Below are 57,671 nucleotides of genomic sequence, written 5' to 3'. Positions count from 1 at the left end.
TCATCTACCACATTTTCTAATACATCTAAGGTGATCATGACATTGGTCACTTTTTTATTTAGCGTTCCAATCTGGAGCCCAATTTTATCACCTTCCACCGCATATGCCTTTGGTGAGAATTGCTCAAATAATTGGATGATTTCATGCCCGTTCACTGTTTTAGCCAACAGTCAAAACCTCCTTTAGCATTTTTATTTTCGCATTCAGCTCTTTCAGACGTTCTTTGTTCTCTTCCGTCGGCGCTGCTTTTTGAATCTGGCCTTCTATATGCTCCATGTGCTGAAGCTCATTCATCCATTTGCGCCGGAAGACATCATTTTGCTCTTTGGCAAGAAACGGACCAACGAGCATGCCTTTTTCAATCGACATGCCTTCATAGGCTTTATCTTTGTCGCCAGTTTCGGCAATGATGATTTCGTATATTTTGCCATCCTCTTCTAAAATCACTTCATCCATCAATTCATACCCCTCTTGATAGAGCCATAAACGAATATGGTGGGCATGAATATTAGGCTGAAGAATAAGCCTCTCCTGCCCTGTGAGCTTGTGTTTACCTTCATTTAGAATGCTTGCAATAAGTGCTCCGCCCATCCCTGCAATCGTGACAGCATTTACCTCGCCTTTTTCAATCACTTCAAGGCCATTTCCTTTTCTGACTGAAATCTGCTCATCTAATTCAAGCCTATGTACTTGCTGCTTCGCAGATTGAAGCGGTCCATCAGTAATTTCACCAGCAATGGCTTTCAATGCTTTATGATGTAATATCGCATAACATGGCAAATAGGCATGATCTGAGCCAATATCAGCAAAGACCGCCTCTTTTGGTAAAAAGTCTGCGACTCTTTTTAATCGTTTTGACAAATTCATTTCATTCATCCATATCACTACTTTTCTTTAATGTTCATACTTGTCTATCTTATATAAATTATGGACTTTTTAAAAGTCGTTTTCAAATGAAAAAAGCTCTTCTGATGAAAAAGAGCTTTTTGCGCTTTATTATTTAATTTTGGATACCCATTCTGACATTTCATCGAGCTTTTCATTCGGAATTAGCCCGCCCGGCATCCCATTTCCGCCTTCTTGAATTTTCTTCTTGATGTCTGCTACTTCAAGCTTGTCGCCAACACCTTTTAATGCAGGACCAGCGCCACCTTCGTAGTTTTCCCCATGACAGCTAATACAGTTCTGCTTATACAATTCTTCCGGCGTTGCATTTGCGGTCTCTTCTTGCTTTTGCTCTTTGCCCCCAGAGGCAATTTTGTCTTCATCTTTCAGCCCCTTCATTGATAAGAAAAAAGTGAGTCCAATACCTAAAATGGCAATCAATAAGAATGGTATAAGTGGATTCCGTTTCATTTCTTTCATCCTCCCCTTTGTGAAAAACCCCTTTGAGACTATGCAAACAATTCTAATTCTACTTTAATTTTACAAAAAGTAAACGAATTATGATACAAAACTTTGGTCAAGTTCACAGATTAGACAAAAATGATTCAAAATGAGAAAAGAAGCCTTCAGCACATTTAGATGTATTTTTTATACATCTTTTCTCTAAGAACGTTGCAAATTCATTTGTTATTCAGTAAAATATAATCAGATCAAAAAAGCGTTTTCATTTTGATGAAGAAAGAACGGATCTCTCTCAAGATCCGTCCGGTTTCTATTCTAAGAAGTCTTTTAATCGTTTACTTCTGCTTGGGTGTCTTAATTTACGAAGAGCTTTCGCTTCAATTTGGCGAATACGCTCTCTTGTTACGCCAAACACCTTTCCTACCTCTTCTAATGTGCGTGTTCTTCCGTCATCTAGTCCGAAACGCAGTCTCAGCACATTTTCTTCACGGTCCGTTAGCGTATCTAATACATCTTCAAGCTGCTCTTTTAAGAGCTCATAGGCAGCATGGTCTGATGGAGAAGTCGCCTCTTGGTCTTCGATAAAATCACCAAGATGCGAGTCATCTTCCTCACCAATAGGTGTTTCTAAAGATACTGGCTCTTGCGCAATTTTAAGAATTTCTCTTACTTTCTCTGGTGTTAAATCCATGTCTTCCGCAATTTCTTCTGGCGTTGGTTCTCTACCTAGATCTTGTAGAAGCTGTCTTTGAACACGGATTAATTTATTAATGGTTTCCACCATATGAACCGGGATCCGGATTGTTCTTGCCTGATCGGCAATCGCACGTGTGATCGCCTGTCTAATCCACCAAGTCGCATATGTTGAGAATTTGTATCCTTTGCGGTAATCAAACTTCTCAACCGCCTTCATGAGCCCCATGTTTCCTTCTTGAATCAAGTCAAGGAACAGCATACCACGACCAACATAACGTTTCGCAATGCTGACAACGAGACGAAGGTTCGCTTCCGCTAATCTTCTTTTTGATTCCTCATCGCCTTCTTCAATCTTTTGAGCATACGTAATCTCTTCTTTAGCAGATAGCAAATTGACGCGCCCGATCTCTTTTAAGTACATACGAACAGGATCATTAATTTTGACACCTGGTGGTACGCTTAAATCATTCAGGTCAAATTCCTCTTCTGCCTTAGCCAGCTGCTGAACATTTGGGTCTTCAGTCTCTTCATTTTCACTGATGAGTTCTACACCCTGTTCGCCTAAGTATTCATAGTATTCATCCATCTGGTCTGATTCAATTTCAAAGCTAGACATACGCTCTGCAATTTCTTCGTATGTTAAAACGCCCCGTTTTTTACCCGTTTCAGTGAGCTTATCTCTCACCTGTTCAAAGGTTAATTCAGTTTCAGTTTCGTGGGCTTGTTTATCAGCCATTATGGATCCCTCCTTCCAAAGCTTGCAACGAATTCTAAAGTAACTTGCGATTTGCTTCTGCTCTGCCTTTCTCTCTCTATCAAACAGAATGAGCAAATAGGAATAAAAATAAATAATGATGAAGGCAAGATGCTTGCGGTCTTATGCTCCTCCCATTAAAGGATTCATTGCCAGCCGTAAGTCTTGTCATAAATAGTAGACGTATTACTTCAGCGAACGGTTCAACTGAATAATTTCTTTTGCAAGTGTTGCCGCTTTGAAGAAATCTTTTTGCCTCTCCGCCTCTGCACGTTCTAGTTCTTTTTCCTTTATCATTGACAAATTCCGATGATTCAACACTTTTTTTACATAATCACTTAATTCAGCTTCACTTAGTTCGTCTCCAACTTGAATCATGAATATATCCGTCAGGAGCTGATTAATCACATCATCTTCTATACGGTTCATCAGATGCTGCGGGGTCGGCTCCTTGCCTTCTTCATACAATGCATAAATGTATGTTGCCAGCGCTCTGTGCGAATCTATATTAAATTCAAACCCTATCCTATCAAGCACTTTTCGGATCACGTCATCATTTTTCAACATATGTGCAAGGAGCATTCGCTCTGCGTTTTCATATGCCGGCCTTAGACGTTTTCGTCTTACCTGTGTTGACAGATGTGCACGCCGCTTTTCAAGTCCATTTTCTTCTTGCGAGCTCTTGGCCTCTTGTCGCTGCTGCTTTTCAAAAAGCTCCAATTGCTCCTTTAATGAGTCAAGTGAAATGGAGAACTCCCCAGCCAGCTGCTTCATGTAAATCTCTTGTTCCAAGGAACCGTTTAATCGGCTAATTTCTCGGAGAACCTGCTTCATGTAAGTCAGGCGGTCTCCTTCGTCAGACAAATTCTTTCCTCTTCGGAAAAAGTTCATCTTAAATGTCATTAATGTCACACTTGCATCTATGATGTCATTCCTAAATTTCTCGCCGCCATATTTACGAATGTAATCATCTGGATCAAGTCCATCTGGTATCATGGCAACGCGAACTTTACATCCTCTTTTTCCAAGCAAATCTGATGCTTTCATGGTCGCTTCATACCCGGCCGTGTCAGAGTCATAACATAAAATGATCTCTTCAACGTTCCGCCTAAGAAGCTTTACGTGCTCTTCTGTTAAAGACGTACCCATTGTTGCAACACTTTCGCCAACACCACTTGTGACAGCCGAGATGACGTCAGCAAATCCTTCGAAAAGGACTGCACGTTCGCGTTTTCTAATATGCATACGCGCGTCATGAAAGTGATAAAGCAGCTTACTTTTATGAAAAAGTGGCGTTTCAGGACTATTCATATACTTTGGCTGCTGATCACCAAGTGATCTTCCAGAAAAAGCGACGACCGTCCCGTGATGATCATGAATTGGAAACATGACACGATCTCTAAAGCGGTCAAAAAAACCTGTGCCGTTTTCTCGTTGAATCAAAAGACCAGCCTTCTCCATCATCGCAGGATCAAACCCTCGTTTTTCTAAAAACTTGGTCACGAAATCCCACGAGTCGAGAGCATACCCGATCTCAAACTTGGCAATTGTTTCATCCGTAAAGCCCCTGGACCTTAAATAATCGAGTGCGTTTTGACCTTCCTTTGTATTTACCAGCAAATGGTGGTAAAATTTCTTAAGAAGCTCATGCGCCTCAATCATTTTATGATCTGCTGTATCCTCTTGCTGTGAGGAACTGATCTGCGCATTCGCTACATGATCCGGCAAATCAATATGGTACTTATCAGCAACATGTGAAACGGCTTCAATAAATGAGTAGCCTTCCATTTGTCTGAGGAACGAAAATACATTGCCTCCTGCACCACAGCCAAAACAATGGAAGATTTGCTTATCTGCTGAAACAGAGAATGAAGGAGTATTTTCACCATGGAATGGACAAAGACCGAAGTAATTCCGACCTTGTTTTCTAAGCTGTACGTATTCTCCAATCACTTCGACAATGTCTGCGTTTTTTTGGATTTGCTCCAAAAGTTCATCTGGTATACGTTTGCTCATCCTAATAACACTCCGTCGTACATTATTCGCCTTTTAATTCAAAAATCCTTCATGATTCGACAGGATTTTTTGTAGTTGGGCAATAAATCGCTTTTTATCCTCTTCTAAAAGCTTTTTGGGACCTTTTCCGTATACACCTTTTCTTCGCTGTTTACTGGAAACATGCCTGCGTTCCAAATCAAAATCAATTGTTTCGTTTGTGTACATTCGTCCTCTTTCAGACAGAACAATGACTTGTCTTGGAAGCAGTAAGGAGGCCAGACCAATATCCTGGGTGACAACAATATCGTGCTTGACAGCTAAGTTCGCAATGACTAAATCTGCTGCTTCCTTATGTGTATCAACAAACCGCCAATCTTCAAGTGGTGATCGTTTGGTTTGAAAATGCTCATATGAAGCAATGAAAGTCACAGGTACTTGAAATTGAGATGCGACAGAAAGGATTTCGTCTTTTACAGGACAAGCATCTGCATCGACATAAATCGTCCTTTCTTTTTTACGTTCATTCAGGTGACTAATTCTCCATCCCTCCACCTTATTCCTGCTTTAGAGAAGCAAAAAGACCATACTTTTCCCCCATAAAGCAATCAACAGTAAAACTCATTTTGTCGAAAAGTTATGTTCAGAATCACTTGACTTCTGCCAATATTAGTTTATTCGTTCTTGACTTAACTTAAACCTAAAATCAATCATTTTATCACAATTTTTTATTATAATACAAATGCAGCAAATATGCTATTGTTTTTGTTTACCCGTTTCCCACCATAGGAAAAACCCAGGAGGAGCATCCTGAGTTTATTCGGAACCTCTTTTGGTCAGCATTTGATGAATGACATTTGCTGTCTCCTCAACTGCTTTATTCGATACATCAACAACTTGACAGTTAATGCGGTCAACCACTTTTTCAAAATATTCTAGTTCCTCTTTAATCCGTTCGATATTCGCATAAATGGCACGGTCATTTAAACCGAGTGATTTTAAACGTTCTTTACGGATATGATTTAGTTTGTCTGGACTAATTTTTAGGCCGATGCATTTTTTTGGATCAACTGAGAATAACTCCTCTGGCGGATCAACTTCAGGAACAATCGGAACGTTTGCTACCTTCAAGCGTTTATGTGCTAAGTATTGAGAAAGTGGTGTCTTAGACGTACGCGATACACCAATCAGCACAATATCAGCCTTTAGAATACCTCTTGGGTCCCGGCCATCATCATATTTCACAGCGAACTCAATGGCTTCTACCTTTTTAAAATAGTCCTCATCTAATTGACGTACACGACCTGGCTCATGTTTCGCTTCATTTCCATATGCCGTCTCCATTTTATCAATAAGTGGACCGATAATGTCATAGTACACGACGCCATTCGCTTCTGCTTCTTCAATTAAGAATTGGCGCATTTCTGGCACAACAAGAGTAAAGCAAACGATTCCATTATCTGCTTTCGCCAATGAAATCACTTCTTTAATCGTACCGACATCCTCTACATATGGGATTCTTCTAATATTTGAATGGTCGGATGAGCCGCCATCAAATTGGCTAAGTGCCGCTTTGACCACGAGCTCTGCCGTTTCTCCGACTGAATCTGATACAACAAAAATTACACGATTACTCATAACATCCCCTCGCAGTCTTCTGTAATTAGATAATTTCGTTCTCTGATAAGCTAACAAGTATTTTCGTCATGTTTGTTTTCGTAATTCTGCCGACCACTTCAAAGCCTTTATCCGTATCTTTTATAACAGGAAGTGCATCTATTTGTTTTTCAATCAAGTGCTTGGCCACATCCATAATAAAATCTTCTTTGCGGCAAACGGTAATGTTCGGCATTCTTGTCATAATAATATGGACAGGTATAGATGGAAGTTCTTGTTTCCCAATACTTGCTCGAAGGAGGTCTTTTCTTGATAACACGCCTGTTAAAATAGAGTGATCGTCCACAACGAATAATGTGCCCACATCCTCTAAAAACATCGTACAAATCGCATCATAAACCGAAACATTCTCGTGTATCACGACCGGAATGGACTGAAAATCTTTCACTTGAAGTTTTTTCAGCTTATCTGCCAGAAGCTGCGTGCCTGTTTTGCCTGTAAAAAAGTAGCCGACCCTTGGTCTTGCTTCTAAAAAGCCAGACATCGTTAAAATGGCTAAATCCGGTCTGAGGGTAGCCCTTGTTAAGTTCAGCCGATCGGCGATATGCTCTCCAGTGATCGGACCATTCTCTTTGACAATCTGTAAAATCTGCTCTTGCCGTTTATTTAACTCGATTGTACTCACCACCTTTAAATAGAGAGAGCGAATCCTTACTTTATGTATATCAATTTCATAACTCATCATATTATAGCGCATCTTCGTCCGAATGAAACAAAAATCCACTCAAAAACCGTGAATTAAATGAGTAAAAAACGATTGCCCTTCGAAAAAGGCAACCGTTCTTAGGTATTTATTTTACAATTAAATTGTTCATATTCGCAAATGATTGAATGACTTTTGCAAGTTTGACCATTTGTGCCAAACGATTTTGTTTCAGTTTTTCATCATCGGCATGAACCATGGTATGGTCGAAATAATGAACAATTGGTGCTTTTAATGTATCTAGCGCTTCAAGTGCTGATTGGTACTGACCTTTTGCCATATACTCGTTGACGGCTTTTTCCGCTTGCTGATACGCTTCAAATAGCTTTTGTTCGTGTTCATTTTCAAACAGTTCAGGCTGAATCTGTGCGTCTTCCCCTTTTTTACTGATTGAAATGACGCGGCCTAGTGCCTCAGCCGTTTCTTTGAAACTCTCCTGTTTCACGCTCTCTTCAAGAACAGCCGCTTTTTTCACAACCGCATATGGTTCAATATTTTCAACATCAAGGACTGCTTCCACCACGTCATGACGGATATGTTCTGCTTGGAGAACATATTTCAAACGGTGTGTTAAAAATTCAATGAGAGCCGCTTCATGTTTTGTCTCTACTTGAGCTAGTGCTAAAAGCTCTTTAAATGAAAGATTCCATTGGCGGTCTAGCAGGATTTGAACGATACCGCTCGCTTGTCTTCTTAATCCATAAGGATCTTGAGAGCCTGTTGGAATGACATCAATTGAGAAGAATGAACAAATAGAATCTAGCTTATCCGCCACTGCAACAATCGCCCCAATAAGTGTTGACGGCGCATCGTCACCGGCAAAGCGCGGCATGTAGTGCTCGTTGATACTCTTTGCCACTTCTTCATGCTCGCCAAGTGCTCTAGCATATTTTTCACCCATGATTCCTTGCAGTTCTGGGAATTCATAGACCATCTGAGTCACAAGGTCAAATTTAGAAATACTGGCTGCTCTTGCAGCGCGTTTAGACGTTTCTTCATCTGCACCCACATGACTAGCAAGGCGAACGGCAATGTCTGTTACTCTTTTCAGCTTGTCGCCAATCGTGCCAAGTTTCTCATGGAATACGACTTTATCAAGCTTTTGAATGTTGTCTTCAATGACGAGTTTTTCGTCTTCTTTATAGAAAAATGCCGCATCTGATAAACGTGCGCGAAGGACCTTTTCGTTCCCTCTTGCCACATTTTCAAGTGCCTCACTGTTTCCATTTCTGACCGTAATAAAGTGCGGCAGTAATTCCCCTTGTTCATTTTTCACAGGGAAATAACGCTGATGCTCTTTCATTGTCGTGACAAGCACTTCTTCTGGCAGCGCAAGAAATTCTTCTTCAAAAGAACCAAATAGAACGGTTGGATATTCAACAAGATCGTTCACTTCTTCTAGAAGCTCAGGATCAACTGGAATGACCCAGCCTTTTTCGGAAGAAAGGGCATGTAATTGCTCAGTAATTAATTGTTTTCTTTTATCTGAATCTACAATGACAAATTGATCTCTTAATGTTTGCTCATAAGAAGCTGGTGTGTCAATGCTGGCTGTCGTCCCTAGGAAACGATGTCCTCTAGTCTCCCGTCCGCTTTTCACTCCTGCAATTTCGACAGGAATGATCTCTTGACCAAATAAACAAACAATCCATTTAATTGGACGGATATAGCGTAAATCTTCGCTTCCCCATCTCATGTTCTTTGGAAAACTCAATGAAGCTGCAATGTCCCCCAATGCTGGAAGAAGGTCTTTGACTTGCTTACCTTCTTGAAACTTTTGGACATGGACATAATCCACACCTTTGATGTCTTTGAAATACAGATCATCAGTTGAAGCGCCTTGTCCGCGGGCAAAACCTTCGGCAGCTTTTGTCCAATTGCCTTCAGCATCTTGAGCAATCTTTTTAGCCGGTCCTTTTGCTTCTTCTTTGATGTCCTCTTGTTTTTCTGCAACACCTTTGACGAGTACAGCTAGACGTCTTGGTGAATTAAATAAAGCAACGTCTTCGAATGAAATATTTTGCGCTACGAACCAAGCTTTTACTTTGTCACCTAGCTGCTTTGTGCTTTCTGGCATGAAACGAGCCGGCATCTCTTCTAAGCCGATTTCAAGTAATACATCTTGTTTATTCATGAGAAGCCGCCTCCTCTTTTAGCATAGGGAATCCTAGTTTTTCTCGTTCTTCGTAATATGTTTTGGCTACTTTTCTCGCTAACTGACGTACTCTTCCGATATAACCTGTTCGCTCAGTCACAGAAATCGCGCCTTTGGCATCAAGCAGGTTAAAGGTGTGAGAACATTTGAGTACATAATCATATGCCGGGTGAACAAGTCCTTTGTCCATTTGGCTATGTGCTTCTTTTTCATATGTTGTAAATAAATCGAACAGCATATCCGTATTAGATGTTTCAAACGTATACACAGAATGCTCGTATTCCGCCATTAAGAATAAATCTCTTACAGTAAAGCCATCTGTCCATTCAAGGTCAAACACATTTTCTTTGTCCTGAATGTAAGAAGCAAGACGCTCAATTCCGTATGTGATTTCAACAGAAACTGGCTTACATTCTAAACCGCCGACTTGCTGGAAATACGTAAATTGCGTAATTTCCATTCCATCAAGCCAAACTTCCCAGCCAAGTCCTGCGCAGCCAAGAGATGGGTTTTCCCAGTTGTCTTCAACAAAACGAATATCATGTTTCAGCGGGTCAATGCCAAGCGCCTTCAATGATTCTAGATACAGTTCTTGAATATTGTCAGGTGATGGCTTAATGATCACTTGAAATTGATGATGTTGATACAATCTGTTTGGGTTTTCTCCATATCTGCCGTCAGCCGGGCGTCTTGACGGTTCTACATAGGCTACCTTCCATGGCTCTGGTCCAATGCTTCTGAGGAACGTGTATGGACTCATCGTTCCAGCACCTTTTTCTGTGTCATATGCCTGCATTAATACGCAGCCTTCATTTGACCAATGCTTTTGCAGTGTCAAAATCATGTCTTGAATATTCAATGATCGCACCTCCATCTTTTTTACACCATCCGCTATGTATGGCGGTGGGGCCTAGAACCTTTTTGCAAAACACAAAAACTCCCGTCTCTATGCTCACAAGGTTCCTTGCAAACATAGGGACGAGAGTTTTTCCCGCGGTTCCACCCTATTTGCTGGTGTCGTAGCACCCAGCCGCTTTGTTTTACGTTGCTCAAGAATGCCTTTCGTTACGTGTCCATCCTTAGCTCACACCGCCCTAAGGTCGCTTTTATGGCTGATACGTAAGTACTTCTTTCTGTCAATGCAACATATTTGATCTTAGATGATCTTACAAAAAGTCACGAGAGATGTCAACTTTTGTTTTCACCGTCCATTAGCTTTTTCATGGATTCCATTTGATTCATGAATTTTTTTGATTTTAAATAAAGACCTGAATACTCTTCATAATAATGATCGAGCACTTGACGAATTTCTTGTTTCGTCTGTGGTTTCACGTCAACCTGACCAAGCCTTGATAAATCAAAATAATGAAACAAACGGAGCAGTCTTGCTGCTGCTGGGGATAAGGGCAGTTTATATGGATCTTTAGAAAAGCATTGCCTACAGATGAATCCGTTATCTCTAATTGAGAAATGGAACTGCCCTTCTTTTTGACCGCAGTGTACACATTGGTCCAGTTCAGGCTTCAACCCCATCACTGACAGCATTTTAACCTCTACGATAAATAAAATAATATCAGCATCTGTGCCTTCATTGAGATGGCGTAAAGATTGAAGAAGAAGTTCAAACAAGTAAGGGTTTGGCTTCTTTTCTTCTGTTCCTTTATCAAGTAATTCTGTCATATATGCGGCATATGCGGTCAGAAATAAATCTTCCCGAATGGTCCGCATGCTTTCCATCATTTCACCTTGCTGGAGCGTTCCAAGTCCTGTTGATGATTGGATCAGGAAGGTTCCGTATAAAAACGGCTGGCTTATGGCTGACAGGCGGCTGTTCGATTTCTTAGCGCCTCTTGCCATCACACCAATTTTCCCATGTTCTCTAGTGAACAGCGTGACAATTTTGTTTGTTTCGCCATAATCTGTTGTTCTAAGGACGATTCCTTCACTTTTAATGAGCATTTGTCTACACTCCGAGCATTGGAGGGGGTCAAGAATTATAAGATTGGAAAATCAAGTCGTGCTATTTCTTCTTCAAGTACATCGGGTCTTTCCAGGTTCTCCTTTTCTAACTCTTTGAAAAGCAGATACGTGTCAACGCTTCCTGTTTGTGAAAATACGTTCCATGTAAAATTCAACATAAAAACCCCACCTTTCTTTATTAGAAGCAGCAACGCTACATCCAACATATTAATTTTATCTTGACCAGGCTACCTCCATTTCATGATAAACAATTTTTACTAATCGAACCGCACCATTGTCAGATCTACTAACAACTGTATAGGTTTTTAATATTCGTCTTCTCTAAATCCGAAATCACGAAGATGTGTGGATTTATTACGCCAGTCCTTCTGCACTTTTACCCAAAGCTCTAAATACACCTTTGAGCCTAAAAGTGCTTCAATGTCTCTGCGCGCTTTTTGTCCCACTTCTTTTAATAAGCTGCCGCGCTTACCAATCACAATCCCTTTTTGTGAATCACGTTCTACGACGATGGTCGCTGCAACATGAATCTTGCCGTTTTCATCTGGCTTGATCGATTCAATTGCAACCGCAATACTGTGAGGGATCTCTTCTCTCGTTAAATGCAGCACTTTTTCACGAATTAATTCAGAAATAATAAATCGCTCTGGGTGATCTGTTACTTGATCTGCCGGATAAAATTGAGGGCCTTCTGGAAGATAACCTTCAATTTGCTGAAGAAGCGTATCAATGTTGTTGCCTTCAAGTGCTGAAATTGGCACAATTTCCTTAAATGGGTAACGTGTGCGGTATTCATCAATTAAAAGGAACAGTTCATCCGGATGAATTTGGTCAATTTTATTGACGACAAGGAACACCGGTGTCGATGTTTGCTTTAGTCGTTCAATGATGAATTCATCACCTTTGCCATAGCCTTCCTGTGCGTTGATCATAAACAAGATCAGGTCGACTTCCTTGAGTGTATTTTGAGCCACCCTCATCATAAAATCGCCAAGTTTGTGCTTCGGTTTATGAATTCCTGGTGTATCGATAAAAATCGTTTGTGACGTGTTCGTTGTCAGAACACCTTGCACTTTGTTTCGAGTCGTTTGGGGCTTATCACTCATAATTGCAATCTTTTGTCCAATCACACGATTAAGAAAGGTCGATTTCCCTACATTTGGTCTTCCAATAATTGATACAAATCCTGATTTGAAGCTTTCGTTAGTCATTTAAATCCTCCGGTGAAAATGCGCCTGGCAATAGTTCGTTTACTGTCGTTTCGTATATATGTCCTTTTAAGTTCGTTAGAATCACTGGCATATCAGGTGCACATAGCTCTGAAATGACCTGTCTGCATGCGCCGCATGGTGAAACAGGCCGATCTGTATCAGCCACTACTGCAAGCATTTGAAAAGATGTGATGCCCTCTGAGTAAGCTTTAAAAAGTGCTGTTCTTTCCGCACAATTACACATACCATATGCTGCATTTTCAATATTGCAGCCGCCATACACTTTTCCGTCATGCGATAATAATGCTGCACCGACTTTGAATTTAGAATAGGGTACATATGCAAAATCTCTTGCTTTGACTGCTTCTGAAATCAACTCTTGTTTGTTCATTCTAGTTCCCACTTTCAGAAGAAATGGTACCACTGTCACATTTATATTTTACATAATTCACGTGACATTTTCACGCCCATTTCTAAAAATGTTAATAAATAGTAATATTGTTCTATTGCATGATCTTCGGTAAGAAGATGATCAACCCAATCATAACCGAAATGGCGGCGTAAACGCAAACAGCGCCTGCTGCGGCGTCCTTCGCTCTCTCAGCAAGAGGATGCTTCTCTTCTGTGAAAAGATCTACTGTATGTTCAATCGCTGTATTCACAAGTTCTAACGCAAACATCCCACCGCATAAAAGCAGAATGATCATCCATTCAACCGGATGAATGTGAAACCAAAAGCCGCAAATCACCACGATGATGGCTGCGACTGTGTGGAATCGAAAATTCCGTTCATTCAAGAAAGTTCGCCATATTCCTCTAAATGCATAATAAAAACTCCGAAAAAAACGGACAAGCGGCGTTCGCTTCTTACGATGATCTCGAAAGGCCATAATCATCCAAAATTTTTGTCTGTTTGGCGAACATTTCTTTTTCATCTTCTTCTGTCATATGATCATAACCAAGCAAATGAAGAAAACCATGAATCGTTAAAAATCCTAGCTCTCTCATAAAGGAATGTCCATATTCCTCTGCTTGCTCTTTCGTTCGATCAACACTAATGATAATGTCACCTAGTACCGGCGGAATGTCATCAGCACCAATGATTTCAATTTCCCCTTCGCCTTCTTCCTCAAGTGCAAATGAAATCACATCTGTTGGTGCATCTTTTCCTCGGTATTCTTTATTAATTTGATGAATTTCCTCATTCGAAACGATCGACACTGATACTTCCGCTTGATCTTTTACCTCAAGGGCATCCGCAGCAAATTGAAGAAGCTTTTCCACTTCTTCAAGCTGCTCTTTCGTTACTTGTCCTGTTTCATCTATTAAATCGATTAACAATGTCATTTACTTCACCTTCTGCTTCGGGGCATCTGGATATTCAATCCGAGAATGGAAAATCCCCTTTAATGTTGTACAAATTGTTTGGCTAATAATATTTAATTCTTTAAATGTCAGATCACATTCACTAAATTGTCCATCCTGCATCTTATCTGAAATAATGCCTTTCACAAGCTTTTCAATCCGCTCAGGGTTTGGATTATGCATCGAACGAACCGCCGCTTCCACGCTGTCAGCCACAGAAATAATGGCCGCTTCTTTCGATTGCGGTTTTGGACCAGGATAACGAAATTCTTCTTCTGTCACCTGATCATCCCGTTCTTTTGCCTTATAGTAAAAGAATTTCAGCAGGGACTTTCCGTGATGCTGTTCTGCAATGTCCACAAGTTCCTCTGGAAACTTCTTTTCTCTCAGCATTTCAGCACCATCTGTCGTATGGGCAATAATAATATTCTTGCTCAGCTGAGGAGAAAGCTTGTCGTGCGGATTATCAATGTTCATTTGGTTTTCAATAAAGTATTGTGGCCTTTTCGTTTTCCCAATGTCATGATAATAAGCTCCAACCCTTGCTAACAATCCATTTGCACCAACTGCTTCACATGCAGCATCCGCTAAATTCGCCACCATGACACTATGATGATATGTACCTGGTGTCTCTGTTAAGATCTTTTTCAGCAGCGGATGATTCGGGTTCGATAATTCAATAAGCTTCATGGTCGAAAGAATGCCAAACATGCTCTCAAAGACTGGCATTAACCCGATAACCAAAATAGCCGATGCAAACCCTGACACAATCGCCATGATGAGGTTTACACCTATTTCAAGCCCTGATGGAGAAGAATTTTGAATCAGCGTAATGGACAGCACAACAAGTACATTCACCAAAGCTACCCAAAGCCCCGCCTGCAAAATTTTCGATCTCGCATTATGTTTTCTCAAAAATAAAATCCCCGCCATCCCACTTATTAGATAATAAGCACAGATGACATAGTTAAAGACGCCTGTTACTCCTTGATTAAACATCATACTGCCGCAAAGGGCAAATACAAGGCCGGAGAAGATCGCCAGCCGCTCATTGATCAGCAGCTTAATCAGCATCGTACCAAGTGCAACAGGCACGACGTAGCCGATGGTTGTATATTTGGTTTCCTGGAAGAGACTGAATACTTCCATGATGATTAAAATAATGGTGAAAATAAGCGAGTACAGCAGTAACGATTTATTCTTATGGACGAGCGACTTTTTCCTCGATTCCAGTGAGTGGACAATCGCCGCTAAGAAAAGACCAATTAAGATGATAAGACCGCTTACAGGCTTAAACAAATTGGAGCTGTTTAAAAGGCCGGTCAGTTCTAATTTGCGATACACTTCGCGGTCAATGAGCTCTCCTTCTTCCACTAAAATTTGCCCTTGCTTAATTTGAACCGGCTGAATATTATCAGCTGCTTCTTGTCTTTTCTTCTCTGTTGCGACCGGGTCAAATACATAGTTTGGAATAATCGCAAATTCACCAATTTCTTTCGCTGCATTTAAATATTTTGACGGAATCGAATTGTTTTCAAGCTCTGCTTTCACTTGTTTTTTCTCATCTTGCAGCTTAGAAGCTGTGATTTCTTTACTCATGAGAGAATTGACCACTGTGATGATGGAGTCCTTTGTAAAAGAAAGGTTTTCGTCGCTTGCTTGGAGCAGTGCTTTAATCGATTGATCCGAAACAGCTTCTTGCATATCGGTTGTGAGTTTCTCTTTTACACGCTTCGCCATCTCTTGATCTGTTGGCGGGTTCTCTTTGTCATCAGCTGCTGCTTTCTTCTCTTCTTTAATGGCTTCAAAGAGGGATGAAATGAGGTCAACACGATTATCAGAATATGCTTTTTTGAGTGTATATTGGTCTTCCACTTGATCCGTTGCTTCTTGTTTCTTTTCTTCTGTTGCTTCTTGGTCATCAACGGTAGACGGAGAATAGATGGTCTGTTCGCTCACTGAAAACAAATCTAGGTCGAGCGATTCAGGTTTTACATGGAAGAAGAGCACCACAAACATGATGGCCGCTAAACCAGCGTATAGCAGTACGTTTAAATAGCGTGAGCGCTCCATTTTCTGAGGTTCTTTTTTAGACAGCAGCCTTTTGCGCTTACTGCCTTTCTGATTCTTTCTCAAGGAAAGTACCTCCTTTTTTACTTTAAACCACGATCGAAACAAAATGACCCGATTAAGGCGATCGGGTCACTCAGTTCATTTTTGCTTTTCGTATGCTCCAATGATCTTCGCCACAAGCGGGTGTCTGACCACATCTGTCTGATCTAATTCAATGAATGAGATACCCTTGATCTCAGCAAGCATGTCCTTTGCAGCTGCAAGGCCTGACTGCATACCTTTAGGCAAATCAATTTGTGTAATATCTCCTGTAATGACCATTTTAGAACCAAAGCCTAGTCTCGTCAAAAACATTTTCATTTGAGCTGGCGTTGTATTCTGCGCTTCATCTAAAATCACAAATGCATCATCAAGCGTCCGCCCTCTCATATAGGCAAGAGGGGCAATTTCAATCACTCCGCGCTCAATTAAACGTTCCGTATGATCACTACCAAGCACATCGTGCAAAGCATCATATAGCGGTCTTAAATAAGGATCGACTTTTTCTTTTAAATCTCCTGGCAAAAAGCCAAGACTTTCTCCTGCTTCAACAGCTGGCCTTGTCAGGATAATCCGTTTGACATGTCCATTTTTCAGGGCATGTACGGCGTTGACCACTGCCAAATACGTTTTACCTGTACCAGCAGGTCCAATCCCAAAGACCAGATCATCTTTTTTCATTGCCGCAGCATATTCACGCTGGCCGATCGTTTTGACTCTGATCGACTTTCCTTTGGCATTTTTCGTAATTTCATCTTCATACATATTTTCAAAATAATTGAGCTTGTCTTTTTGCGCCATTTTAATGGCATAGACGACATCCCGTTCAGAAATCTCAATTCCTTTACGAATGAGATGTAAGAGAGATGTAATCAAACGGCTCACAGTATCTCTTGATGCTTCCTGACCAGAAACATACACTTTCTCTCCACGTGTGATAATGGAGACATTCAGCTCGTTTTCCATCAGTTTCAGATAAGCATCTTGATTGCCAAATAAAGCAATGGCTTCGTTTGGGCTATCCAATTTTTGTTGAATCTCAAGTAAATGTTCTGTCATTCTCTAGTCTCCCTGAACAATAGGTGTTGGTTGAACAATATCTTCTATTACTTGGTAAAGGATGATTAACTTAACTTTACCATTCCCTGTTGTCTCGTGCAAAACTTTTTCACTTTTCACCTCACCTGTTTGACCTAGCTTTTCTTCTAATTCTTTTTTACCCATTTTAATCCCTGCTTGAACCGCTTCTTTATTTGTGTATTCTCGATTTATTTTTTCACTTTCTCGTGTGATTTCCTTTTCATAGGAGAACGGCAATTGCATATTCAAAAAATGAAGCGGGTGAACTTCTGTTTCTGTTTTCGGCTGCTGAAAATCATCTTTTTTAAAGGAAAATCCCCAAAATGGGATGGAGCCTCCAAACAAGGAGAGCTTGTGCTTTGTCTTCATTTTACCCGTAAAGACATCAAAAGATGTTCGGAGAGGGACAGAAACTTCAGATCGGTACCATGTTTCACCATAGATTTTCGCTTTAGCTCCGACCGTTTTTTTCTGATCTTCACTCCCAATTAAACCTGAGACGAGCATCTGCCCTTTTTTCACATGCTCATCGACCTGGGCAAGCGGTTCCCCCTTTTCTACATACATTCTCGTGATGACCGCCTTTTTCTTGGCAACGATGTGCTGAGGACTTGTATATTTCTCCTTTTCAGGTTCATTTTTTTCGACCACTTTCATTTGAAACGTCGTTCCGTTCAGTTCAACTCCGACCCATGTAATGCTCTGAATATTGGTCGTCAATGACTTTTGTATTTTTTCAGGTGTCCCCATGAGAAACTGAAACCGCCCTTTTTGTACCCCTATTTCGTCCAGATGCTTTCTCATTTGGTGTTCTGTTTCTGGATTCGCACCTTTAATCTCAATTTTCCACACCATATTTGAAAGAGCCAATATCGTCACTAGGAAAAAAGCCATCCCGAGGGTGAAGCCAATATTTCTTCTCGACCATAGAAGAAGAAACGGGAACCCTTTCTTTTGATGAAACGAACATTTCACCTCATGATGTCTGCGCACTTTTCTAAAGGCATGTACATCTGAGAGGCGAATAAATAAGCGCACGCTGTCTTGACGGCGGCTCACTTGAAAAATTGTGATCCCCTGTCTCGTGCACTCATTGATCAGCCGCTCAATACCGCTTCCTCTTATCTCCACTTCCACTCTGCCAATAAAATAGGCAAACCATTTGTTCTTCACGTTTCTCCCCTCCGTCAGTTAAGAATCAATATAACGGACCTCATCGATTTTCCCCTCTAATAAGATCTCTTCTGGCAAAATCGTTTTAATCACAAAGTCTTTTCCTGAAATAATGCACTGTCCTTGCTTGAGCATCAGCCTTACCTCTTGATCACTGAAAAGTAAAAGCCCTTTATGGTTCTCTATGTAAATATGGAGTCTGCCAACCATCGTAATACGGGGAAGATCCATCATCACGTCCGGAGGGATTTCAAGTGTTCTTGTCAGCCATGCTTTAAGTTGATTTTTTCTTTTTCCCATTCAATAAGAACCCCTTCCCACCTCATGTGTATGAGATCAAACTGAAAGATGGTGAGACTGATGAGAAAGTCTCTATATCATCCTATTCCTCAGCGGTTCATATCATGCTAATGAATCCCGTAAAACAGCCGTTTCATCATTTTTACTAAGAAAAGTCTCCATTACACAACAAAAAAGCCCCCTTAAGGATGAGGGGGCTTACTTCTTTATCTTTTATATGGTCGTTTCATCGTTCGATGCGGCTTTTTCGCACGAGGCTCTCCAAATACTTCACCAAGGATCATCCCTTGAACGACCGTATCTTGGTTGAGTTTCTCAATCATTTTCGGCTTCATTCCAACAGATGCTGCCTTTGGCCTTGTAAGTTCTCTTTCAAGCGATTGAAACTCTTTATTCAGCTCGCTTTTTCTTTCTTCCATTTCGGCAAGTGTAGCTGTATAACGATCCTGTAAGGACTGTGAACCTTGTTTCTTCATCCCGCCATGGTCATGTACATCGCCAAAATCGTCCAACTGGTCTGTTTTGACCGGGGCTGCTCGTGTTTGTTCTGCCTTCTTTTGAGGAGCCGGCTTTTGCTGCCGGTTATTTTGTTCCTTCTCCTCTTGTTTGCCGATTTTCCCAAAGACCGCAGAGATAATACCGATGATAATCGCTATTAGTAACGGATTTTCAAATAGAATGTCCAATGGGCTCCCTCCTTAAAGCGTGAGAGGATGCTTATTTGTTTTCATTATCAGATGGACCTTTTGTCATTTTGCCAAATGAATCTCTCATATCCGTATCAGCATCGATATTCTTAATGTTCATGTAGTCCATAACTCCAATATTACCTTCACGTAGTGCTTCGGCCATTGCAAGTGGTACTTCAGCCTCTGCTTCTACTACTTTCGCGCGCATTTCTTCAACTCTCGCACGCATTTCTTGTTCTTGTGCAACAGCCATCGCGCGGCGTTCTTCTGCTTTCGCCTGTGCAATGTTTTTGTCGGCTTCTGCTTGGTCTGTCTGCAGGATCGCCCCGATATTCTTACCGATATCAACATCTGCGATATCAATCGAGAGAATTTCAAATGCTGTACCTGAATCTAATCCTTTACCAAGAACCGTTTGAGAAATCATATCAGGATTTTCAAGAACCTTTTTATGATTATCTGATGAACCGATTGTCGAAACAATCCCTTCACCTACACGAGCAATGATCGTTTCTTCCCCTGCACCACCGACAAGTCTGTCAATGTTTGCACGAACTGTAATACGTGCTTTTGCTTTTACTTCAATCCCGTCCATCGCAACACCTGAGATAAATGGTGTTTCAATGACTTTAGGGTTTACACTCATTTGGACAGCTTCAAGTACGTCACGGCCTGCTAGGTCGATTGCCGCACAGCGAGCAAAGTTCAATTCGATATTCGCACGCTGAGCTGCGATCAGTGCGTTGACAACTCGGTCTACGTTACCACCTGCAAGATAGTGGCTTTCTAATTGGTTAATCGTCGCATCAAGACCTGCTTTATGCGCTTTGATGAGCGGGTTGACCACTCGGTTTGGAATCACTCGGCGAAGCCTCATTCCTACAAGTGTAAAAATGCTCACTCTTACGCCAGCCGCTAGGGCAGAAATCCACAGCATCACCGGTACAAAGGTGAAGAAGATCGATAGAACGATCAAACCTGCTGCGATAATCACAAATAATAGTAAAGTAGATGGATCCATTTTATTCCTCCTATAAAATCAGTATATCTATACTTTCCTCACGACAATGCGTGAGCCTTCCGCTTTCACAATTTTTACTTGTTCATCCTTATCGATAAAAGCACCTTCTGACACAACATCAATGCGCTCGTCACCGAATACAATCGTACCAGATGGACGAAGTGCTGTTGCTGTCACTGCGATTTGTCCTACAAGATCATCTCTTGTTTCATTTGAGACATAACCACTTTCTTTATTGGTTGAATCGGTTAAAATGAACTTTTTAAAAAATTTCATACGTTTCCCCAACACCTTTGTCAATAAAATAACTGCTATGATTGAAACAGCAGTGGCAATCAAGATGGAAATCGCCATTTCTGTAAAGCTTCCAGCTGCTAAAAATAAGCTGACAACGACACAGATTAGTCCAATGACACCCACGATTCCCCCTGGCAAAAATAATTCCAGAATGATCAACACAATCCCTGCCAAAAACAGGAACAATGTCTCATATCCTGCAAAACCTGCCACGAGATGACCATAAAAGAATAGAAGAAGCGCTGTGACTCCCATGGTGCCTGGGACCCCAAAGCCGGGAGAATATAATTCAACAATTAACCCTAAGCTCGCGATGGATAAAAGGATAGGAATGACGATCGGATGCGTGAGAAAACGCGCAACCTTTTCAGCAAAGCTCACTTCATCGTATTGAACAGAAGCATCTGCTAAGTTCAGCTTCTGAAGCAAGTCATCCAAATTTTTCGCTTCTCCTTCTGCATAACCGAACTGAAGTGCCCGATCTGTGTTAAAGGTCAGCAATTCTCCTTTTGGTGCACCAGCTTCTTTTGCGTCTATATCTACATCTGCCATCGCAAGAGCATATTTTGGATCACGCCCCTGCTTTTCAGCAGCGTCACTCATTTCAGCAAGCCATAGAGATTCAGATTTTTGATCGGCAGCGTTGCCTTCACCATCAATAATCGCAGCAGCCCCCATCTTTCCATTTGGGGTCATATAAATTTGATCGGCATTTAAGGCAATGAATGCCCCGGCTGAAAGCGCTCTATGATTCACAAACGCTGTCACTGGGATATCGGATGCACGAATGGTATCGGCTATTTCAAGCGCCGCATCGACTGCACCACCTGGTGTATTGATGTCGAGAATGATGTGCTTCGCCCGTTCCGACTTTGCCTGCTCAAATGATCGTTCAATGAATTTAGAAAGTCCTTTTTCTACTGTATCTTCAATTGGGATAACATGAACTTTCTGATCTGCTGATTTCGCGGTCAATTGAACCCCTAATAACAAGCATATTATAAAACAACTGAAGAGAGCAATAGAAATTTTCATTTTTTTCATCTATTTGGTGATCCCCCCTCTCTTTCTTTCATTTTACCGTTCCTTTACATACGTTACAAATGTATCATAGGTTTCATTTTTATATGACAGGTTTATGGAGGCATAAAAAAAGTACCCTTCTAACATGAGAAGGATACTTTTTTATTGAGACAGTTGCTCGCTGACAAGTCTGTTAATCACAGCACCATCAGCTTTACCTTTTACTTTTGGCATAATAGCGCTCATCACTTTACCCATATCAGCTTTCGATGAAGCACCGGTTTCGGCGATTGTTTCTTTCACAACCGCCTGCAGTTCTTCTTCAGAAAGCTGTTCAGGTAAATAAACGTCTAAAATGTCAATCTCTTTTTGAACTTTATCTACTAAATCTAAGCGATTAGCTTTCGAAAATTCATGGAGGGAGTCTTTACGTTGCTTAATCTCGCGGGAAAGGACGGTTAGTTCCTCATCTCCGGTCAAACTGTCTTTCTTAAGCTTTATTGCTTCATTTTGCAGTGAAGCCTTTACCATACGAATGACAAGAAGCTTGTCTTTCTCTCGGTTTTTCATAAAAAGCTTCATATCAGAATTTAATTGCTCAAGAAGACTCATAAAATCCACCCTCTTTAGAATTTACGTTTTCTAGCAGCTTCAGACTTTTTCTTACGCTTTACGCTAGGCTTTTCATAAAATTCACGCTTTCTTGCTTCTTGCAATGTTCCAGTTTTGGATACACTGCGTTTAAAGCGACGAAGAGCATCTTCAAGCGATTCGTTTTTTCTAACGACCGTTTTTGACATTCTCTTTCCCTCCCTCCGAATACACCAATCGACTGCATTAAAAAAAGATATACATGCAAAACATGTACCTAGACATTATAATATAAGCCTAGGTTGAGGTCAACTAAGTGATTTGGAAATATATTTTCGTCATGAGCAGGTAGACAAGTCCATATATTCATTGGTAAGAGGAGGACTTTTCTATGATGGCGATCATTTATTTTTGTGCACTTATTTTCATTTTTTTATGGGCAATGGGTTTGCTTAGGAAAGGATTAATGACGCTCACGTCGTCTCGTATTGAGAAATCTCTTCTTCTCTTTACAGATCATCCAGTCAAAGCATTCTTGGTCAGTATTGTGTTTACAGGGGTTCTTCAAAGCAGTTCGGCGTTTATGGTCATCGTTATCGGCTTTGTGAGTACAGGCATTCTCACGTTTAAAAAATCCATACCCATGATTTTTGGAACGAATATCGGCTCAACATTTACGACAGAATTTATTGCCATTAAGATGGACGTGTTTATGTGGGTTCTGATTGCAGCTGGTCTTTTATGTATCATTTTGGGCAGGAAGTCTTTTCGATATGCAGGAAAAAGTTTATTTGGGCTTGGCATGATCTTTTTTTGTATTCAAGGTTTTTCAAAAATTGCAGGTATGATGACCAGTCAGCCAGAGACACTACGTTTCCTTGAAATGATGCAGCACTCCGATTGGACAGCTCTTCTCTCTGGTACAGTGCTCACGGCGATTGTTCATTCAAGTTCTGTATGTATCGGTATTTTGATGGGATTTATGAATGAAGGGACTGTCGCTCTAAAAGAAGGCATCAGCTTTGTTTTAGGATCCAATATCGGAACATGTATTACTGCCGTGATGGCTGCTATCTCTGGCGGTTATGCAGCCCGTCAAACCGCGTATGCACACGTCGTGTTTAATGTTCTAGGTGTTCTTTTATGTCTTCCTTTTCTCACCTTTATCACAGAGTTTGTTGTACTTTTAGCAAGCTCTCCTGCCCAGCAGATTGCGCACTTTAGTCTGCTGTTTAATGTTGCAAGTTCTCTCCTCTTTTTCCCGTTCATCCGCCCTTTTTACGCCTTGATTTTGTTCCTTCTTCCGAATCGGTCAACATAAAAGAAACCGGCTTGCCTAATGGCTGCCGGTTTTTCATTCATTATGAGGTCATTCTCACTTGATCCGTCTGCACGTCATCACTTATACGTACGAATTGTCCTTCGTTATAAGGATAACCTGCTTTCGTAATCTTCACTTTCACCAAACGGCCGATCATGTCCTCTGTTCCTTCAAATACGACCTTCATGTAGTTATCAGTATATCCTACATACAGATTGTGCGTTCCGTCTTGTTCTTTGAAGGATTCTTCTGGAATAATCTCTAAGACGTCGCCTTCATATGCCGATGCATATTCTTTCGCAAGCTGATCAGAAAGAGCAATGAGGCGGTGAACGCGTTCGTTTTTCACATTCTCATCTACTTGATCTTCCATTCTTGCAGCAGGCGTACCTGTCCGTTTGCTGTAAGGGAACACATGGAGCTCAGAGAATTGATGGTCTTTGACAAAATTGTATGTTTCCATAAATTCTTCTTCTGTTTCTCCTGGGAATCCAACGATCACATCTGAAGTGACAGCAAGACCTGGCAATGCTTTTTTGAGCTTCATTAAACGCTCTGCAAAGAATTCCATTGTGTATTTACGGCGCATTCTTTTCAGTACAGTATTAGAGCCAGATTGAAGCGGAATGTGCAAGTGTCTCACAATTTTATCTGACTGATCGAGCACTTCAATCACTTCGTCTGTAATTTGACTTGCTTCAATGGATGAAATGCGGATTCGTTTTAATCCCGCCACACGTTCATCTAATTCTTTCAGAAGCTTAGCAAAGTTATAATCCTTTAAATCTTCACCGTATCCACCTGTATGAATACCTGTTAATACAATTTCTTTGTAGCCAGCATCGACAAGCTGCTGCGCTTGATTGATGACTTCTTCTGGATCGCGAGAACGCAGTAATCCGCGAGCCCAAGGGATAATGCAGAATGTACAGAAATTGTTACAGCCTTCTTGGATTTTTAATGAAGCACGTGTTCTGTCAGTAAACGCAGGAACATCTAGTTCTTCAAAGACCCGTGCTTTCATGATATTGCCAACTCCATTGATCGGCTGTCTTTCTCTTCTGTATTCTTCAATATAACCAAGCAGTTTATGTCTGTCTTGTGTGCCAACCACAATATCAACACCAGGAATCGCCATAATTTCTGCCGGAGACGTTTGTGCGTAACAGCCTGTTACACAAATGACACCATCCGGATTATGACGAATGGCTCTTCTAATGACTTGGCGGCTTTTTTTATCGCCTGTATTGGTGACGGTACATGTATTAATGACATATACGTCTGCTTTTGATTCATAATCTTTTCTTTCATAGCCAGCTTCTTTAAACAGTTGCCAGATGGCTTCTGTTTCGTAGTGATTGACCTTACAGCCAAGTGTATGGAACGCTACTGTTCCCATCATGATTCACCTCTTAATAACTCTGTTTGATAAGATATAGCAGAAAGCGCGTAAAGAGGAGCTGTTTCTGTTCTTAAAATGCGTGGTCCAAGCCCGCAAATGACTGCACCATGCGCTTCAAGTTCTTCAATCTCCTTTTCTGCTAAACCGCCTTCTGGACCAAAAACCACTAATAAGGTTTGTCCGCCCTTCATCTGTTGGAGCACCGTTTGAAACCGGCTTTGCTCGCCTTCTTTCGATGATTCTTCGTATGCAACGACACATTTATCGAATTCACCGGCCAGTTGAATCAGCTCTTTAAATGTTGATACTGGATGAACGCGCGGAATGATATTCCGGTAAGACTGCTCGGCAGCTTCTTTCGCAATTTTTTCCCAGCGATCTCGTTTTTTTAATGACTTTTTTTGGTCAAGTTTTGTAATCGAACGAGTCGCTTGAAACGGAATAAAAGCACTTGCGCCAAGCTCGGTGCCTTTTTGGATAATCCATTCAAGCTTATCCCCTTTTGGCAGACCGCTTGCAATCGTCACCTTGATCGGAAGTTCTCGATTCTGATTCGTCCAGCCTTCCAAGTGACAAATCACTTCTTCCTTTGTTATTGTATCAATTTTACTGAGCGCTTCAAAGCCGTCTGTCGTTAAGCAAAGGATGTCTTCTCCTGCTTTCATCCGCATGACGTTTGCAAGGTGATGAACATCTTCACCCTTTATGACGATGTTTCCCTTTTCCGTCACTTCTTCTTTTGTGAGGTCGATAAAATATCGTTGCATACGTGTCCTGACACCTACTCGCTTTATTTTTTCGCTATAATGCTGACCCAATCTTCCATTGACAGCACTTCAACAATCTCAAAACCGGCTTCTTCTAAAGCCGCTTTGACTTGTAATTTCTTTTGTCCGATAATGCCTGATGTAATAAAGTAACCGTCTTTCTTCAATAGATCATACGCTTGATCTGTAAAGCGCAAGATGACCTCTGCAAGGATGTTGGCCACAATCACATCGCGTTCACCTGAAATCCCATCAAGTAAATTGTTTTGTTTTACCGTTACTTGGTCGCTCACACCATTTAATTCGATGTTCTGCTTTGCACTTTCCACTGCAACGGTGTCGAGATCAAATGCATGAATGTCTTTTGCACCGAGCATTGCAGCGGCAACACTTAAAATGCCAGATCCTGTTCCAACGTCAATCACCGTGTCGTTTTCCTTCACATAGCGCTCAAGCGCCTGAATGCAAAGAACCGTTGTTGGATGTGTACCGGTTCCAAATGCCATTCCAGGGTCCATTTCGATGATCAATTCATCAGAATGAACGGGTGTGTACTCTTCCCATGTTGGGACGATGGTAAATTTCTCAGAGATTTTCACAGGATGATAGTATTTCTTCCATGCAGTCGCCCATTCTTCTTCGTTTACTTCACAAATTGACAGTGTATTTCGTCCAAGGTCAATATCGTATAGAAGAAGATTGTTGATGGCTTCTTTGATCTCATCTACCGTTTCCATCAAAAAGCTATTCATCGGAAGGTAGGCTTTGACGATAACCCCTTCCTCAGGATAATCATTCGGATCGAGCTGGTAGATCTCACCGTATACATTTTCACGTTCCTTGACTAAATCAAGCGGGTCCTCAATCACGACACCACTTGCACCTGCTTCATGCAAAATATTGGTGATCGGTTCCACCGCTTCATTTGTTGTATGGACGCTAATTTCTGACCACTTCAATACTACCAACTCCTTATCCGTCTTACTCGCCTTTAAATGCGCGTTTCACCTTATCGAAAAAGCTCATTTCTTGTTCGTCCGGTTTATTTCCGCTCACTTCAGCAAATTTTCTAATGATATCTTTTTGATTTTCAGTTAAATTCGTCGGTGTTACGACGCGTACAACGATATGCTGATCGCCTTGACCATAACCGCGTACATTTTTTACACCTTTTCCTTTGAGTCTAAACTTCGTACCCGTTTGTGTGCCCGCGGGAACTTTTAATTTGACTTTCCCATGTAATGTCGGCACTTCAATTTCATCACCTAGTGCAGCCTGCGCAAAGGTAAGCGGCATTTCGCAGTAGATGTCATCTCCATCTCGTTCGAAGAATTCATGCGCCCTCACATGGAAAACAACAAATAGATCGCCTGGAGGTCCTCCATTTACACCTGGTTCACCTTGACCAGATACTCTAAGCTGCTGACCATCGTCCACACCTGCTGGGATCGTCACATTGATTTTCTTACGCTTACGCACTTTACCAGATCCACCACATGTTGAACACTTATGTTCAATTTGTTTACCAGTTCCGCTACAGTAGTTACATACTCTGCGGTTGACTACTTTACCAAATGGCGTGGATTGCTCGACATTTAGTTGACCTGATCCGCCACAATGTGAGCATGTCTTCGCCTGTGTTCCAGGTTTTGCACCTGATCCATGACACGTTTCACATGATTCCTCGCGGGGAATCTCGATCGTTGCTTCTTTCCCAAATGCCGCTTCTTCAAATGAAAGGGTCATTGTATATTGAAGGTCCGCTCCTTGACGCGGTGCATTTGGATCTCTTCTTCTGGCTCCGCCGCCAAAAATACTAGAGAAGATGTCATCAAAGCCGCCGAAGCCGCCAAAGTCTCCTCCACCGCCAAATCCGCCGCCACCAAATCCTTGGTTTGGATCGGTGTGACCGAACTGGTCATAATGTGAACGTTTTTGATCGTCAGAAAGGGTTTCATAGGCTTCTTTTACTTCTTTGAATTTATCATCTGAGCCAGCTTCTTTATTAATATCAGGGTGATACTTTTTTGAAAGCTTGCGGTATGCCTTTTTGATTTCGTCCTTTGAGGCGCTCTTACTCACGCCAAGCACTTCATAGTAATCACGCTTACTCATCTCTTCACACTCCCGATTTTCTCACATAAATACGATTGTATCATTTTAAATTGATCTTTTTCAATTCCTTTTCATCGTTGAAAAGAAAAAAGTCAAAGCCAAGAGATCCTGACTTTGACTTTCTGACGAGTACGTTTCAGCAGTCTTTTTCAAAAGTAAAGGTGATTATTTTTTCTCTTGATCGTCGTTTACTTCTTCGTATTCTGCATCCACTACATTGTCATCTGCTTTTTGAGCACCTTCAGCGCCTTCTTGCTGAGCTTGTGCTTGTTTTGCAGCTTCTTCATAGAGCTTTGTCGTTAATTCTTGAACGATTGTTTGTAGCTCATCTTTTTTCGCTTTAATGTCTTCAAGCTCGCCTTTTTCGATCGCAGCTTTTAGCGCATCTTTTGCATCATTCGCTTTTTTCACTTGCTCTTCATCGATTTTGCCTTCAAGATCTTTTAATGTTTTTTCTGTTGTAAACACTAATTGATCTGCTTCATTGCGCACTTCGATTTCTTCTTTTTTCTTTGCATCTGCTTCAGCATTTTCTTCTGCTTCTTTGACCATTTTTTCGATCTCATCATCAGAAAGACCTGAAGAAGATTTGATTGTGATGTTTTGTTCTTTTCCAGTACCCATATCTTTCGCACGTACGTTTACGATACCGTTTTTATCGATATCAAAAGATACTTCGATTTGTGGTACGCCGCGTGGTGCTGGCGGGATATCAGTCAATTGGAAACGACCTAATGTTTTGTTGTCTGCTGCCATTGGACGCTCACCTTGTAAGACGTGAATGTCTACAGCAGTTTGGTTGTCAGCAGCCGTTGAGAATACTTGAGATTTACTTGTTGGAATGGTTGTATTACGTTCAATCAGCTTTGTGAATACGCCGCCCATTGTTTCAATTCCTAAAGAAAGTGGTGTGACGTCAAGAAGAACAACGTCTTTGACATCTCCTGTGATAACTCCACCTTGAATTGCCGCACCAAGTGCAACCACTTCATCAGGGTTTACGCCTTTATGAGGCTCTTTACCTGTTTCTTTTTTGATTGCTTCTTGTACTGCAGGAATACGAGTTGATCCACCAACAAGGATGACTTTATCAATCTCACTAGCAGATAGACCTGCATCTTTCAGTGATTGACGTACAGGTGTCATTGTACGCTCTACAAGGTCTGCAGAAAGCTCTTCGAATTTAGCTCGCGTTAGCGTTAATTCTAGGTGAAGAGGACCTGCATCTCCAGCTGTGATAAATGGCAGTGAGATTTGTGTAGATGATACACCAGAAAGATCTTTTTTCGCTTTTTCAGCAGCATCTTTTAAACGCTGAAGCGCCATTTTATCTTTAGAAAGATCAATGCCGTTTTCTTTTTTGAACTCAGCCACTAGATGATCGATGATGACTTGGTCAAAATCGTCTCCACCTAGACGGTTGTCCCCAGCAGTTGAGCGTACTTCAAAGACGCCGTCTCCAAGCTCAAGGACTGATACGTCAAATGTACCGCCACCAAGGTCATATACAAGGATCGTTTGATCTTCATCTGTTTTATCTAAACCATAAGCAAGTGCAGCTGCTGTTGGTTCGTTGATGATACGTTCTACTTCAAGACCAGCAATTTTACCAGCATCTTTTGTTGCTTGGCGCTCTGCATCGTTGAAGTAAGCAGGAACTGTAATAACCGCTTTTGTTACTTCTTCGCCAAGATAAGCTTCAGCGTAAGATTTAAGATGTTGAAGGATGATTGCAGAGATTTCCTGCGGCGTGTAGTTCTTGCCCTCAACTTCTACTTTATAATCTGTACCCATATGTCTTTTAACAGACATGATGGTGTTTGGGTTTGTAATTGATTGACGTTTCGCTACTTCACCTACTTGGCGCTCTCCATTTTTAAAAGCGACAACAGATGGTGTTGTACGTGCTCCTTCAGCGTTTGCAATAACTTTTGGCTCGCCGCCTTCGAGTACTGCAACGCATGAGTTTGTTGTTCCTAAGTCAATACCAATGATTTTACTCATATTCGATGACCTCCCATTATGTAGTTATTGATTTACTTTTACCATTGATGGACGAATAACTCGGTCTTTGAGTTTATAGCCCTTTTGCAATTCTTCTACAACGATGTTTGAATCGTAGTTTTCATCTTCAACTTGCATGACGGCTTGATGAAGGTTTGGATCGAACTCTTTGCCGACAGCTTCAATTGGTTCAACGCCTTCATTTTTCAACGCTTCTACCAGCTGGCGGTAGACCATTTGCATACCTTCTAACAAACTTTTCGTCTGCTCATTGTCTGGATCGATTCCAAGCGCTCTTTCAAAGTTGTCGAGAGCTGGGAGAAGGTCGCTGACAACATGTTGAGAACGATATTTTTGCACGGTCTCCACTTCAGTTCGAGCACGGCGTTTATAGTTTTCAAAATCTGCTTGAACACGCAGAATTTTGTTTTCTTTTTCATCTAGAAGCTGCTGCAATTCATCAATCTTCTCTTGGAAGGCAGACTGTTCATCGTGCTTTACTTCCTCAGTTTCTGCTTGAACTGCTTCTTCTTGTGCTTCAACCTCTGCTGCTTGCTCAGGTGTCTGTTTTTCTTCTGACATTGTGTTCACCTCCCTCAAAAGATTCAATTATACGAAGGGGCTGTGCCCCCACCTTTTATCACCCTACTCATCATACAAATTGGAAAGTGCGTTTGACAAGTCTTTTGATACATGATGCAAAAGACTAACGACTCGCCCGTAATCCATACGGGTTGGACCAATGACAGCGATGGAGCCGAGTGATTTTTGATCAATCGCATAAGTTGCTGTGATTAAACTGCAGTTCTCCATTGCTTCCAAATTGTTTTCTGAACCGATTTTAATGGTGATTCCTTGCTGATTTGGATGAAACAGCTGCATGACATCGTTCTTTTGTTCAATCAGCATCATGAGTGAACGAATGCGGTCAATGTCATGAAACTCTGGCTGGTTCAACATATTAATCTTCCCGCCAAAGAAAAGTTTTGATTCATTTTGTGTTGAAGTGAATGTGTTACCAAGTGCATCTAAAATATGATCATAGTCTTTTAAATGCGTGCGAAGGAGCATCACTACTTCTTTATACATCCTGTCCTTCAGCTGATCCATCGGGACTCCGGCTAAGCGGCTGTTTAAAATATTCATTAGCTTCTCAATATCGGAGACATCAAGATGCTCAGAGAAGGTAATGGTTTTGTTTTCAACATGCCCGCTGTCTGTAATCATAATCGCTACTGCTTTATTAGGCTGGACAGGGACAAGCTGAATTTGCTTCAATCGATTTTCACTTAGCTTTGGACCAAGGACAATCGATGTGTAGTTTGTGAGATCTGATAAAATTTCCGCCGATTTTTGAACTGTTTTTTCCAGCTCAAAAATTTTCTCCTGAAATACTGACTGGATGAGCACAAGCTCTTTAGATGACAGTTTTCGCGGAGAGAGCAAATGATCTACATAATAACGATATCCTTTTTCGGAAGGAATTCTTCCTGATGAAGAATGGGTCTTTTCAATAAAACCGAGTTCCTCCAAATCAGCCATTTCGTTTCTAATCGTCGCAGAGCTGAATGTAATGTCTTCTTTTTTGGAAAGAGTCCTTGATCCAACTGGCTGCGCCGAACGAATAAAGTCATTAATAATGACTTGTAGAATCAAAAGCTGACGATTTGTTAACATCATCATCACCCCTGTTAGCACTCTCTTTCAACGAGTGCTAATTGTATAAACAAAATTACCAAACTCAAATTAAAATGTCAATTATAACTCACCGAGAAACGCTTGAAATACTTCATTCCCTAACAATTTTCCTTTTCTTGTTAAACGAATGCCAATCTCATCCTGTTCAATGAGACCTTTTTCTGCTAATTCTTCAAGAATGGCGGGAAAGAGTGCTTCTGGTGATGCTCCAAATTTCGCTTGAAAGTGAGCACTTTTCACGCCTTCAATTTTCCGCAAACCTAAGAACATTTCTTCTTCAATCTGTTCTGCTTTTGTCACCTGATGCGTTTCCTTATATGGAAACCCTGTTTGTTCAATGAGCTCTAAGTAATGCTTCACTGGTCCAGCGTTCACATTACGGACGCCATCTACATACCCGTGCGCTCCTGCGCCAAAACCAAAGTAATCTTCGTTGCTCCAATAGGTGAGGTTATGCTGGCTTTCAAAACCTGGTTTGGCGTAATTGCTAATCTCATATTGTTTGAGTCCGTGCCGCTCCATTTCATCCATGACGAGCTCATACATTTCAGCCTCACGTTCTTGCGGTGGTAAATGCAGTTTCCCTTTTTGCATTAAATTGTAAAAAACCGTCTTCGGCTCGACAATCAGCGAATAAACCGAATAATGTTCTGCACCTAATGAAAAAGCGGTCTCTAGTGAATGCATGACATGATGCTTCTCTTGATGAGGCAAACCAAACATCAGATCAAGACTAATGTTGTCAAACCCAACTGCTCTTGCTCGCTCGAAAGATGTGAGAACATCTTTCTTTTGATGAACCCGTCCGATTTTTTTGAGCAGGTCATCTTCAAATGTTTGAACACCAAAGCTGAGCCGATTAACGCCTGCTGATTTTAAGACATTCAATTTCTCAAGCGATAGTTCGTCGGGGTTTGCTTCTACTGCAAACTCGCTTAAGTTTTTGGTTGGTTTTAATACGCGGTGAATGCTGTCCATAAGCTGATCTAACTGGCTGGTTGTCAGTGATGTCGGGGTTCCCCCACCAATAAAGATCGTCTTTAGTTCTTGCTCTCCTTTTTGATCGATCGTGTGCTGCATTTCTTTTTCAAGTGCGGCTAAGTATTCATCGACAGGTTGGGTTTTAATGAAAAATTTATTGAAATCACAATAGTGACAAATGTGCTCACAAAATGGAATGTGAATGTATGCTGCTTTCAATTATTGACACCTTCTTTACAGGTAAAGAGCCGCAGTTTATCGCTGCGGCCTCTTCGTTTGTTTTCGACTATAAACGTCAAGGCGAGCATTGTAAAGCAGGTTGCCTTGAGGATGTTATTTTTTCGGTGTGCTGTCGTCCATTTTCAGCACGGCCATAAATGCTTCTTGCGGGACTTCTACAGAACCCACTTGCTTCATGCGCTTTTTCCCTTCTTTTTGCTTCTCAAGAAGCTTTCTTTTCCGGGAAATATCTCCACCATAACACTTCGCTAGTACGTTCTTGCGCATTGCTTTAATGGTAGACCGAGCAACAATCTTTTGACCGATCGCTGCCTGAACTGGTACTTCAAAGTGCTGGCGCGGAATCAGTTCTTTCAGCTTTTCTACAATGATCTTTCCGCGTTCATACGCATAGTCACGGTGAACAATAAAGGAAAGTGCATCGATTTTTTCGCCATTGAGCATGATATCCATTTTCACTAGAGTGGATGGGCGATAGCCGATCAGCTCGTAATCAAAGGATGCATACCCTTTTGTATTGGACTTTAATTGATCAAAGAATTCGTATACGATCTCTGCCAGAGGAATTTCGTACACAATGCTCACGCGGTTTGCATCAAGATATTGCATATCAATGAAATTGCCGCGCTTTCCTTGGCAAAGCTCCATCACAGAACCAACATAATCATTTGGCACCATCATTGTTGCCTTCACGTATGGCTCTTCAATTCGCTCAATCTTTTGCGGATCAGGCAAATTGGATGGGTTATCTACAACAATTTTTTCTCCGTCTGTCATATACACATCGTAAATAACACTTGGCGCTGTCGTAATGAGGTCGATTTTAAATTCACGTTCAATCCGTTCTTGGATGATTTCCATATGAAGCATGCCAAGGAAGCCGCAGCGGAAGCCGAAGCCCAGTGCTTGGGATGTCTCTGCCTCATATTGAAGTGAAGAATCATTTAATTCAAGCTTTTCTAACGCTTCACGCAAGTCGTTATATTTCGCTGTGTCAATTGGATAAAGGCCGCAGTACACCATTGGGTTCAGCTTTCTATATCCAGGTAGAGCTTCTTTCGCAGGGTTTACCGCACTTGTGATCGTATCCCCTACACGTGTATCGCCAACATTTTTAATAGCAGCTGTTAAATAGCCAACATCTCCAACAGTGAGTTCGTCTGTTGGCATTGCTTTCGGTGTAAATACGCCGACTTCAAGCACTTCAAATTCTTTGCCTGTCGCCATCATCTTGATTTTTTGACCCGGTTTGACGGTTCCTTCGACAATTCGTATGTAAGCAATGACGCCACGATACGCATCGTAGAGAGAATCAAAAATGAGGGCTTGAAGTGGTGCTTCTGGATCTCCAGCTGGTGCCGGCACCTTTTCGACGATTTGTTCTAAAATATCCTCGATCCCGATGCCCGCCTTAGCAGAGGTAAGAACAGCTTCAGATGCATCCAACCCGATGACATCTTCAATTTCTTGTCTTACACGTTCAGGTTCTGCACTCGGCAGATCAATTTTGTTAATGATCGGCAGGATTTCTAAGTTGTTATCAAGAGCTAAATAAACGTTCGCAAGTGTCTGAGCCTCAATGCCTTGTGCTGCATCCACCACAAGAATTGCACCTTCACAGGCAGCTAGGCTTCGAGATACCTCATAGGTGAAGTCGACATGCCCTGGTGTATCAATCAGGTGCATAATATATTCTTCTCCATCCTTCGCCTGATATTTCAGCTGGACAGAGTTTAATTTGATCGTAATGCCGCGTTCACGCTCTAAGTCCATGGAATCAAGTAATTGTTCTTTCATTTCTCGTTGCGTAATCGCCGCTGTTTTTTCTAAAATACGGTCAGCCAATGTGGATTTCCCATGGTCAATATGGGCGATAATGGAGAAATTTCGAATTCTTGATTGCCGTTCTAATCGTTTTTCTTTATCTGTCACAATCTATCACTCCTACTATAAAACGCGGGTTGCGCTAGGTTAGATTATATCAATAGGGCTGTAAAGATTCAATCGAAATCAAGAAAAGCCGCTCATCGGTTAGCGGCTTTCATGAAAAGGTGTGATATCTTATGAAATAACATCCAACATGATGCTTACAACAGTTTATTTACCATTCACCCAATCATAAAGTGTACGGGCTGCATGCGTCATACCATCTGATAATGCTTTTCCGGCCTTAGAGAAGGCATTAAAGCTCTCCATTTCTTCTAGCTGCTTTTGTTTTTCTGCTAAGTCTTTTTGTGTGACAGCTGTTCCGAGGATAGAAGCTTCTTTTTCTTGATCATCATTCGTTTGGACAGTGAAGGCCCCTTTTAATTGCGGATCATGATACCCTTTCATTTGCAGCATGCCATTATTAGCTTGCTGCATTCCTAAAAAGACACCGAATAGCAATACGAGCGATAAAATAATGGTTTTTCCGATAAATGAGCCCATGTCCTCCACCACCTTAAGACCGTTTTTTCTCATCCTTTGCTTTGCCGTCTACCTTTTCTGCGTCCCAGAAAATTTCACTGAACACATCAGCTGCTGCATTGGATGCGTTTTTCAGTTCTTCCATATTATTATCCACACCGCCAAATTCTAATAGGAGGGCTTTGTCAGATAAATCTTGATTATAGATTCCATTATCACCAATTTCTCCTTTGGCAAACACACCGACACTAAGTCCTTTATATTTTTTCTCCATCAAATGGTGGAACTCTGTCGCCAGCTTTAAGTTTTTCTCATAGCTTTGATTCTTCTTCCCTACAACAAACGCGATTCTCGCATATTTCTTGCCTTTGATTTCTACTGTCGTATCTTTCTTTCTTCTTGAATCCCGGTGAATATCGATTAAGTAATCTAGGTCATCATTTTTAGCGAGAGCTTCTTTTACAACCAATCTGGATTCATTATATGATTGAGGATACTTCAACCCTTTTTTCAGCAGTCTTTTTTCAATTTCTGTTTTATCCACTGTGTTGCCGATTCCTTGCTGATCGAGCGCTTTACCAAACATCTCCCCGACAAGGGTGACGTTCACTTTTGAGTGGCGCGCATTGTTTGGGTTTGTTTCTCCTTTTAAAAATGGTAAATATGATTCCGTATTATGTGTGTGATAAATGTATACAGCTTTTCGTTTTCCTGTCGACTGGTCCGGCTCTTTTGCAGGCGTTTTCGGTTCATCTTCATCAAGCTTGTCCAGCTCAGCTAGATTTGCTTCTTTTTCATCTTTGATGACTTCACTTGGAGGCGGCGATTCCATTGGCATATTCGTGTAGTCTGTACCTTCACCTGCTAGGATGATTTTTGTATCAAAGTGTTCAAAGCCTGGCAGCTCTCTTCCTAGAAAACTGCGGGGGTCTTCTAAATTGATACTTGTGGCAAGTTTGAGTGACAGCCCGGAGAAATGAAATCCTTTTTGATCTTCAGGGACTGCTGAGGAAAAATATTGATTTTCCATCCCCATTAGAGTTGCAAAGAATGCCCCTGACAGCTCATCTGCCACACCATATAATGATGCTTGAGGCCTAAGCTCAGGTTTTAAAGACGTCAAAGCCCCTGACATGACAAACACAACCACCAGAGAGACAATAAACAAAAAAATACTCTTCACTACTTTTGTTCCATTAATCGCAACGACCAACTGTCGAGGACGGCGAGGTCTTTTTTTCATGATTTACTCCCTCCAGCACGCTTTCTAGTAATTACACTATGAGCGAGCTAGAGAAAGTAGAACTGATTAATGATTATAGGAACCCATGTTGTCTTGAGAGATTTTTTGATGAAGTGCTGTATTTAACCCATTGGCGAGGACGTTCGCCATGTCATCAATGAATGTATCCACTTCCTTCGGTGTGACCATTAGATTTTGTCCAAGCGGTGCAAGCACCTCATGGATCAACTGTCTTTTTTCTTCTTCAGGAAGCGTTCCGACGATTCCTAAAAAGGATTGACGCGTTTCATCATCTGGCAAATCTTCTTCATTCAGCACTTTTTTCTTGCCAAATGTCAGACCCGCTGGTACTAAAGATCGGGAAGGTCTATCATCTTTCAGTTCTCTACCAAAATGCTTTAACACGTAATCAATCGTGTCACTTGCGATCGTCACTGCATCGACCACTGTTGGTACACCAATGGCAATGACTGGAATCCCCAAGGTCTCTTTGCTTAATTCTTTTCGTTTATTTCCGACACCCGATCCTGGATGTATACCTGTATCAGAAATTTGAATTGTAGTATTCACCCGTTCTACTGCACGTGCAGCCAGTGCATCGATGGCGATCACAAAATCTGGTTTAGATCGTTCAATGACACCTTGTATAATGTCACTTGTTTCTATACCAGTCAGCCCCATGACCCCAGGCGATAATGAAGACACTGGGCGATAGCCTTCCTGCACATTCTCAGGCTGTAATTCAAATAAATGGCGTGTCACCAGCAAATTTTCAACTGTGAGCGGCCCTAAAGCATCCGGCGTGACATTCCAGTTTCCGAGTCCTACGACAAGACAGCTCGCATCCGCCTGAATGCCGTGATCTTTTAAAAATTGAGCAAAATGATGGGCAAAAACTTCAACCACTTTTTCTTGCATCTCAGAGTCTTTCTCCCGAATTCCTTGCGCCTCAAGCGTCAAGTATGTCCCTGCCTTTTTTCCGGTCAACTCTTCTCCTTCTGTCGTAATCTCCACAGTGCGGATGCGGATGCCGTGCTCTTCCTTCTCCTTCTCAACAATTCCTTGAATACCGTCCTTTTTGACCACATTCGGATCGTTCTCTTGTTCTAGTATCTCTTTTGTTTCAACGGCCAAATCGGTCCGGATTTGATAAGCGCTTAAATCAAGTTTCTGTTTCTTCATGAAAAGGCTCCTTCCATCAAGTAATTAACAGTAGTCTTTCCATCTCTTTCAAGAAACATTCGAGCGCTTCATCAATGAAAAATACTTTACATTTATATTGCATTCTAAAGGTGTGTTTGATAGAATACAATTTGTTCTATTGTGAAGATTTAACCTTAAGACAATTGTGTTTAGGTTGTATCTTAGGAGGTGAAACACATGCCAAATATTAAATCAGCGATCAAACGTACAAAAACGAATAACGAACGCCGTGCACACAACGCAACAATCAAGTCTGCGATGCGTACTGCGATTAAACAAGTTGAAGTTTCTGTAGCTAACAACGATGCTGAGCAAGCAAAAGCTGCTCTTTCTTCTGCTGCAAAACGCATTGACAAAGCCGTTAAAACTGGTCTTGTACACAAAAACGCAGCTGCGCGTTACAAATCAAGACTTGCGAAACAAGTAAACGGACTTTCTGCATAATGATTGCAACGCCTCAGTGATGAGGCACCTGTTTAACTGTACGTCCGTCCTGAACGGCCGAGCCTAAGGACAGACTGGCAATTATACATCTAAACAAAAACGACCCTCTTTTGAGAAGGTCGTTTTTTTTATGTTCAAGCCCCTAATAACCGAAGCAGGAACAATTCTAATAATAGCTGCTTGTCCTTTTTACCCGTTTTCATTTCATAATCAATCGTGGAGAGCTCTTTGACGATGTACTTTAGCTCTTCTTCTGAAAACAGTCTTGCCTGATCCATCGCGAGTTTGACCCGGAATGGGTGGACTTTCAGGTTTGACGCAATTTGTTTTTGCCCGTACCCCTGTTGAGCAAAGTACTTTGTCTGCAATATCAACCGAAATTGATTTGAAATGAGTGCCAATATTTTAATGGGTTCCTCATTTTGCTTTAGGAGGTCATAAAACATTTGCATCGCTTCAGACCGGCGCCTGTTCACGATTTGGTTAATCAGTTCGAAAATATTCTGCTCCAAACTTCGTGCAACGAGCTGATTGACATCCGCCAGCTCAATTTCCTCTCGCTGCCCAATATATGTACTTAGCTTTCGAACCTCTTGAAAAAGTGAGGACAGGCTCCCGCCACATAACATGACAAGCTGTTCTGCCGCTTCAGCCGAGATTGTTTTTCCTTCTGTTTTCACCAGGGTGATGGTGAAATCTGTTGTTTCTTTCGGATTTAACTCTTTCGCCTCAACCACAGCCGCTTTCTTTTTTAACAATTTGGTGATTTTCTTACGTTCGTCCAGTTTTTCATATGGCGCTAATAACACGAGAATCGTATAGGGTGCTGGCTTTTCTAAATAAGCTTCTAACACAGAAAGCTGATGCTCAATCTTTTCTTTTTTCTTTTCTGCAGTGAGGAAATAAGGGTTCTTGATCACAACGAGACGCCGCTCTCCCATAAACGGAAATGTTTCTGCGTCCGTCACAGCCTGCTCAAGCGGCACCTCTTCCATATCGAAGACAGAGTAATTAAAATCCTTTGTTTCTTCGTCGACGACAGCTTGTCTCAATTTTGCAGCTGTCTCTTGAAGTAAATACGTTTCTTTTCCATATAAGCAATAAACGGGATGGATATCCCCTTTTTTTAAATTGTTCCATACTTCAAAGACCATTCGCTTAAATCCCTCTCTTTCACTTCCTCCTCTATCCTAAAGTGTGTAGAGACATTAGTAAAGAGGAAGCTGAAAGTGCCGCCTCCTCATTTATAGTAAACGTCTCACGTAAGCTCCCGGGTCAGCTTACAGTCAGACGATATTCACAAAATGATCATGAAAATGGAAAACGGTTACTTTACCTTCTAGCAATTCCAAATGAGTTCAAGTATACTAAAAATAGCCAGGAGGGATGAAAATGAATGAATTTGAAAAGAATGTTCAAAGCAAGCGGAATGATGTGACCGACTCAGCTGTTGGTTTTATCGTCACATTCGGATTTTTCGCCTCAATGTTTATTTTGGCAACAGTGATACACCTCGTTGGATCTTAACTACATGAATGCAAGATGACTGCCGTTTTGGCAGTTTTTTTATTGATTTTGTAAGATATCATATGGAGGATGAGCGTAAAATGTTCCATCCTCTTCAAGAAATTCATAGGTCACACTTCCATCGATATCTGTACGATACACCTTTGTTTGATGATCATTTAATTTTTTCAAAACTTCTTGATGAGGATGGTGATACCGATTTCGTTCACCTGCTGAAATCAGTGCATATGACGGCTTCAAATGCTGAAGCCATTCTTCACTTGTTGATCCTTTACTCCCGTGATGCCCAACCTTCAAGACATCCGCTCGTAGCTTGGGGTAAGCTTGAATGATGTCTCGTTCCCCTTCTTGTTCAAGATCCCCAGTCAGCATAAAACGCTTACCGCCAAGCGTAAAGGTGAGGACCAGTGAATCATTATTTTTACTCGTCACCTGGTCACGTGCGGGATGCAGAACGTCAAATTTTTGTCCTCCAATTCTCAGCTGATCCCCTCTTTCCAACTCATCTACAGGAATCCGTTGATCAGCCGCTTCCTTTAAAAGCTGCGCATCCTCTGGATTTCGGGCAAAGCCTTTTGGGATTGCAAGGCGTTTGACTTTATTTCGCTTTATTAATCGCATCGCTTCTCCCATATGATCTTGATCTGCATGGGTAAGGATGAGGACATCAAGTTTTGCTATGCCTTTAGAATGCAGAAATGGAATAAGGGTTTGATCCCCAATTGTAGATACTTTACGTCTTTTTTTCCATGGCTCTTCTTCAAAAGAAAGTCTGCCTCCTGTATCGACTAATATATGCCCGGTTCGATAAGGTAACTGAATAAACAAACTATCCCCTTGTCCTACATCTAACATCGTGACCTCTCCTTTTTGAAGAAAATTCGGCGTGAAATAGTGTACAGCCAGCACACAAACGAGAATCAAAATCGGCACAAGATAAGATTTGATAGAAGTTTTACATTCCATCACAATGAATAGAAAAACAATGGAGGAAACCTCTAGGAGCACATGCCACCATGTCGATTTCATAAAAATGAGAGTAAGACTATCGTAAGCAGCCATGTGTGCAGACAATTGATGACTAAACTGGATCACCCAATCAAGCAGCTGAAACAGTGTTTGTCCAAGCGGAAGATAAATGATAGATAAAAGAAAAAAGAATAAGGACAGAGGCATGACAACCATTGTATAAAAAGGAACGAACATCATATTTAAAGGAACACTCAGCAAGGAAAATTGTTGAAAATAATATAAAAGAACAGGAAGCGAAGCAAGCTGTGCAATCAAGGAAATGAGAAATAACTGCATCACCGAACTTTTTGCTTTTGATAAAATACTAGTGGATAGCAAAATAAATAAGGTCACCACAAATGACAGCTGAAAACCGACATCAAATATATAAAGTGGTTGAATGGCTAATAAAAGCAAGAACGCTGCACTTAACACGACCGCAGAAGGCTGTTTCATTTCTTTTGGCAGGCTTGTGATGACTAAATAAATTCCAGCCATGAGACAGGCTCTTAACACAGACGGTGCAGCACCTGTTAAACAAGCATAAACCGGCAAAAAGGATATTAAAAGAATACGTGCTGTCTCTCTTGTCACGCCAGCGCGGAGTAGACACCAAAATAGACAAGCGAGCAATGTTTGAACATGAAGTCCTGAAATGGCTAATAAATGAATGATGCCAAGCATTTGATAATCTCTTAATGTATCAGGGTCTATTAAATCACGATCGCCAAAAATAAGTGCCTGCACAATCCCAACAGAATTCTTCGGAACGTGATCTTCTAGAAATTTCAACCCCTTCTGCCTAATAGATGAAAGGTCATGTGAAGGGCTGTCATGTTTCGTGCAGCTTTTCATAGACTGCGTTAAGAAAATAGCATCAATGCCTTTTGTTTTTAGAAATTGATCATATTGAAAGCCATTCGGTATGGTTGCATGTTTAGGCAACCGCATCTCACCTGTCATATGACAGCTCATACCTGGCCCAACATCTTTTAGTGCTTCTTTTTCACGCTCTGTTTGAATCGTATAAAATGCCGCTAGTCGACGATTCTCTGATGAAACAGTCGCTGAAAAGCGATTGCCATCTATTTTCGGGATCGTTTCAATCACAACCGAATGAGAAAATGCTTTTTCTTGCATGGGATGATCCGTTTCAAAAAACTGATGCACCATAAAAATGAGCATATAGATCGTTCCACACAAACTGACCATTAAAAAGAGCTGGGGTGTTTTTTTCAGCAGACTGAAAAGAAGAAATACTAGAAGAAAAAGGAGAAAATACAAATGAAGATGATATGCGGCCAGAGCAATTCCAGCAGCTGCTGAAATCGCCCCGAACGGCAAATACTTAAACATAGGAAGTAAATAATTGATTCGCCTTTTCATGCATTTGACGAATTTCTGTTTCGCTACGTCCTGATTCACTTAGTTTGCCTATTAAATCCGCAACAAAGGCTAATTTTTCTTGGTTTTTTAAGTCAATAATCATCTCATCTAATTCAACCTGTTCTGTTTGAACTCCGGCCTGTTCAAATAAATCAACAGCATATGGATGATTTTTATAATCCTTCGCATAATACACTGTTCGAATACCTGCTTGAATAATCGCTTTACAGCACTGCAAGCAAGGAAAATGCGTCACATATATTTCAGCATCAGCCGTTGGTGCACCAAATTTGGCACATTGTAAAATAGCGTTCATCTCCGCATGGATTGTACGAACGCAATGATGATCTATCACATAGCATCCTACATCTGCACAATGCACGTCGCCGGCAATGGATCCATTATATCCACCTGCGATGATGCGCTTGTCTCTTACGATCGTTGCCCCAACAGCTAGCCGCTCACAGGTGCTTCGCAAGGCAAGCAAATGGCTTTGAGCCATAAAATATTGATTCCATGAAATTCTCTCCACGAGCTGATCCCTCCAGAATGATGGTTGATATTAAGTGTACATGCCTTGCTTCTATACCGTCAATTCTACTTGACCGTCAGTTGATTTTTCAGCCGTTCAATGGTCTTCTCTCCAAAACCCGAAATATTCCCCAAATCTTCAATTTGCTGAAATTCTCCATGTTCTTCTCTATACGCAATGATGGCTTCCGCTTTGGCTGGGCCTATTCCGTTAATGGTCTGCAATTCCGCTGCATCAGCTTGATTGACATTCACCCCTTGACTCTGTTCATTTCCCGGCGGCGTATCAACCGCTGCTGTTTGTCCCTGCTTGTCACCTTCCCCCTTCTTTCGTACATAAATCATCATACTGTCCTCTAATTTTGCTGCTTGATTGATGTCAACTGTATCTGCCTTGCTCGTAAAACCACCTGCTCTTTTAATGGCTTCTTCAACTCTGTCCTCAGCCATAAATGCATAAACGCCCGGCTTCCGTACAGCTCCTTTGACCTCTACTACGATGGATGTTGGCTCTTTTTCTGCACTCTCTTGTTTTTCTTCTAATGTGACTTGCGTTTCATGTTGTTCTTTCAATACACCTGGCTCGGCGCTGCCTTTCTCTTTTCCTACTAAAAAGCAGAAACAGATGATGAGGATGACGAGGATAATGATTCCCGCTATCAGATAAAGACTGTATTTTTTCAACGAAATGAGCTGCTTCACTTGTTCACGCTTCTTTCAATCATATTTTCACGCTGCTTCACATACTGTTTAGAAGATAACAGATCCTATGCGTCTAAGGAGGGAGAACGTTTGAATATAGGGTTAATCGGTACAGGAAACATGGGTACCATACTTACTGAGGCATTTATTGAATCAAAAGCAGTCAATCCCTCATCCATCACCATTACAAATCGGACCATCGAAAAAGCGTTCAATATAAAAAAGAATCACCCAGAGGTCGAAGTGACGAAACAGCTTTCAGGAGCTGTAACGGATAAAGATTTCATCTTTGTTTGTGTCAAACCACTTGATATTTATCCGCTTTTAAAAGAGCTGAGCCCACTTTTAAAAGAACAGCAAACCATTGTCATCATTACAAGTCCGGTTCATCCTGAACAGCTTCAAGATATTGTTCCTTGTCAAACAGCCAGACTGATCCCAAGCATCACCAACCGCGCATTATCAGGCGCATCACTTTTAACATTTGGTTCATCATGCAATGTCACGACAAAAGCAGCGCTCAGACAACTCGCTTCCCGCATTTCAACACCAATCGAAATTCATCATTCAATCACACGGGCAGCCTCAGACATTGTCAGCTGCGGTCCTGCCTTTATTAGCTTTCTTGTTCAGAAAATGATTGAAGCCGCTGTTGAAGAAACGGATATTTCAAAAGAAGAAGCCACTACCTTATCAGAAGATATGCTTGTAGGACTTGGCCGTTTGATTGAAAAAAGGGTGTATACCCTGCCTACACTGCAAGAGAAGGTGTGTGTAAAAGGCGGCGTCACCGGCGAGGGCATTAAAGCACTTGAAGCAGGTGTTCAAGATATGTTCCATCAGCTTTTCCAGAACACTCATGACAAGTTCGATGAGGATATAGAAGCGGTTGCGCATCAATACCCACCGAGTGTGTTTACTGATGATCTCAGAAATTAAACATCTTCGCAACAAGCGAAAAAAGGGTTTTAAAAAACCATCGTTCCATTAAACGATGGTTTTTGGTTTCTTCGCTGAAATAAAATATCTTTCTGCACATTCTTGAGGTGCTTCATTTGTAAAATCAGCGGTCACTTCAATCTGTTCAAAGCCAGCGGACTCAAGGAACGCTGCATATGTCTCAAAAGGAAATGTACGCTGTTCGTGCGTTTCATCATAACGCTCATACACGTCTCCGTCTTTTACAAAAAAGCTTAAATCATGAATGACTGAAAATGGATGATCTCCTTTATCACTCTGCCAAATGTAGCTGATTTCTTCATCTTGATCGGCATAAGTAGAGCCAGGAAATACCTCTTCCATTTTAAAAGGGGTATGAACATCAAACAATAAAACCCCACCTGTCTCTAAAAGCTGAAACATGTTTTTAAAGGTTTTTTTGACGTCATTTTCGTTTTTTAGATAATTCAAAGAATCACAGCAAATAACCGCTGCTTGAAAAGTTTGTTCAAACCCCTCAAGCTCTCTCATATCTTGATGTAAAAATTGAATAGACTGCTTATGAGCCTGTGCTTTTTGCTGCGCAAATGCCAGCATCTCTTCACTTAGGTCAATTCCTGTGACCATGTGGCCTTTTGCAGCTAACCGAAGAGAGATCTCTCCAGTTCCACAACCTACATCGATAATCGCACTATTTGGCTTGATATACCGCTGTATCCACTGAACCCATTCATCATAAGGGGCATGTGTCATGAGCTCATCATACACACCTGCAAACCCTTGATAAATCATGAGTTAATGCCAAGCGAAAGCGTTTCTCTCGGCGCATCTCCCCAAAGCTTCTCTAAGTTATAGTATCCTCTTTCCTCTTTGTGGAACACATGAGCAATGACATCTCCTAAATCAATCAAGACCCATCTTGCTTCGTCAAAGCCTTCCATCTTTTTAACTTCGATGCCGCCTTCTTCTGCAAGGTGTTTCACTTCTCTTGCAATGGCCTGTACTTGTTTGTCAGAATTCCCGTGACAAATGAGAAAATAATCTGCAACAAGTGAGATCCCTTGCATATTCAGGGCAATAATGTCCTCTGCCCGTTTATCATCGCACGCTCCTGCTGCGATGTTTAAAATTGATGATGCATCCATCAAAATTCCTCCTTAGTTGTTCTTTTGCACAAGTGAGTTATAAGTAGCAAGTGTATCTGGGAAAACTGGCTGATTCTTTTTCATTAAAAAGCTGACGGTGTTTTTTAAAGATTGAATCAAGGCAAGGTCCAAATCCTGCTCTGCTAACTCTCTTACTTCCTCTACACCAGGAAAATGGCGTCCTGGCTCTATATAGTCGGCGACATAAATAACTTTTTCAAGCAATGTCATGTTCGGTCTGCCGGACGTATGGAATTCAATGGCTGTTAAAATATCTCGGTCGTCAATTCCAACTTCTTTTTTGACCAAATAGGCACCAACTGGGGCATGCCAAAGCTCAGGTGAATATTTAAGCAATAGAGGGTTCATCTGTTCTTGCTCGATGATGCCCTTCATTTCTTCTTTCGGTCTAAATTTAGCATAATCGTGGAAAATAGCCGCGACCTCTGCTTTTTTCACATCTGCACCAAAACGTTCAGCTAATGAAATGGCCGTCTCCATGACCCCAATTGTATGTGTATATCTATGCTCTGTTAACTGCTGTTTGACACAGTTTAACGCTTCTTCACGATTCATATAAATGATGCTCCTTTATATAACACTCAACAGCTTTCGGAATCAAATAATCAACAGGTTTCCCCTGCTTCATTCGCTGCCTAATCAATGTCGATGATACATCAAAAGCCGGAACATCTGCAAACAAAAGAGGATACGCCGTACTTCCTTCATAACCTGGTCTTTTCATCCCAATAAAGGTGATCATCTGAAGCAAATCATCGATTCTATGCCATTTCGGCAAATACTCGACCATGTCCGCTCCAATCATAAAAAAGAACTCATCTTCAGGATGGCGCTTCTTTAACAGCTCAACCGTATCTACTGTATAAGATGGGCCCTCCCGCTCCATTTCAATAAGCTCAACTCGAAAATGAGGATTTGTCTGAATCGCTTTTTCCACCATTTTTACGCGGTGATGACTCTCTGCTCGTTTTCGGCCCGTTTTATGAGGGGGCTTGTGATTTGGGATAAACCAAATTTCATCAAGCCCTACTTGGAAACGCACCTCACTTGCCATCAGCAAATGCCCATTATGCGGGGGATCAAACGTACCGCCGAACAACCCTATTTTTTTCATATCATATCCACCTTTACGGCAGCTTAATTTGTTTATTTTCCTTTGATTCCTTATAAAGGACAATCACATTTCCGATCGTTTGAACGAGTTCAGCTTTTGCACCTTTTACAAGTGCTTTTGCAACCTCTGTTTTGTCCTCGTCGCAGTTTTGCAATACGCTGACTTTCAAAAGTTCTCTTGCTTCAAGCGCCTCGGAAATTTGCTTGACCATATTGTCATTTACCCCGCCTTTTCCAACTTGAAAAATAGGTGATAAATGATGTGCTTGCGCACGTAAAAAACGTTTTTGCTTACCTTTTAACATGGTGTTCCTCCTAATTTCTCTATGACAATTGACTTCATTTTTCGGGCGTCAGGTGTAATGCCCGTCCACAGTTCAAAGGCTCTTACCGCCTGACCAACAAACATGCCGACGCCATCGACTGTTTTCAAACCTAACCCGGCTGCTTCGCTTAGCAGCTTTGTTTCTATTGGATTATACACAATATCACAAACGACCGCTGTTTTTTTTGCGTTCGCTAAAGAAATTGGGGTTTCTTCAACATTCGGATACATACCAATTGAGGTCGTATGGATGATGACATCATATTCCCCAAGCCGCTCTTCTGCTGTATTTAATGCAATGGCACGAGATGTGATTTTCCCATCGGCACTTTCAATTAAAGCCTCAGCTTTTTCAATGGTGCGGTTGGCGATATCAAATTGTTTCGGTGCATACTCAGCAATTGTCGTGTAAATCGCTCTTGCTGCTCCACCAGCACCAAGCAGGAGAAATGACAGCTCTGATAACGGCTGATCCAACGCTTCAAGCAATGAATGAAGAAAGCCTTCTCCATCTGTATTGTACCCAACGAGCTGATCTCCTTCGAGACGCACCGTATTGACGGCACCAAGGCGTTCAGCTGTCACATCAATTTTGTCGAGGTACTTCATGATGTCTACCTTGTGCGGAACAGTGACGTTAATGCCGCTGATTCCTAACGCTTTCATGCCGCTAATCGCATCTTTCAGGTCATCATTTTCTACTTGAAAGCCATGATAATGTCCATCAATTCCAGCATCCTTTAGCGCTGCATTATGAATATCCGGAGACATTGAATGGCCAACAGGGTTACCGATTACTCCGTATAAAGGTTTCAAGGTCTCTCCCCCTCTGAACATTTAAATTAACGAACGTCTCATAAACACGTGCACGCCTTTTGGCGCATACACTTTGATTTGTTTTCCAGCATCATTTGCAGTCACCCAGCCTAATCCTGAAAAGACAATGTCCATTTTTGGCTGATCGATGGTGAAAGTGTGCGGAACGAGCGGCGGGAAATCTTCCATTCCCTCTTTTGATGGCGGTGAAAGCAGTTCACCTGCATGCTTTTCATATAAGTCATCTGCATTCTCCATCTTCGTTCTATGAATGTTGAGTTCATTTGGCATATAGCAGACAAAGGATGTTCTGCCGCCTTTTACATAATCAAATCGAGCCAGTCCGCCAAAGTAAAGCGTTTGAGCTTCATTTAACTGGAACGTTCTCGGTTTCAATTCTTTTTTCGGCGTTAAAATCTTTAAGTCATTTTTGCCAACATAGTGCGCCATTTGATGGCAGTTGATGATCCCCGGTGTATCGAATAAAGCAGACCCGTCATCAAGCGGGATTTCAATCGCATCAAGTGTTGTCCCTGGGTATTGGGATGTGGTGATCACATTCTCTTCTCCAGACACCTCTTTGATAATGCGGTTAATAAATGTTGATTTCCCAACATTTGTACAGCCGACAACATAGACATTTCTGCCCTCACGGTAATGATCAATGGCCTCCATGACCTCAGGCACACCTTGTCCTCTGCTCGCACTGATTAAAAACACATCGATCGGATTGAGCCCATTTTCTTTTGCTTCCCGCTTCATCCATTGAACAAGACGGTCTTTTTTCACGGATTTTGGTAAAATATCTACCTTGTTGCCGACAAGTAAAATGGGATTACCACCAACAATACGGCTCAGTCCATTAATCCAGCTTCCGTTAAAGTCAAAAATATCAACGACCTTGACGATCAGAGAATCAGTCTCGCCAATGCTGTGTAAAATATTTAAAAAGTCGTCTTCTGTTAAAGATACATCCTGAATTTCATTGTAGTTCTTTAACCTAAAACAGCGCTGACAGATCACATCTTCTTTCAATAGAGATGCTGCCGGCGCATATCCTAATTGATCTTTATCTTCCGTCTGAATGGCTACACCGCAGCCAATACAAACAACCTTTTCCATTATTACTCTTCCTCCCACTGAATGTGGCCCTTACGCTTTAAGGCTCCTAAAATTCTGCGTTCAATCTGCCTGTTAAACTTCGTGAAAAATCCGTCCGATGCCGCAACAGGTACAACCAAAATGGTATGGAAGCCATGCCTGTTTCCGCCAAGCACATCTGTCATAAGCTGATCGCCAATGACAACCACATCTTCTTTCTTCAATTGCATATCAGCGACGGCCTTATTAAAGGCTCTTCCCATCGGTTTTCTCGCTTTATAAATAAACGGGATATGAACCGGCTCAGAAAAAAGCTTGACCCTTTTTTCATTATTGTTCGATACAATCGTCACCTGTATCCCGTGATCTTTCATCTCTTGAAACCATTCAATTAAACGCGGGGTCGCACTTGGACGATCCCATTCTACTAGTGTGTTATCTAAATCCGTAATAATTCCTTTTACATTTCGTTCTTTTAGTTTTTGCGGCGAAATGTGGAAAATACTTTTCACAAATTCATCCGGTAAGAAATACTTCTTTAGCACAATTTGCACCCTTTCTTCCATTGGTTTTTCAGCGATTGTGTCGAATCAAATCACAATTTGTCTGTCTATCGAATACAATGAAAAAGTTTTCGACATATGATGAGGACCTTCAACAGGTGTGGATAATTTTACACACATTATCCACCTATATTTCATCACGCTTTCATTCAATTATAAACACTCTACCCACAAGTTATCCACTTAACCATGTGGATAACAGAACGATTGTTCTTGTTTCCCATTCATGGTAGATTAAAGGTACTTCAAAGACATTCGATCAACCTATGATGATATGTCTTTTCCTCAAGTTTTATGCCAACTTTTTCAGGGGAGGTGTTTTTCCCATCATATGGGTTTCTAGTATGAAAAAGCTGTCAGATGATTTACTTATAGAATCGTATTATAAAGCAAATGAAATGAACTTAAATCGCGACTTCATTGAATTAATTGAGACAGAAATGAAAAGACGTTCGCTCGGGCATATGCTCTCTGTTTCCTCTTAATTCCATATATCCAGGAACCATGCCTCCCGAGCACTCTCCTTTTTTAAACTCAGGTGACTGATATTATATCACTTGCGCTATAGGCTTACTACTATTTTCCGTAAAAAACACCCCTTCTGATCAAAGAAGAGGTGTCTTATTTGCAAGGCTGTTCATTCCAAAACCATAACCCTCCACCTACGACCAAAATGACGACAAGGAACACAACAAGAAAAGCGTAACCGATTCCTGCTCCTTGAGCTGGATAAGGCGAACACGCAGGGTAAGGATAAGGACATCCCCACATATCAGTTACCTCCTTCTAGGAAGATATACTGTTAGACTATGCGAGATGGATCGTCTTGTTTAGGCAGATGGCCTGCATTTAAAAATGTTTAATGACATCACGCTCTTTGATTTCGTTATAAATGATTCTTGCCCCTTTTGGTGTCATATGATTGCCAGAAGGGTCAATGAGGCCAGACTGAATCAAGGCGTTGTCACTATCTTCACCTGCTTCTCGGATGAACGCTTTCCAATTGTCGACAAGCGGCACTTGCTGTTTTTCAGCTACTTGTCTTGTGATGTCATTGTATGAGTTTTGCCAAGCTCTCGCCCCGCCTCTCTCAGCAAAATAAGATGACTTATATCTAGAATAATAATACAAGCCCTTTTTGCCTCCTTCCACCACAGGCACGCACGTCATGAGGATCGGGGTAATTCCCTCTTTTCTACTTTCAGAAATGAAGTAGGATAAGTTTTCTTTAAATCGTTTTTTGGTCACACGGGGATGTTTCCCGTCTAGAATCGCCGCATCATTTGTACCGAACATGATGAGGACGTAAGTTGGTTTTTGTTTTAAAATATCCTGCTCAAAGCGCAGCTTCGCATCTTCTGTTGTCTGCCCGCCAATTCCGGCATTCTGTACCTTGATTTGGCCGCGCTCGACGTTTTTCATGAGATTCACCCATTTTTCAGATGTTGGATAATCTCGAAAATCCCAGTTCGATCCTCTTGTGTTACTGTCACCAAATGCAATCACACTTTCCTGAACTGGTTTTGAGCACCCAGCAGCAACACATAACAGGATGAAAAGGAAAACAAATTTCTTCACAACATTCACCTCCAAAAGCCCTCTTCATATAGTAAACGACAAGACTTTTGGTTTCAATGAATGACTGTTTCTTATTGTAATTGAACCGGTAGATAATCTCTGTTATGGTGCACCAGTTCGCTCACTTTCACAAACTCATAGCCTCTTTTCTTTAGTTCAGGTACGACTTGTTTCAGCGCTTCTACTGTCTGCTTACGATTTCCTCCGCCATCATGTAAAAGGATGATATCACCGCCCTGAATATTCTCAATAATACGGCTGGCAATTTTGTGTGCACCTGGCCTAGACCAGTCCTTCGGATCTTGCGTAAAGGACCACATCACGACATCGTATCCTTGCTTTGAAAGAATGCGGAATGACTTCATCGTCAAGCGCCCGCCCGGGGGACGAAATAATAAGGGTCCGCCAGGCTGGAGAGAAGCGATATGAGCCGCTGATTCTTTTAATTCTTGCTTGATTTCTTTCGATGACAAAAGGTCAAAATACGTATGGTTCATCGTGTGATTGCCAAGCTCATTTCCTTCGCTCACAATCCGCTCTGCGAGCAGGGGATATGCATGAATACGGCTTCCGATGACAAAAAAGCTGGCATTCACTTCATGCTCTCTCAGTACATCTAGTATTTGATTTGTGTATACCGGATGAGGTCCATCATCAAAGGTTAACGCAATCTTTTTCCGTTCCTCTCTCATGTCCCAAAAGGCTCGTCCCGTTTTTTCTAGGTCGATTCTTTTTAATGTACGCGCCTCTATGTTACCAGGAACAAAAGCGCATATTACCAATATACATAACAAGATATGCAACCCTTTCATCAGACCGCCTCCACAGAACATCATTACACATTAAATTGCCCGCTTTCTGATGAATTCATTCAAGTTTCGTGATCGTCTACGCTTCTTTTTCACATAAAAAAAGCCGGCCCATCAGGCCCGCTTTTTGTCTCACGTTTGGTTTCTCTCTTCAACTGTCGAACGTTGCTTAGAATTCATACAGACACTCTCCTTCTTGGATTTGATTTTGAGCCCATAGCAATTTTTGATAATACTGGTTGGACTTCTGGTATTGTTGAGAGGTTTCTAAGGCTGTCGCAATTTCTAGTGAGATATCCTCTATATAAGAGTATAGGCTAAGTTTTTCCAAATAATCAATGGTTTTTTGCAGTTGTTCTTCATTGATTTCCTGAACATATAAAGCATCCAGATACTCAAACATATGACAGAACAGCTGGTCTTCATGCTTCTTTGCGGCCAATTTCCCATCCTCTAATATGCGCCTTGCTTCAGTCTGCTCATTTTGTCTAAAAAGCAGCTTGGCCAGTGTATAAAGTGTATGAGGCAGCGTGGGAAGCAGCTCTTTTTTGGCGAGGTCAGCCGATTCGGTTAAATATCGTTCTGCTTCTTCTCGATAACCTAACTCCCCGTAACATTTCCCTAAATTATAGAGTGCTGAGCTATAAATGCGCGGGTGGTCAATTTCAGATGCGAGTTGTTTCGCCTTTTTCAAGTGAGGCAGTGCTCGATCTTTACGTTTTAAATCTTGATAATTTCCCGAGATGACAAAGAGGCACTGAATAATGCGAATGGAATATGCATCATGCTGATCGTATATTTCAAGCGCTTTTAAAATATGGTGCATGGAGACATGCGTTTGTTTCATTATATAGTAGGCTTCTGCTACTTTAAAATGAAACTCAGCCTGCTCAATATCATCAAATACCATAGACAGCTGTTTTTCTGCCATGCGATAATATTTGACGGCCTCCAAATATTCTTTTTGACTAAACTCATGCATGCCACGAAAAAATGCATGGTAATAATGCAGCATATCAGATAACTCATGATTGGAATTTTCGATTTTATCGACAAGGTTAGATACTGAGAAAGGTTGATATTTTGAAGGGTGTATATAGTCGAGCATAATTTGGTGCCGAAAACACATGAGCTGATAATAAATCAGTAAATGCTGGTCCTCTTCCATACGTTCAATTTCCGCTTCTACTTCCGCTTTCAAGATTTCCGCATCTGGAACACTGAACTGCCGTATCATTCGATACCATTCATTAATTTTCATACCGACATGTGAAGAAAGAACCTTCCCCATGTTCCGAAAAAACCCCTTCCTTTTCGGTCTAATATTACATATTTTAGCACGCTTCTAGACCGCCAAGCACCGCAAAGAAACCGCAAACATATGAGAGGTGCAGCAAAAACATACGCACACAAGCACGCTTCTTTCAAATAAGATGATTTTTTCATCGTACAGACACAGACAATCCTTCCTTCACATACATTTGAGGATATAGGCAACGGCCTAAACATGGTGGAGGTGAAAATCGTGGCAGGAGTATTTACAGCGATGGGATTGATGGTCAAAGAATTGGTGTTTTTAGTGTCCTATGTCAAAAACAATGCCTTTCCACAACCCCTTTCGGGAGATGATGAGAAAAAATACTTAGCCCTCATGGCTCAGGGCGATGAACACGCAAGAAACATGCTGATTGAACATAACCTTCGGCTCGTCGCCCATATTGTCAAGAAATTTGAAAATACCGGGGAAGACGCTGAAGACCTCATCTCCATCGGGACGATCGGACTCATTAAAGCCATCGAAAGCTATTCCTCTGGAAAAGGAACAAAGCTGGCAACGTATGCAGCGCGGTGTATCGAGAACGAAATCCTCATGCATTTACGCGCACTCAAAAAAACAAAAAAAGACGTCTCTCTGCATGACCCCATCGGTCAGGATAAAGAAGGCAACGAAATTTCATTAATTGACGTCTTAAAATCAGAAAATGAAGACGTGATTGATACCATTCAGCTCAACATGGAGCTTGAAAAAGTAAAGGAATATATTGACATTCTCGACGGCCGGGAAAAAGAAGTGATCGTTGGCCGGTTCGGTTTGGACTTAAAGAAAGAGAAAACGCAGCGGGAAATAGCCAAAGAGCTTGGCATATCACGGAGTTATGTGTCTCGGATAGAGAAACGCGCGCTGATGAAGATGTTTCATGAGTTTTACCGGGCTGAGAAGGAGAAACGGAAGCGGGAGAAGGGGAAGTAAGATAGGGAAAGGCCAGAATTTTAGATTATTCTGGCCTTTCAAATATAGAATTAAACTGGTGAAGTAACTCTTTTTAGTGTGTTCACATTCTTTTTGAATTCTTCGTATATTGGTTTATTGACAGCTTTTGTAGCTGAAACTAAGCGTATAAATTCTTGGGTTGCATCTTTTAACACATCGGCTTTTTTAAGGTTTCCATTTACTACTTGTGATGTTCCTTCATCTGTAAAAGAAATACAAGCTTCTAATATATTTGACCATATGCTTTCATAATGCGACAAAGACTTTCTTGTTTCATTTTTGAAGCTCAAATCAAAGAGATTAACTATTTTTTGATCTAACATGAGATCCATACTGGCAGATATTATTGACATTATGATATATATTGAACCACTATGCGATAAATTGTTTAATAAGGTTATCTCATTCTCAAGTAGCTGGTTTGAACTCTTTTTCATTCTTAATTTTTTCTTATAAGACAACAATGCCTGATAAAGTGAAAAAACAAACATTATATGGCTTGCAGACGTATCGTCATTAAATATTTTAGAATATAGTTCATTCCGCTCCCATATTTCTGATTTTTTGTGTGTAGCACTAACAGGATCACCATGAAAAGCCATTAAAGCTTGTGCAACGCGATCAAATGCTAGTAAATTTCTATGTCTAGGTATAACATCACTATCTCCACCCCTTCGTCCTCCTAAATAGGTAACATCGTATACTTCAAACTCAGATCTTAATTTCTTTTGAATTTCATCGTTACTTCGGAAGTCAGAAGGGATTACATCGTTTTGACTATTATTAAATTTTATTATATTCTCTACAACATTTTTATTTTCACAAGCAATAAACCTAACAGGGACTTTAGCTTCCTTGCTAGGAACCTCACCACTATTTCCAATAGCACCTGTAGTTTGAGCACCATTAACAATAGACAATCCGTTAATATGTATTGTTTGTATAACTTCGCCTTTTCTTGACTGGCGTCTGCCTATTTTCATATTATTTACCAATGCTGTAATTCCATTATTATAAACTAAGAAATTACCTGGTGTTTCTTTTACGGATTTTTTAATATTATGGTTAATATTCGCAGAAGACTTTCTACTTCCTAGATATCCTCTTACATTTGCAGAGTAAAAGTCATCACTGTATTCACCATATATCTTATAAATCCAACTTGCAGGAACATTGCAACTATAAACTTCCCACTCAGAAGATTTCTCGTGATATCCTCCTGTGGTTCTTATTTTAAATTTATCTGTAACAAGAATATTGTTTTCTGAAGATCTATACAATCTTTCTAATTTGTTCAAACCAATTTCACTTGCTTCAACTTTAATTTCTTGTATTAGTTCATTTTCTATCATAAACGTGTTCATATGTCTTTTTGCACTTAATTCGACGGTTTTAAGTTCTTCAGAAATATTCTCTGACTCTGGACAGTTATGAATATACCAAATCTCAAATTTATTAATAATCCCTTCTTTAATTGCATCCCTAACTTCAAGTGCTCTGGGTTTAATAATGTCAGGTAAGTTTTCATCTGAAGCCAACAGTAACCAATTAAATGCAGTATTTAAGTCTGCAGCTTTATTTCCTTTAGCAGTTTTGACCCCTTCTTTTCCTGTATAAAAACTTTGTGCTAATACAACAACTCCTAATTCTCTATCTAAATATATTACATCACATTTTTTGTCATTAGGACCATCTGTTATAGACTCTGCTGCCACGCTATGCTTTTAAAAGGTTTGAGTGCTGACCCATTTTACTTCTTCAATATCTTGATCCGGATCTAAAATGTTCATCTGGCCGCCAATGATTTCGGCAAAGAAGGTCATCATAAGCCCATGATACTTTAATGCTTCTCTCTCACCTCATGGATCCCAACAACAATAATGAAAACCAAACCTGATACATTTAAATACTCAAAAAATGGATGCCCCTCTGCCTCAAATACTCTACCCTTTCAGTCATAATTTAGAGGCAACTTAATTTCAATTAATTAAATTTTTTAATAAGTAAAATGAAAATTTGAGAAAAACAAAATCAATATTGAGCTATAAATCTACATCCTATATGCACTTGAATTAAAGAAAAGAGATTGGGATAACTTAAAGATGTGTACCCGATTGTGTAACTAAGCTTATAGAAATATTTCATGTCAATTATACAGGGAGAAAAAATGAGGAAAAGTTTGAAGGAAAGCATTGAAAAAACAAAAAAGTTTTAATCTATTAATAAGTTTACAGTAAAATTAAATCGAAAATTTAGATAATAAAAAGGGGCAAAAGCCCCCTCTATTACCCATATTTAGAATACCATTTTAAAAGCAAAGAATATAACTAATGTAGCGAATATTTGACTTCCAATAAATATTACATACCCTTTCCGCACTTGTTTATGTTGCAGAAATTCATTTCGCTTTTGAAATTTAAATTGTTTTTTTTCTTCAAAATATTTAATTAAAAGATATTCTGACGCGAAACATGTGAAATTTGCAAGAAACAGAAAAATAATAGTTAAATACACTCCATTATCTTCACCACTGAATGCACGGGAAAATAATATAATAGTTATACCTAAAAAAATATAAGAAAAATAAAACTTCTTAAGATAATTCATTATATCCAATCCCTTTTTAAATTTTAATTAAATTTTAATATTATTTACAAAGCGTGCTTCCTAAATAATATGCAGTAGATATGATAAACGGAATAGAAGCAGAAAGTCCACCTGTAATTCCTAGAGCAAGAGCAGCAGCAGTATATGAGCCTGCATGAATCAATCCAATAGCCCCTAATACATTACTGCATGAAATAGCACCTTTAACACTAATTTCGCTATTTGTATCTTTATTTATTAAACTAGAAAGTTCATTAGATACATTCTTAGTGAACTCTGATAATTTTTTATCATCATTAATTAATTCATTGAAATTTTCAACATAAGACACTAATTGAGAAGAAGTCATCGGATAATCTAAATTAGCAAGTTCTTTGTCTAAAGTCTTCTTCTTTAAAACTCTTATAATCTTATATCCATTCTTATCAGTATAAGTATCTAGGTGTTTCATAATTACTTCTGCCGCTTTGAAATCTTTTTCTTCCCAAAGTTCATTTACTGTCTTTGTTGAAGTATTTTTCGCTTCTAGTGAACTAGAAAAAACACTAAACATAATAAACAAACTCAAAGAAATAAGTAAAAACTTTTTAACCACTGAAAACACTCCCATATTTTATATTTTTTTCAATATAATTACAATTTAACATATCTTATAATGAAATTACAACACAAAATTTAGAAGTGTTTTCTAAGTAAAAAAGTAAGAATAAAATAAATCTTTAAAATTTACTTCTACAAGTATATCTTATTTCAAAAGGAGTTCTAATTGATAGAAACTTTTGAACTAAATATAATTAAGCACAAAATCATATATAGCTAATATACATCAAAATGATAATTTTTATTCCAGATTAATCAGTTTGTGCTTCCTTCCACTGCTCAAGCTCAGATACCGTCAATAATTGATATCCCTGTTTTGTGAGTTCCTTGATAATCGTGACGGCTGCGTTTGCTGAGGTGTCATAGATGTCGTGCATTAAGACCGTTTCACCGCTAGATGCATGGGCTAGAATGTAGTCTGCGACGTATTGGCTGTTTCGATATTTCCAGTCTTCAGGATCCACATCCCAAAGGGTCACTTTCATGTGAAGAGCTTCGTTGATTTGCCCGTTTGTCCCGCCATATGGCGGTCTAAAATGAGTCGGTGTGAACCCGCTCGCTTTTTCAATGATTTGCTGCGTGTCTTCTACTTGTTTGACCGCTTGTTTTAAGGGAAGTCTTGTGAGCAA

General features: G+C 40.8%; 62 protein-coding genes (2 of these 62 only partly in view). 6 read left to right on the top strand and 56 right to left on the bottom strand.

Annotated features, from left to right (window positions below):
• The 25 genes from ACSBQP_RS01205 to rpsU form a co-directional block, all read right to left on the bottom strand.
• Nucleotides 1–167 carry the start of a Nif3-like dinuclear metal center hexameric protein gene (locus ACSBQP_RS01205; protein ID WP_048001530.1) on the bottom strand. It extends 955 nt beyond the left edge of the window, so the window shows 167 of its 1,122 coding nt (coding positions 1–167); its start codon is at nucleotides 165–167; the stop codon falls past the left edge of the window.
• The gene (locus tag ACSBQP_RS01200) at nucleotides 160–876 is read right to left on the bottom strand and encodes a tRNA (adenine(22)-N(1))-methyltransferase (protein WP_017367620.1); all 717 of its coding nucleotides are present in this window, start codon (nucleotides 874–876) and stop codon (nucleotides 160–162) included. The genes ACSBQP_RS01205 and ACSBQP_RS01200 overlap by 8 nt, the downstream gene beginning before the upstream one ends.
• A 120-nt stretch (nucleotides 877–996) precedes the next feature.
• Nucleotides 997–1,356, bottom strand: coding sequence for a cytochrome c550 (cccA, locus tag ACSBQP_RS01195; protein ID WP_008342390.1), 360 nt, complete (start codon nucleotides 1,354–1,356; stop codon nucleotides 997–999).
• 301 nt (nucleotides 1,357–1,657) lie between these two features.
• The gene (rpoD, locus tag ACSBQP_RS01190) at nucleotides 1,658–2,779 is read right to left on the bottom strand and encodes an RNA polymerase sigma factor RpoD (protein ID WP_008342392.1); all 1,122 of its coding nucleotides are present in this window, start codon (nucleotides 2,777–2,779) and stop codon (nucleotides 1,658–1,660) included.
• Between the two features lie 204 nt (nucleotides 2,780–2,983).
• Complete coding sequence (gene dnaG / locus ACSBQP_RS01185; RefSeq protein WP_008342393.1) at nucleotides 2,984–4,813, bottom strand: DNA primase; 1,830 nt, start codon at nucleotides 4,811–4,813, stop codon at nucleotides 2,984–2,986.
• 33 nt (nucleotides 4,814–4,846) lie between these two features.
• Nucleotides 4,847–5,347 (bottom strand): YaiI/YqxD family protein, encoded by a 501-nt coding sequence (locus ACSBQP_RS01180; RefSeq protein ID WP_008342395.1) that lies wholly within the window; start codon nucleotides 5,345–5,347, stop codon nucleotides 4,847–4,849.
• Between the two features lie 261 nt (nucleotides 5,348–5,608).
• A complete protein-coding gene (locus ACSBQP_RS01175) occupies nucleotides 5,609–6,430 on the bottom strand; it encodes a pyruvate, water dikinase regulatory protein (RefSeq protein WP_008342399.1) in 822 nt (273 codons plus the stop codon).
• 25 nt (nucleotides 6,431–6,455) lie between these two features.
• On the bottom strand, nucleotides 6,456–7,094 hold the full coding sequence (locus tag ACSBQP_RS01170) for a helix-turn-helix transcriptional regulator (protein ID WP_024423017.1): 639 nt from the start codon (nucleotides 7,092–7,094) through the stop codon (nucleotides 6,456–6,458).
• Between the two features lie 166 nt (nucleotides 7,095–7,260).
• Complete coding sequence (gene glyS, locus ACSBQP_RS01165; protein ID WP_017358010.1) at nucleotides 7,261–9,306, bottom strand: glycine--tRNA ligase subunit beta; 2,046 nt, start codon at nucleotides 9,304–9,306, stop codon at nucleotides 7,261–7,263.
• Nucleotides 9,299–10,186: a glycine--tRNA ligase subunit alpha gene (glyQ, locus tag ACSBQP_RS01160; protein WP_003217487.1), complete on the bottom strand. Its 888-nt coding sequence runs from the start codon at nucleotides 10,184–10,186 to the stop codon at nucleotides 9,299–9,301. The genes glyS and glyQ overlap by 8 nt, the downstream gene beginning before the upstream one ends.
• 329 nt (nucleotides 10,187–10,515) lie before the next feature.
• On the bottom strand, nucleotides 10,516–11,286 hold the full coding sequence (gene recO / locus ACSBQP_RS01155; protein WP_060781201.1) for a DNA repair protein RecO: 771 nt from the start codon (nucleotides 11,284–11,286) through the stop codon (nucleotides 10,516–10,518).
• A 35-nt stretch (nucleotides 11,287–11,321) separates the two neighbouring features.
• Nucleotides 11,322–11,465 (bottom strand): YqzL family protein, encoded by a 144-nt coding sequence (locus ACSBQP_RS01150; protein ID WP_008342408.1) that lies wholly within the window; start codon nucleotides 11,463–11,465, stop codon nucleotides 11,322–11,324.
• A 147-nt stretch (nucleotides 11,466–11,612) separates the two neighbouring features.
• Nucleotides 11,613–12,518, bottom strand: a complete 906-nt coding sequence (gene era / locus ACSBQP_RS01145) for a GTPase Era (RefSeq protein WP_007501305.1) — start codon at nucleotides 12,516–12,518, stop codon at nucleotides 11,613–11,615.
• The gene (locus tag ACSBQP_RS01140; protein WP_008342410.1) at nucleotides 12,511–12,909 is read right to left on the bottom strand and encodes a cytidine deaminase; all 399 of its coding nucleotides are present in this window, start codon (nucleotides 12,907–12,909) and stop codon (nucleotides 12,511–12,513) included. The genes era and ACSBQP_RS01140 overlap by 8 nt, the downstream gene beginning before the upstream one ends.
• Nucleotides 12,910–13,021: 112 nt before the next feature.
• Nucleotides 13,022–13,408 carry a diacylglycerol kinase family protein gene (locus ACSBQP_RS01135; protein ID WP_008342413.1) on the bottom strand — a complete coding sequence of 129 codons (387 nt, stop codon included), beginning with the start codon at nucleotides 13,406–13,408 and terminating at the stop codon, nucleotides 13,022–13,024.
• The gene (gene ybeY, locus ACSBQP_RS01130) at nucleotides 13,386–13,865 is read right to left on the bottom strand and encodes an rRNA maturation RNase YbeY (protein WP_017358013.1); all 480 of its coding nucleotides are present in this window, start codon (nucleotides 13,863–13,865) and stop codon (nucleotides 13,386–13,388) included. Before ybeY ends, ACSBQP_RS01135 begins: the two co-directional genes overlap by 23 nt.
• The gene (locus tag ACSBQP_RS01125; protein ID WP_407969087.1) at nucleotides 13,866–15,980 is read right to left on the bottom strand and encodes an HD family phosphohydrolase; all 2,115 of its coding nucleotides are present in this window, start codon (nucleotides 15,978–15,980) and stop codon (nucleotides 13,866–13,868) included.
• Between the two features lie 114 nt (nucleotides 15,981–16,094).
• Complete coding sequence (locus tag ACSBQP_RS01120) at nucleotides 16,095–17,054, bottom strand: PhoH family protein (RefSeq protein WP_008342419.1); 960 nt, start codon at nucleotides 17,052–17,054, stop codon at nucleotides 16,095–16,097.
• A 3-nt stretch (nucleotides 17,055–17,057) separates the two neighbouring features.
• Nucleotides 17,058–18,248, bottom strand: coding sequence for a sporulation protein YqfD (gene yqfD, locus ACSBQP_RS01115; protein WP_041090989.1), 1,191 nt, complete (start codon nucleotides 18,246–18,248; stop codon nucleotides 17,058–17,060).
• An 18-nt stretch (nucleotides 18,249–18,266) separates the two neighbouring features.
• Nucleotides 18,267–18,548: a sporulation protein YqfC gene (gene yqfC, locus ACSBQP_RS01110; protein WP_003217398.1), complete on the bottom strand. Its 282-nt coding sequence runs from the start codon at nucleotides 18,546–18,548 to the stop codon at nucleotides 18,267–18,269.
• Between the two features lie 206 nt (nucleotides 18,549–18,754).
• Nucleotides 18,755–19,234 (bottom strand): hypothetical protein, encoded by a 480-nt coding sequence (locus ACSBQP_RS01105; protein WP_052320623.1) that lies wholly within the window; start codon nucleotides 19,232–19,234, stop codon nucleotides 18,755–18,757.
• A 31-nt stretch (nucleotides 19,235–19,265) separates the two neighbouring features.
• On the bottom strand, nucleotides 19,266–20,258 hold the full coding sequence (gene floA, locus ACSBQP_RS01100; RefSeq protein ID WP_007501317.1) for a flotillin-like protein FloA: 993 nt from the start codon (nucleotides 20,256–20,258) through the stop codon (nucleotides 19,266–19,268).
• Nucleotides 20,259–20,285: 27 nt separating this feature from the next.
• Nucleotides 20,286–21,599: an NfeD family protein gene (locus ACSBQP_RS01095; protein ID WP_017358017.1), complete on the bottom strand. Its 1,314-nt coding sequence runs from the start codon at nucleotides 21,597–21,599 to the stop codon at nucleotides 20,286–20,288.
• 141 nt (nucleotides 21,600–21,740) lie between these two features.
• Complete coding sequence (locus ACSBQP_RS01090; protein ID WP_017358018.1) at nucleotides 21,741–22,190, bottom strand: GatB/YqeY domain-containing protein; 450 nt, start codon at nucleotides 22,188–22,190, stop codon at nucleotides 21,741–21,743.
• A gap of 14 nt (nucleotides 22,191–22,204) precedes the next feature.
• A complete protein-coding gene (gene rpsU, locus ACSBQP_RS01085; RefSeq protein ID WP_003152957.1) occupies nucleotides 22,205–22,378 on the bottom strand; it encodes a 30S ribosomal protein S21 in 174 nt (57 codons plus the stop codon).
• 182 nt (nucleotides 22,379–22,560) lie between these two features.
• Here rpsU and ACSBQP_RS01080 point away from each other — a divergent pair, with 182 nt between their 5' ends.
• Entirely contained in the window at nucleotides 22,561–23,490 is a 930-nt protein-coding gene (locus ACSBQP_RS01080; RefSeq protein WP_017358019.1) for a Na/Pi symporter, read from the top strand.
• 40 nt (nucleotides 23,491–23,530) lie between these two features.
• Here ACSBQP_RS01080 and mtaB read toward each other — a convergent pair whose 3' ends face one another.
• From mtaB to gpr, 12 genes are all read right to left on the bottom strand, one after another.
• On the bottom strand, nucleotides 23,531–24,889 hold the full coding sequence (gene mtaB / locus ACSBQP_RS01075; protein ID WP_048001527.1) for a tRNA (N(6)-L-threonylcarbamoyladenosine(37)-C(2))-methylthiotransferase MtaB: 1,359 nt from the start codon (nucleotides 24,887–24,889) through the stop codon (nucleotides 23,531–23,533).
• A complete protein-coding gene (locus ACSBQP_RS01070) occupies nucleotides 24,889–25,659 on the bottom strand; it encodes a 16S rRNA (uracil(1498)-N(3))-methyltransferase (protein ID WP_035390848.1) in 771 nt (256 codons plus the stop codon). The genes mtaB and ACSBQP_RS01070 overlap by 1 nt, the downstream gene beginning before the upstream one ends.
• 23 nt (nucleotides 25,660–25,682) lie before the next feature.
• Nucleotides 25,683–26,618: a 50S ribosomal protein L11 methyltransferase gene (prmA, locus tag ACSBQP_RS01065; protein ID WP_048001526.1), complete on the bottom strand. Its 936-nt coding sequence runs from the start codon at nucleotides 26,616–26,618 to the stop codon at nucleotides 25,683–25,685.
• Between the two features lie 22 nt (nucleotides 26,619–26,640).
• Complete coding sequence (gene dnaJ / locus ACSBQP_RS01060) at nucleotides 26,641–27,774, bottom strand: molecular chaperone DnaJ (protein WP_008342467.1); 1,134 nt, start codon at nucleotides 27,772–27,774, stop codon at nucleotides 26,641–26,643.
• 165 nt (nucleotides 27,775–27,939) lie between these two features.
• Nucleotides 27,940–29,778 carry a molecular chaperone DnaK gene (dnaK, locus tag ACSBQP_RS01055; protein ID WP_008342469.1) on the bottom strand — a complete coding sequence of 613 codons (1,839 nt, stop codon included), beginning with the start codon at nucleotides 29,776–29,778 and terminating at the stop codon, nucleotides 27,940–27,942.
• 24 nt (nucleotides 29,779–29,802) lie between these two features.
• On the bottom strand, nucleotides 29,803–30,360 hold the full coding sequence (grpE, locus tag ACSBQP_RS01050) for a nucleotide exchange factor GrpE (RefSeq protein WP_008342471.1): 558 nt from the start codon (nucleotides 30,358–30,360) through the stop codon (nucleotides 29,803–29,805).
• A gap of 63 nt (nucleotides 30,361–30,423) precedes the next feature.
• Nucleotides 30,424–31,455: a heat-inducible transcriptional repressor HrcA gene (gene hrcA / locus ACSBQP_RS01045; RefSeq protein ID WP_008342473.1), complete on the bottom strand. Its 1,032-nt coding sequence runs from the start codon at nucleotides 31,453–31,455 to the stop codon at nucleotides 30,424–30,426.
• Nucleotides 31,456–31,536: 81 nt separating this feature from the next.
• A complete protein-coding gene (gene hemW / locus ACSBQP_RS01040; RefSeq protein ID WP_435028110.1) occupies nucleotides 31,537–32,676 on the bottom strand; it encodes a radical SAM family heme chaperone HemW in 1,140 nt (379 codons plus the stop codon).
• A gap of 114 nt (nucleotides 32,677–32,790) precedes the next feature.
• On the bottom strand, nucleotides 32,791–34,629 hold the full coding sequence (lepA, locus tag ACSBQP_RS01035) for a translation elongation factor 4 (RefSeq protein WP_008342476.1): 1,839 nt from the start codon (nucleotides 34,627–34,629) through the stop codon (nucleotides 32,791–32,793).
• A 165-nt stretch (nucleotides 34,630–34,794) separates the two neighbouring features.
• Nucleotides 34,795–35,127 (bottom strand): YqxA family protein, encoded by a 333-nt coding sequence (locus ACSBQP_RS01030; RefSeq protein WP_017358024.1) that lies wholly within the window; start codon nucleotides 35,125–35,127, stop codon nucleotides 34,795–34,797.
• Between the two features lie 13 nt (nucleotides 35,128–35,140).
• The gene (locus tag ACSBQP_RS01025; RefSeq protein WP_050827433.1) at nucleotides 35,141–36,349 is read right to left on the bottom strand and encodes a stage II sporulation protein P; all 1,209 of its coding nucleotides are present in this window, start codon (nucleotides 36,347–36,349) and stop codon (nucleotides 35,141–35,143) included.
• A gap of 66 nt (nucleotides 36,350–36,415) precedes the next feature.
• Complete coding sequence (gpr, locus tag ACSBQP_RS01020; protein WP_008342483.1) at nucleotides 36,416–37,531, bottom strand: GPR endopeptidase; 1,116 nt, start codon at nucleotides 37,529–37,531, stop codon at nucleotides 36,416–36,418.
• Nucleotides 37,532–37,729: 198 nt separating this feature from the next.
• On the opposite strand from gpr, the gene rpsT reads away from it, so the two are divergent.
• Complete coding sequence (gene rpsT / locus ACSBQP_RS01015) at nucleotides 37,730–37,996, top strand: 30S ribosomal protein S20 (RefSeq protein WP_008342485.1); 267 nt, start codon at nucleotides 37,730–37,732, stop codon at nucleotides 37,994–37,996.
• A 134-nt stretch (nucleotides 37,997–38,130) separates the two neighbouring features.
• Here the strand turns inward: rpsT and holA are convergent, their stop codons facing one another.
• Complete coding sequence (holA, locus tag ACSBQP_RS01010; protein WP_017358025.1) at nucleotides 38,131–39,150, bottom strand: DNA polymerase III subunit delta; 1,020 nt, start codon at nucleotides 39,148–39,150, stop codon at nucleotides 38,131–38,133.
• A gap of 238 nt (nucleotides 39,151–39,388) precedes the next feature.
• Between holA and ACSBQP_RS01005 the strand changes: the two genes are divergently transcribed.
• Nucleotides 39,389–39,523 carry a YqzM family protein gene (locus tag ACSBQP_RS01005; protein WP_008342491.1) on the top strand — a complete coding sequence of 45 codons (135 nt, stop codon included), beginning with the start codon at nucleotides 39,389–39,391 and terminating at the stop codon, nucleotides 39,521–39,523.
• Nucleotides 39,524–39,562: 39 nt separating this feature from the next.
• On the opposite strand, the gene ACSBQP_RS01000 is transcribed toward ACSBQP_RS01005, so the two are convergent.
• From ACSBQP_RS01000 to ACSBQP_RS00990, 3 genes are all read right to left on the bottom strand, one after another.
• Nucleotides 39,563–41,890 (bottom strand): DNA internalization-related competence protein ComEC/Rec2, encoded by a 2,328-nt coding sequence (locus ACSBQP_RS01000; protein WP_206116236.1) that lies wholly within the window; start codon nucleotides 41,888–41,890, stop codon nucleotides 39,563–39,565.
• Nucleotides 41,883–42,452: a ComE operon protein 2 gene (locus tag ACSBQP_RS00995; RefSeq protein WP_008342495.1), complete on the bottom strand. Its 570-nt coding sequence runs from the start codon at nucleotides 42,450–42,452 to the stop codon at nucleotides 41,883–41,885. Before ACSBQP_RS00995 ends, ACSBQP_RS01000 begins: the two co-directional genes overlap by 8 nt.
• Nucleotides 42,453–42,517: 65 nt before the next feature.
• Nucleotides 42,518–43,153 (bottom strand): ComEA family DNA-binding protein, encoded by a 636-nt coding sequence (locus ACSBQP_RS00990; protein WP_076822245.1) that lies wholly within the window; start codon nucleotides 43,151–43,153, stop codon nucleotides 42,518–42,520.
• A gap of 90 nt (nucleotides 43,154–43,243) precedes the next feature.
• On the opposite strand from ACSBQP_RS00990, the gene comER reads away from it, so the two are divergent.
• On the top strand, nucleotides 43,244–44,092 hold the full coding sequence (gene comER / locus ACSBQP_RS00985; RefSeq protein WP_076822247.1) for a late competence protein ComER: 849 nt from the start codon (nucleotides 43,244–43,246) through the stop codon (nucleotides 44,090–44,092).
• A gap of 48 nt (nucleotides 44,093–44,140) precedes the next feature.
• Here the strand turns inward: comER and ACSBQP_RS00980 are convergent, their stop codons facing one another.
• The 8 genes from ACSBQP_RS00980 to ACSBQP_RS00945 are packed head-to-tail and all read right to left on the bottom strand — an operon-like array spanning nucleotide 44,141 to nucleotide 49,158.
• Complete coding sequence (locus tag ACSBQP_RS00980) at nucleotides 44,141–44,884, bottom strand: class I SAM-dependent DNA methyltransferase (protein ID WP_046344028.1); 744 nt, start codon at nucleotides 44,882–44,884, stop codon at nucleotides 44,141–44,143.
• Nucleotides 44,881–45,237, bottom strand: coding sequence for a ribosome silencing factor (gene rsfS / locus ACSBQP_RS00975; protein ID WP_008342502.1), 357 nt, complete (start codon nucleotides 45,235–45,237; stop codon nucleotides 44,881–44,883). Before rsfS ends, ACSBQP_RS00980 begins: the two co-directional genes overlap by 4 nt.
• A gap of 12 nt (nucleotides 45,238–45,249) precedes the next feature.
• Nucleotides 45,250–45,813 (bottom strand): bis(5'-nucleosyl)-tetraphosphatase (symmetrical) YqeK, encoded by a 564-nt coding sequence (gene yqeK / locus ACSBQP_RS00970; protein WP_041091337.1) that lies wholly within the window; start codon nucleotides 45,811–45,813, stop codon nucleotides 45,250–45,252.
• The gene (locus tag ACSBQP_RS00965; RefSeq protein ID WP_008342505.1) at nucleotides 45,803–46,372 is read right to left on the bottom strand and encodes a nicotinate-nucleotide adenylyltransferase; all 570 of its coding nucleotides are present in this window, start codon (nucleotides 46,370–46,372) and stop codon (nucleotides 45,803–45,805) included. Before ACSBQP_RS00965 ends, yqeK begins: the two co-directional genes overlap by 11 nt.
• A gap of 13 nt (nucleotides 46,373–46,385) precedes the next feature.
• Nucleotides 46,386–46,676 (bottom strand): ribosome assembly RNA-binding protein YhbY, encoded by a 291-nt coding sequence (yhbY, locus tag ACSBQP_RS00960; protein ID WP_008342507.1) that lies wholly within the window; start codon nucleotides 46,674–46,676, stop codon nucleotides 46,386–46,388.
• Entirely contained in the window at nucleotides 46,670–47,512 is an 843-nt protein-coding gene (aroE, locus tag ACSBQP_RS00955; protein WP_019743209.1) for a shikimate dehydrogenase, read from the bottom strand. The genes yhbY and aroE overlap by 7 nt, the downstream gene beginning before the upstream one ends.
• Before the next feature lie 21 nt (nucleotides 47,513–47,533).
• Nucleotides 47,534–48,634: a ribosome biogenesis GTPase YqeH gene (gene yqeH, locus ACSBQP_RS00950; protein ID WP_435028109.1), complete on the bottom strand. Its 1,101-nt coding sequence runs from the start codon at nucleotides 48,632–48,634 to the stop codon at nucleotides 47,534–47,536.
• 2 nt (nucleotides 48,635–48,636) lie between these two features.
• Complete coding sequence (locus tag ACSBQP_RS00945) at nucleotides 48,637–49,158, bottom strand: YqeG family HAD IIIA-type phosphatase (RefSeq protein ID WP_008356191.1); 522 nt, start codon at nucleotides 49,156–49,158, stop codon at nucleotides 48,637–48,639.
• 362 nt (nucleotides 49,159–49,520) lie between these two features.
• Between ACSBQP_RS00945 and ACSBQP_RS00940 the strand changes: the two genes are divergently transcribed.
• Nucleotides 49,521–49,661 (top strand): sporulation histidine kinase inhibitor Sda, encoded by a 141-nt coding sequence (locus tag ACSBQP_RS00940; protein WP_003217327.1) that lies wholly within the window; start codon nucleotides 49,521–49,523, stop codon nucleotides 49,659–49,661.
• 136 nt (nucleotides 49,662–49,797) lie between these two features.
• Here the strand turns inward: ACSBQP_RS00940 and ACSBQP_RS00935 are convergent, their stop codons facing one another.
• The 4 genes from ACSBQP_RS00935 to ACSBQP_RS00920 form a co-directional block, all read right to left on the bottom strand.
• Nucleotides 49,798–49,947, bottom strand: a complete 150-nt coding sequence (locus tag ACSBQP_RS00935) for a hypothetical protein (RefSeq protein WP_003217499.1) — start codon at nucleotides 49,945–49,947, stop codon at nucleotides 49,798–49,800.
• 78 nt (nucleotides 49,948–50,025) lie between these two features.
• A complete protein-coding gene (locus ACSBQP_RS00930; protein WP_169476094.1) occupies nucleotides 50,026–50,754 on the bottom strand; it encodes an SGNH/GDSL hydrolase family protein in 729 nt (242 codons plus the stop codon).
• 71 nt (nucleotides 50,755–50,825) lie between these two features.
• The gene (locus tag ACSBQP_RS00925) at nucleotides 50,826–51,566 is read right to left on the bottom strand and encodes a polysaccharide deacetylase family protein (RefSeq protein ID WP_024718802.1); all 741 of its coding nucleotides are present in this window, start codon (nucleotides 51,564–51,566) and stop codon (nucleotides 50,826–50,828) included.
• Between the two features lie 166 nt (nucleotides 51,567–51,732).
• Entirely contained in the window at nucleotides 51,733–52,854 is a 1,122-nt protein-coding gene (locus tag ACSBQP_RS00920) for a tetratricopeptide repeat protein (protein WP_007501361.1), read from the bottom strand.
• 231 nt (nucleotides 52,855–53,085) lie between these two features.
• Here ACSBQP_RS00920 and sigK point away from each other — a divergent pair, with 231 nt between their 5' ends.
• Nucleotides 53,086–53,814, top strand: a complete 729-nt coding sequence (gene sigK, locus ACSBQP_RS00915; protein WP_034738387.1) for an RNA polymerase sporulation sigma factor SigK — start codon at nucleotides 53,086–53,088, stop codon at nucleotides 53,812–53,814.
• 50 nt (nucleotides 53,815–53,864) lie between these two features.
• Here sigK and ACSBQP_RS00910 read toward each other — a convergent pair whose 3' ends face one another.
• From ACSBQP_RS00910 to ACSBQP_RS00900, 3 genes are all read right to left on the bottom strand, one after another.
• Nucleotides 53,865–55,550 (bottom strand): AIPR family protein, encoded by a 1,686-nt coding sequence (locus tag ACSBQP_RS00910; protein ID WP_435028108.1) that lies wholly within the window; start codon nucleotides 55,548–55,550, stop codon nucleotides 53,865–53,867.
• Between the two features lie 932 nt (nucleotides 55,551–56,482).
• Entirely contained in the window at nucleotides 56,483–57,037 is a 555-nt protein-coding gene (locus ACSBQP_RS00905) for a hypothetical protein (protein ID WP_217815949.1), read from the bottom strand.
• A gap of 256 nt (nucleotides 57,038–57,293) precedes the next feature.
• Nucleotides 57,294–57,671, bottom strand: the 3' portion of a protein-coding gene (locus ACSBQP_RS00900; RefSeq protein WP_435028107.1) for a polysaccharide deacetylase family protein. The gene runs 1,017 nt beyond the window's last position; only the last 378 of its 1,395 coding nucleotides appear in the window; the start codon falls outside the window, past its right edge; the stop codon is at nucleotides 57,294–57,296.

This window comes from Bacillus sp. G402 (genome assembly GCF_051172515.1).
GTDB lineage: Bacteria > Bacillota > Bacilli > Bacillales > Bacillaceae > Bacillus > Bacillus altitudinis.
Note: the sequence above shows the minus strand (reverse complement) of the source record. Positions and strands in the feature narration are given on the sequence as shown.

Excerpts from the sequence above, each read along its gene's own strand:
- ACSBQP_RS01200 (WP_017367620.1), bottom strand. The coding sequence starts at position 876 with ATGAATGAAATGAATTTGTCAAAACGATTAAAAAGAGTCGCAGACTTT.
- cccA (WP_008342390.1), bottom strand. The coding sequence starts at position 1,356 with ATGAAACGGAATCCACTTATACCATTCTTATTGATTGCCATTTTAGGT.
- rpoD (WP_008342392.1), bottom strand. The coding sequence starts at position 2,779 with ATGGCTGATAAACAAGCCCACGAAACTGAAACTGAATTAACCTTTGAA.
- dnaG (WP_008342393.1), bottom strand. The coding sequence starts at position 4,813 with ATGAGCAAACGTATACCAGATGAACTTTTGGAGCAAATCCAAAAAAAC.
- ACSBQP_RS01175 (WP_008342399.1), bottom strand. The coding sequence starts at position 6,430 with ATGAGTAATCGTGTAATTTTTGTTGTATCAGATTCAGTCGGAGAAACG.
- glyS (WP_017358010.1), bottom strand. The coding sequence starts at position 9,306 with ATGAATAAACAAGATGTATTACTTGAAATCGGCTTAGAAGAGATGCCG.
- recO (WP_060781201.1), bottom strand. The coding sequence starts at position 11,286 with ATGCTCATTAAAAGTGAAGGAATCGTCCTTAGAACAACAGATTATGGC.
- ACSBQP_RS01150 (WP_008342408.1), bottom strand. The coding sequence starts at position 11,465 with ATGTTGAATTTTACATGGAACGTATTTTCACAAACAGGAAGCGTTGAC.
- era (WP_007501305.1), bottom strand. The coding sequence starts at position 12,518 with ATGACTAACGAAAGCTTCAAATCAGGATTTGTATCAATTATTGGAAGA.
- ACSBQP_RS01140 (WP_008342410.1), bottom strand. The coding sequence starts at position 12,909 with ATGAACAAACAAGAGTTGATTTCAGAAGCAGTCAAAGCAAGAGATTTT.
- ACSBQP_RS01135 (WP_008342413.1), bottom strand. The coding sequence starts at position 13,408 with ATGGCCTTTCGAGATCATCGTAAGAAGCGAACGCCGCTTGTCCGTTTT.
- ybeY (WP_017358013.1), bottom strand. The coding sequence starts at position 13,865 with ATGACATTGTTAATCGATTTAATAGATGAAACAGGACAAGTAACGAAA.
- ACSBQP_RS01120 (WP_008342419.1), bottom strand. The coding sequence starts at position 17,054 with ATGACAGAACATTTACTTGAGATTCAACAAAAATTGGATAGCCCAAAC.
- yqfC (WP_003217398.1), bottom strand. The coding sequence starts at position 18,548 with ATGGGAAAAAGAAAAAATCAACTTAAAGCATGGCTGACAAGAACACTT.
- floA (WP_007501317.1), bottom strand. The coding sequence starts at position 20,258 with ATGGATCCATCTACTTTACTATTATTTGTGATTATCGCAGCAGGTTTG.
- ACSBQP_RS01095 (WP_017358017.1), bottom strand. The coding sequence starts at position 21,599 with ATGAAAAAAATGAAAATTTCTATTGCTCTCTTCAGTTGTTTTATAATA.
- ACSBQP_RS01090 (WP_017358018.1), bottom strand. The coding sequence starts at position 22,190 with ATGAGTCTTCTTGAGCAATTAAATTCTGATATGAAGCTTTTTATGAAA.
- rpsU (WP_003152957.1), bottom strand. The coding sequence starts at position 22,378 with ATGTCAAAAACGGTCGTTAGAAAAAACGAATCGCTTGAAGATGCTCTT.
- ACSBQP_RS01080 (WP_017358019.1), top strand. The coding sequence starts at position 22,561 with ATGATGGCGATCATTTATTTTTGTGCACTTATTTTCATTTTTTTATGG.
- mtaB (WP_048001527.1), bottom strand. The coding sequence starts at position 24,889 with ATGGGAACAGTAGCGTTCCATACACTTGGCTGTAAGGTCAATCACTAC.
- ACSBQP_RS01070 (WP_035390848.1), bottom strand. The coding sequence starts at position 25,659 with ATGCAACGATATTTTATCGACCTCACAAAAGAAGAAGTGACGGAAAAG.
- dnaJ (WP_008342467.1), bottom strand. The coding sequence starts at position 27,774 with ATGAGTAAGCGTGATTACTATGAAGTGCTTGGCGTGAGTAAGAGCGCC.
- dnaK (WP_008342469.1), bottom strand. The coding sequence starts at position 29,778 with ATGAGTAAAATCATTGGTATTGACTTAGGAACAACAAACTCATGCGTT.
- grpE (WP_008342471.1), bottom strand. The coding sequence starts at position 30,360 with ATGTCAGAAGAAAAACAGACACCTGAGCAAGCAGCAGAGGTTGAAGCA.
- hrcA (WP_008342473.1), bottom strand. The coding sequence starts at position 31,455 with ATGTTAACAAATCGTCAGCTTTTGATTCTACAAGTCATTATTAATGAC.
- ACSBQP_RS01030 (WP_017358024.1), bottom strand. The coding sequence starts at position 35,127 with ATGGGCTCATTTATCGGAAAAACCATTATTTTATCGCTCGTATTGCTA.
- ACSBQP_RS01025 (WP_050827433.1), bottom strand. The coding sequence starts at position 36,349 with ATGAAAAAAAGACCTCGCCGTCCTCGACAGTTGGTCGTTGCGATTAAT.
- gpr (WP_008342483.1), bottom strand. The coding sequence starts at position 37,531 with ATGAAGAAACAGAAACTTGATTTAAGCGCTTATCAAATCCGGACCGAT.
- rpsT (WP_008342485.1), top strand. The coding sequence starts at position 37,730 with ATGCCAAATATTAAATCAGCGATCAAACGTACAAAAACGAATAACGAA.
- holA (WP_017358025.1), bottom strand. The coding sequence starts at position 39,150 with ATGGTCTTTGAAGTATGGAACAATTTAAAAAAAGGGGATATCCATCCC.
- ACSBQP_RS01005 (WP_008342491.1), top strand. The coding sequence starts at position 39,389 with ATGAATGAATTTGAAAAGAATGTTCAAAGCAAGCGGAATGATGTGACC.
- ACSBQP_RS01000 (WP_206116236.1), bottom strand. The coding sequence starts at position 41,890 with ATGTTTAAGTATTTGCCGTTCGGGGCGATTTCAGCAGCTGCTGGAATT.
- ACSBQP_RS00980 (WP_046344028.1), bottom strand. The coding sequence starts at position 44,884 with ATGATTTATCAAGGGTTTGCAGGTGTGTATGATGAGCTCATGACACAT.
- rsfS (WP_008342502.1), bottom strand. The coding sequence starts at position 45,237 with ATGGATGCATCATCAATTTTAAACATCGCAGCAGGAGCGTGCGATGAT.
- yqeK (WP_041091337.1), bottom strand. The coding sequence starts at position 45,813 with ATGAATCGTGAAGAAGCGTTAAACTGTGTCAAACAGCAGTTAACAGAG.
- ACSBQP_RS00965 (WP_008342505.1), bottom strand. The coding sequence starts at position 46,372 with ATGAAAAAAATAGGGTTGTTCGGCGGTACGTTTGATCCCCCGCATAAT.
- yhbY (WP_008342507.1), bottom strand. The coding sequence starts at position 46,676 with ATGTTAAAAGGTAAGCAAAAACGTTTTTTACGTGCGCAAGCACATCAT.
- yqeH (WP_435028109.1), bottom strand. The coding sequence starts at position 48,634 with ATGGAAAAGGTTGTTTGTATTGGCTGCGGTGTAGCCATTCAGACGGAA.
- ACSBQP_RS00940 (WP_003217327.1), top strand. The coding sequence starts at position 49,521 with ATGAAAAAGCTGTCAGATGATTTACTTATAGAATCGTATTATAAAGCA.
- ACSBQP_RS00935 (WP_003217499.1), bottom strand. The coding sequence starts at position 49,947 with ATGTGGGGATGTCCTTATCCTTACCCTGCGTGTTCGCCTTATCCAGCT.
- ACSBQP_RS00925 (WP_024718802.1), bottom strand. The coding sequence starts at position 51,566 with ATGAAAGGGTTGCATATCTTGTTATGTATATTGGTAATATGCGCTTTT.
- ACSBQP_RS00920 (WP_007501361.1), bottom strand. The coding sequence starts at position 52,854 with ATGGGGAAGGTTCTTTCTTCACATGTCGGTATGAAAATTAATGAATGG.